This window comes from Actinomadura citrea (assembly GCF_013409045.1).
Classification (GTDB): Bacteria; Actinomycetota; Actinomycetes; order Streptosporangiales; family Streptosporangiaceae; genus Spirillospora; species Spirillospora citrea.
Genome location: NZ_JACCBT010000001.1, coordinates 7,970,738 through 8,028,408, shown reverse-complemented (window position 1 = coordinate 8,028,408; position 57,671 = coordinate 7,970,738). Strand labels below are relative to the sequence as shown.

The 57,671-nt window shown below is 73.3% G+C and carries 46 protein-coding genes (2 of these 46 running past the window's edge); 24 read left to right on the top strand and 22 right to left on the bottom strand.

Features of this window, described 5'->3' with window-relative positions; all coding sequences use genetic code 11:
- The 3 genes in view from BJ999_RS36690 to BJ999_RS36680 are tightly spaced (at most 60 nt apart) and all read right to left on the bottom strand, a layout consistent with a single transcriptional unit that may run on beyond the window.
- Positions 1 to 247: the 5' end (the start) of an acetoacetate decarboxylase family protein gene (locus BJ999_RS36690; RefSeq protein WP_229810007.1), read on the bottom strand. 491 nt of this gene lie to the left of the window's left edge; only the first 247 of its 738 coding nucleotides appear in the window; the start codon lies at positions 245 to 247; its stop codon lies off the left edge, out of view.
- Between the two features lie 60 nt (positions 248 to 307).
- Positions 308 to 805 carry an SRPBCC family protein gene (locus BJ999_RS36685; protein WP_179837500.1) on the bottom strand — a complete coding sequence of 166 codons (498 nt, stop codon included), beginning with the start codon at positions 803 to 805 and terminating at the stop codon, positions 308 to 310.
- Between the two features lie 33 nt (positions 806 to 838).
- Complete coding sequence (locus tag BJ999_RS36680; protein ID WP_179837499.1) at positions 839 to 1,435, bottom strand: HD domain-containing protein; 597 nt, start codon at positions 1,433 to 1,435, stop codon at positions 839 to 841.
- 161 nt (positions 1,436 to 1,596) lie between these two features.
- On the opposite strand from BJ999_RS36680, the gene BJ999_RS36675 reads away from it, so the two are divergent.
- On the top strand, positions 1,597 to 3,558 hold the full coding sequence (locus tag BJ999_RS36675) for an outer membrane protein assembly factor BamB family protein (RefSeq protein WP_179837498.1): 1,962 nt from the start codon (positions 1,597 to 1,599) through the stop codon (positions 3,556 to 3,558).
- Between the two features lie 42 nt (positions 3,559 to 3,600).
- Here BJ999_RS36675 and BJ999_RS36670 read toward each other — a convergent pair whose 3' ends face one another.
- From BJ999_RS36670 to BJ999_RS36660, 3 genes are all read right to left on the bottom strand, one after another.
- Positions 3,601 to 4,734 carry a glycosyltransferase family 4 protein gene (locus BJ999_RS36670; protein WP_179837497.1) on the bottom strand — a complete coding sequence of 378 codons (1,134 nt, stop codon included), beginning with the start codon at positions 4,732 to 4,734 and terminating at the stop codon, positions 3,601 to 3,603.
- A gap of 204 nt (positions 4,735 to 4,938) precedes the next feature.
- Complete coding sequence (locus BJ999_RS36665; protein WP_179837496.1) at positions 4,939 to 6,201, bottom strand: nucleotide sugar dehydrogenase; 1,263 nt, start codon at positions 6,199 to 6,201, stop codon at positions 4,939 to 4,941.
- Positions 6,202 to 6,220: 19 nt separating this feature from the next.
- A complete protein-coding gene (locus tag BJ999_RS36660; protein WP_229810006.1) occupies positions 6,221 to 7,675 on the bottom strand; it encodes a glycosyltransferase family 4 protein in 1,455 nt (484 codons plus the stop codon).
- Positions 7,676 to 7,698: 23 nt separating this feature from the next.
- Here BJ999_RS36660 and wecB point away from each other — a divergent pair, with 23 nt between their 5' ends.
- From wecB to BJ999_RS36645, 3 genes are all read left to right on the top strand, one after another.
- Positions 7,699 to 8,811 carry a non-hydrolyzing UDP-N-acetylglucosamine 2-epimerase gene (wecB, locus tag BJ999_RS36655; RefSeq protein WP_179837495.1) on the top strand — a complete coding sequence of 371 codons (1,113 nt, stop codon included), beginning with the start codon at positions 7,699 to 7,701 and terminating at the stop codon, positions 8,809 to 8,811.
- On the top strand, positions 8,804 to 9,532 hold the full coding sequence (locus BJ999_RS36650; protein ID WP_179837494.1) for a hypothetical protein: 729 nt from the start codon (positions 8,804 to 8,806) through the stop codon (positions 9,530 to 9,532). Before wecB ends, BJ999_RS36650 begins: the two co-directional genes overlap by 8 nt.
- Positions 9,533 to 9,618: 86 nt before the next feature.
- Positions 9,619 to 11,709, top strand: coding sequence for a glycosyltransferase family protein (locus BJ999_RS36645; protein ID WP_229810017.1), 2,091 nt, complete (start codon positions 9,619 to 9,621; stop codon positions 11,707 to 11,709).
- Positions 11,710 to 11,798: 89 nt separating this feature from the next.
- On the opposite strand, the gene BJ999_RS36640 is transcribed toward BJ999_RS36645, so the two are convergent.
- Positions 11,799 to 12,809, bottom strand: a complete 1,011-nt coding sequence (locus tag BJ999_RS36640) for a CDP-alcohol phosphatidyltransferase family protein (RefSeq protein WP_179837492.1) — start codon at positions 12,807 to 12,809, stop codon at positions 11,799 to 11,801.
- A 123-nt stretch (positions 12,810 to 12,932) separates the two neighbouring features.
- On the opposite strand from BJ999_RS36640, the gene BJ999_RS36635 reads away from it, so the two are divergent.
- Positions 12,933 to 14,423: a hypothetical protein gene (locus BJ999_RS36635; RefSeq protein ID WP_179837491.1), complete on the top strand. Its 1,491-nt coding sequence runs from the start codon at positions 12,933 to 12,935 to the stop codon at positions 14,421 to 14,423.
- Here the strand turns inward: BJ999_RS36635 and BJ999_RS36630 are convergent.
- From BJ999_RS36630 to BJ999_RS36595, 8 genes are all read right to left on the bottom strand, one after another.
- Entirely contained in the window at positions 14,420 to 15,601 is a 1,182-nt protein-coding gene (locus tag BJ999_RS36630; protein ID WP_179837490.1) for a glycosyltransferase family 4 protein, read from the bottom strand. The genes BJ999_RS36635 and BJ999_RS36630 overlap by 4 nt on opposite strands.
- Positions 15,598 to 16,356 carry a hypothetical protein gene (locus tag BJ999_RS36625; protein ID WP_179837489.1) on the bottom strand — a complete coding sequence of 253 codons (759 nt, stop codon included), beginning with the start codon at positions 16,354 to 16,356 and terminating at the stop codon, positions 15,598 to 15,600. Before BJ999_RS36625 ends, BJ999_RS36630 begins: the two co-directional genes overlap by 4 nt.
- Before the next feature lie 71 nt (positions 16,357 to 16,427).
- Positions 16,428 to 19,841: a bifunctional glycosyltransferase/CDP-glycerol:glycerophosphate glycerophosphotransferase gene (locus BJ999_RS36620; protein ID WP_179837488.1), complete on the bottom strand. Its 3,414-nt coding sequence runs from the start codon at positions 19,839 to 19,841 to the stop codon at positions 16,428 to 16,430.
- 68 nt (positions 19,842 to 19,909) lie between these two features.
- Entirely contained in the window at positions 19,910 to 22,087 is a 2,178-nt protein-coding gene (locus tag BJ999_RS36615; protein WP_268247756.1) for a bifunctional glycosyltransferase/CDP-glycerol:glycerophosphate glycerophosphotransferase, read from the bottom strand.
- 95 nt (positions 22,088 to 22,182) lie between these two features.
- Entirely contained in the window at positions 22,183 to 23,340 is a 1,158-nt protein-coding gene (locus BJ999_RS36610) for an acyltransferase family protein (protein ID WP_179837487.1), read from the bottom strand.
- A 54-nt stretch (positions 23,341 to 23,394) separates the two neighbouring features.
- Positions 23,395 to 24,414 (bottom strand): acyltransferase family protein, encoded by a 1,020-nt coding sequence (locus BJ999_RS36605; protein WP_229810005.1) that lies wholly within the window; start codon positions 24,412 to 24,414, stop codon positions 23,395 to 23,397.
- Positions 24,415 to 24,567: 153 nt separating this feature from the next.
- On the bottom strand, positions 24,568 to 25,989 hold the full coding sequence (locus BJ999_RS36600; RefSeq protein WP_179837485.1) for an LCP family protein: 1,422 nt from the start codon (positions 25,987 to 25,989) through the stop codon (positions 24,568 to 24,570).
- A gap of 116 nt (positions 25,990 to 26,105) precedes the next feature.
- Positions 26,106 to 26,957, bottom strand: coding sequence for a TIGR03089 family protein (locus tag BJ999_RS36595; RefSeq protein WP_179837484.1), 852 nt, complete (start codon positions 26,955 to 26,957; stop codon positions 26,106 to 26,108).
- 125 nt (positions 26,958 to 27,082) lie between these two features.
- Between BJ999_RS36595 and BJ999_RS36590 the strand changes: the two genes are divergently transcribed.
- The 3 genes from BJ999_RS36590 to BJ999_RS36580 are packed head-to-tail and all read left to right on the top strand — an operon-like array spanning position 27,083 to position 31,281.
- Entirely contained in the window at positions 27,083 to 29,149 is a 2,067-nt protein-coding gene (locus tag BJ999_RS36590; RefSeq protein ID WP_179837483.1) for a hypothetical protein, read from the top strand.
- 40 nt (positions 29,150 to 29,189) lie between these two features.
- Complete coding sequence (locus BJ999_RS36585) at positions 29,190 to 30,194, top strand: glycosyltransferase family 2 protein (protein ID WP_373292662.1); 1,005 nt, start codon at positions 29,190 to 29,192, stop codon at positions 30,192 to 30,194.
- Between the two features lie 4 nt (positions 30,195 to 30,198).
- Positions 30,199 to 31,281, top strand: a complete 1,083-nt coding sequence (locus tag BJ999_RS36580) for a glycosyltransferase family 4 protein (RefSeq protein ID WP_179837482.1) — start codon at positions 30,199 to 30,201, stop codon at positions 31,279 to 31,281.
- On the opposite strand, the gene trxA is transcribed toward BJ999_RS36580, so the two are convergent.
- Positions 31,262 to 31,585 (bottom strand): thioredoxin, encoded by a 324-nt coding sequence (trxA, locus tag BJ999_RS36575; RefSeq protein ID WP_179837481.1) that lies wholly within the window; start codon positions 31,583 to 31,585, stop codon positions 31,262 to 31,264. The two genes, BJ999_RS36580 and trxA, sit on opposite strands and share 20 nt — an antisense overlap.
- Complete coding sequence (locus BJ999_RS36570; RefSeq protein WP_179839055.1) at positions 31,582 to 32,586, bottom strand: lysylphosphatidylglycerol synthase transmembrane domain-containing protein; 1,005 nt, start codon at positions 32,584 to 32,586, stop codon at positions 31,582 to 31,584. The genes trxA and BJ999_RS36570 overlap by 4 nt, the downstream gene beginning before the upstream one ends.
- A gap of 66 nt (positions 32,587 to 32,652) precedes the next feature.
- Between BJ999_RS36570 and BJ999_RS36565 the strand changes: the two genes are divergently transcribed.
- The 5 genes from BJ999_RS36565 to BJ999_RS36545 all read left to right on the top strand — a co-directional run bounded on the left by BJ999_RS36565 (position 32,653) and on the right by BJ999_RS36545 (position 38,148).
- Positions 32,653 to 33,381, top strand: a complete 729-nt coding sequence (locus BJ999_RS36565) for a class I SAM-dependent methyltransferase (RefSeq protein ID WP_179837480.1) — start codon at positions 32,653 to 32,655, stop codon at positions 33,379 to 33,381.
- Positions 33,382 to 33,513: 132 nt separating this feature from the next.
- Entirely contained in the window at positions 33,514 to 34,662 is a 1,149-nt protein-coding gene (locus BJ999_RS36560) for a glycosyltransferase family 4 protein (protein ID WP_179837479.1), read from the top strand.
- A gap of 34 nt (positions 34,663 to 34,696) precedes the next feature.
- On the top strand, positions 34,697 to 35,764 hold the full coding sequence (gene manB, locus BJ999_RS36555; RefSeq protein WP_179837478.1) for a mannose-1-phosphate guanylyltransferase: 1,068 nt from the start codon (positions 34,697 to 34,699) through the stop codon (positions 35,762 to 35,764).
- 216 nt (positions 35,765 to 35,980) lie between these two features.
- On the top strand, positions 35,981 to 36,916 hold the full coding sequence (locus BJ999_RS36550; protein ID WP_229810004.1) for a DNA-3-methyladenine glycosylase family protein: 936 nt from the start codon (positions 35,981 to 35,983) through the stop codon (positions 36,914 to 36,916).
- 287 nt (positions 36,917 to 37,203) lie between these two features.
- Positions 37,204 to 38,148, top strand: a complete 945-nt coding sequence (locus BJ999_RS36545; protein WP_179837477.1) for a LysR family transcriptional regulator — start codon at positions 37,204 to 37,206, stop codon at positions 38,146 to 38,148.
- Between the two features lie 27 nt (positions 38,149 to 38,175).
- On the opposite strand, the gene BJ999_RS36540 is transcribed toward BJ999_RS36545, so the two are convergent.
- The 3 genes from BJ999_RS36540 to cofD form a co-directional block, all read right to left on the bottom strand.
- Complete coding sequence (locus tag BJ999_RS36540) at positions 38,176 to 40,740, bottom strand: bifunctional FO biosynthesis protein CofGH (protein WP_179837476.1); 2,565 nt, start codon at positions 40,738 to 40,740, stop codon at positions 38,176 to 38,178.
- A 128-nt stretch (positions 40,741 to 40,868) separates the two neighbouring features.
- A complete protein-coding gene (locus BJ999_RS36535) occupies positions 40,869 to 42,209 on the bottom strand; it encodes a coenzyme F420-0:L-glutamate ligase (RefSeq protein WP_179837475.1) in 1,341 nt (446 codons plus the stop codon).
- Positions 42,206 to 43,159: a 2-phospho-L-lactate transferase gene (gene cofD, locus BJ999_RS36530; protein ID WP_179837474.1), complete on the bottom strand. Its 954-nt coding sequence runs from the start codon at positions 43,157 to 43,159 to the stop codon at positions 42,206 to 42,208. The genes BJ999_RS36535 and cofD overlap by 4 nt, the downstream gene beginning before the upstream one ends.
- A gap of 117 nt (positions 43,160 to 43,276) precedes the next feature.
- Between cofD and BJ999_RS36525 the strand changes: the two genes are divergently transcribed.
- The 4 genes from BJ999_RS36525 (at position 43,277) to BJ999_RS36510 (ending at position 49,618) form a co-directional block, all read left to right on the top strand.
- A complete protein-coding gene (locus BJ999_RS36525) occupies positions 43,277 to 44,215 on the top strand; it encodes a hypothetical protein (RefSeq protein WP_179837473.1) in 939 nt (312 codons plus the stop codon).
- A 237-nt stretch (positions 44,216 to 44,452) separates the two neighbouring features.
- A complete protein-coding gene (locus BJ999_RS36520) occupies positions 44,453 to 44,716 on the top strand; it encodes a WhiB family transcriptional regulator (protein ID WP_021594342.1) in 264 nt (87 codons plus the stop codon).
- A gap of 181 nt (positions 44,717 to 44,897) precedes the next feature.
- The gene (locus tag BJ999_RS36515; protein WP_179837472.1) at positions 44,898 to 48,176 is read left to right on the top strand and encodes a glycosyltransferase family 2 protein; all 3,279 of its coding nucleotides are present in this window, start codon (positions 44,898 to 44,900) and stop codon (positions 48,174 to 48,176) included.
- Positions 48,176 to 49,618, top strand: a complete 1,443-nt coding sequence (locus BJ999_RS36510; RefSeq protein WP_179837471.1) for a DUF5719 family protein — start codon at positions 48,176 to 48,178, stop codon at positions 49,616 to 49,618. Before BJ999_RS36515 ends, BJ999_RS36510 begins: the two co-directional genes overlap by 1 nt.
- Positions 49,619 to 49,820: 202 nt before the next feature.
- Here BJ999_RS36510 and BJ999_RS36505 read toward each other — a convergent pair whose 3' ends face one another.
- Positions 49,821 to 50,249, bottom strand: a complete 429-nt coding sequence (locus tag BJ999_RS36505) for a metallopeptidase family protein (protein WP_229810003.1) — start codon at positions 50,247 to 50,249, stop codon at positions 49,821 to 49,823.
- Between the two features lie 173 nt (positions 50,250 to 50,422).
- Here BJ999_RS36505 and BJ999_RS36500 point away from each other — a divergent pair, with 173 nt between their 5' ends.
- From BJ999_RS36500 to BJ999_RS36470, 7 genes are all read left to right on the top strand, one after another.
- Positions 50,423 to 50,803: a DUF3499 domain-containing protein gene (locus tag BJ999_RS36500; RefSeq protein WP_138644054.1), complete on the top strand. Its 381-nt coding sequence runs from the start codon at positions 50,423 to 50,425 to the stop codon at positions 50,801 to 50,803.
- Positions 50,804 to 50,924: 121 nt separating this feature from the next.
- Positions 50,925 to 52,280, top strand: coding sequence for a phosphomannomutase/phosphoglucomutase (locus tag BJ999_RS36495; protein ID WP_179837469.1), 1,356 nt, complete (start codon positions 50,925 to 50,927; stop codon positions 52,278 to 52,280).
- A 61-nt stretch (positions 52,281 to 52,341) separates the two neighbouring features.
- Positions 52,342 to 52,524 (top strand): Trm112 family protein, encoded by a 183-nt coding sequence (locus BJ999_RS36490; RefSeq protein WP_089315918.1) that lies wholly within the window; start codon positions 52,342 to 52,344, stop codon positions 52,522 to 52,524.
- Positions 52,521 to 53,660 (top strand): SIS domain-containing protein, encoded by a 1,140-nt coding sequence (locus BJ999_RS36485; protein ID WP_179837468.1) that lies wholly within the window; start codon positions 52,521 to 52,523, stop codon positions 53,658 to 53,660. Before BJ999_RS36490 ends, BJ999_RS36485 begins: the two co-directional genes overlap by 4 nt.
- The gene (locus BJ999_RS36480; RefSeq protein WP_179837467.1) at positions 53,661 to 54,623 is read left to right on the top strand and encodes a cation diffusion facilitator family transporter; all 963 of its coding nucleotides are present in this window, start codon (positions 53,661 to 53,663) and stop codon (positions 54,621 to 54,623) included. It begins immediately after the preceding gene.
- A gap of 397 nt (positions 54,624 to 55,020) precedes the next feature.
- Positions 55,021 to 56,571: a sensor histidine kinase gene (locus tag BJ999_RS43850; protein ID WP_179837466.1), complete on the top strand. Its 1,551-nt coding sequence runs from the start codon at positions 55,021 to 55,023 to the stop codon at positions 56,569 to 56,571.
- Between the two features lie 33 nt (positions 56,572 to 56,604).
- Positions 56,605 to 57,276: a response regulator gene (locus BJ999_RS36470; protein ID WP_179837465.1), complete on the top strand. Its 672-nt coding sequence runs from the start codon at positions 56,605 to 56,607 to the stop codon at positions 57,274 to 57,276.
- Between the two features lie 203 nt (positions 57,277 to 57,479).
- Here BJ999_RS36470 and BJ999_RS36465 read toward each other — a convergent pair whose 3' ends face one another.
- On the bottom strand, positions 57,480 to 57,671 hold the 3' portion of the coding sequence (locus BJ999_RS36465) for a MerR family transcriptional regulator (protein ID WP_179837464.1). The gene runs 162 nt beyond the window's last position; the window shows 192 of its 354 coding nt (coding positions 163–354); the start codon falls outside the window, past its right edge; it ends in the stop codon at positions 57,480 to 57,482.

Sequence of the window (57,671 nt, the reverse complement as noted above, 5' to 3'; positions counted from 1 at the left end):
CCAGGAACGCGACGGCGAACTCGTGGTACGGGCCGAGGTCGCCCTCGGCGTACCGGACGAACGCCAGCGAGCAGACGGCCCTGCCGGGCAGCGGTTCCGCCACGGCGAGCCCGGAGTAGGCGATGACGTCCTGGGCGGCGCCGGCGGGGACGGCGAACATCGCCGAGCCGACGGCGGCGTCACGGATCCTTACCGGGAGGGTGATCCGCTCCCCCTGGATCGCGTGCGTCTGCGCGGTCGTTGTCACACCGCTAAGTAGAACAGGTTCTTGTTTTGCTGCCAAGCGCCGGAACCGGGGAAGGGGCGGTCACCCCTTCTCGACGGCCGTCCGGATCCGGTCGAGCGTGGCGCGCATCCCCTTGCGGTTCACCTCGGCGCGCCCTTCGGCGGCGACGCCGGTGAAGACCTTGCCGAGCAGCGACACGAAACCGGCGCCCCGGTGGTCGCGGCGCAGGTCCTCCCAGTACTCGGTGAGCCGGGTGCGGGGCGCGGACGAGTCCTGCGCGACGTCCTCGAACCGGTATCCCCACAGCGCGACGGGCACCCCGAAGCTCGACACCCGGAAGGCGAACACCTCACCGGGCACCGCCGCGCTCACCTGGCACGTGGTGAACCACACGCGCCAGCCGATGCGGTTGAAGCCGACGAACCTCATCCCCGGCCTGACGGCACGCCCGCGCACCCACGTCGCGAACACCTCGGGGCTCCACTCGCCCATCCGCCGCAGATTCGCGACGGCCGCGTAGACGTCCCGCGCCGGCGCGGCGACGACCACGCTCTCCTCGACGACCCACTCGCGCTCCATGGCTCCGCATTCTCCCACTTCATGACCGGCGGGTCACTGGAGGTGGGCGAAATGCCGCCGCCAGTCCGCGTACCAGGCCCTGAACCACGGCTCGGACTCGGCCAGCGGGGCGATGTAGGTGAGGGTCTCGGCGTAGTAGCGGCGCTGGAAGTCCGGCGCCATCCGGTCGAGGGTCTGCACGTTGCTGGCGCGGTCGGCGAGCTTGACCAGGATCGCCTCGTGCGGGGCCTCGCCCAGACGCCGCAGGTAGGCGGCCCTGGCGGCGCGCTTGGCCTGGCGCCCGGCGCCGGCGGCGGGCGGCTTGGTGACCCAGTCGACCAGCTCGGTGACCTCGGGGCCGAACTCGGCCTCCACGTCGGCGAGGGAGGCGGGCGTGTCCTCGACGACGTCGTGCAGGACCGCGGCGGACAGGACGGCGGGCGCCGTCACCCCCGCCCCGCGCACCAGCACTTCGAGGGCCTCCAGCAGGTGCTCGACGTAGGGGGCGCCGGTCGGTCGCCGCTGGTCGCCGTGCCAGCGCAGGGCGGCGGCGACGGCCCGCTCCAGGCCGTCCAGGTCGACGGGCGCGCCGGACGCGGTGATGTCCGCGCGGGCCGTCTCCCAGGCGTGCCAGCGGGTGAAGACCTCCACGGGTTCGCTCCGTTCTTCCCGGCCGTGTCGCGCGGGAGCCCCGCACAGGGCATGGTGGGTGTCGTCCTAATGAGCACAGTCCTCGGTGATTACCGTAGTTGGAGGGAGGCGGCGCGGTCGTGGTCGGGAGCCGGCAGCGGGCTGACGGCCGACCGGAGTCCGTGGGCAGGGTCCGTGTCGCGCTCGGTCTGCTGTCCGGGACCGTCGCCCTCGCGCTCTGCGTCGTCCTCGTCGACACCTACGTGCTGCGCGCCGAGTGGTGGCAGGTGCGCCACACCGTGACCGGGGAACCCGTGGCGCCGCAGAGCGAGGTGGGCCCGCCGCCGGGCCCGCTCGCGGTGAGCTGGGAGCACGCGACGCGGACGCACCGCGGTTCGGTCGCCGGCTACGACGGCGTCGCCCACCAGGTCGCGCAGGGGCAGGTCGTGACGGCGTCCGGGCACGGGATCGAGGCGCGGGACGCGCGCACCGGGCAGGCCCGCTGGAGCTACCGCCGCGCCGGGTGGTCCCTGCTCGGCTGGACGACCACGGGGTCGCGCGTCGTCGCCTACTTCGAGCGGGACGGCGACCGCGGCGACCGGATGCTCGTCGCGTTCGACGCGCTGTCGGGCGGGCTGCTGTGGCGGCGCGAGGACGAGCGCCCCGCCGCCGTCTCCCGGACGACGCTGCGCTGGCCCGCCGGGTCCGACGTGCTGCTCACCGCCGACGAGGGGCGCCGGACGCTGTTCGGGGTGTCGGCGGTGACGGGGAACCGGGTGTGGCGGCTGGCGCTGCCGCGCGGCTGCCGCCTGTTCGAGGGCGGGGCGCACCCGTCCGACGGCCGGGAGGACCTCGCCGCGCTGGGCCTGCGCTGCGCGGGCCCCGGCGGCGACAAGGGGCACCGAAGCCGGCTGCTGGCGGTCGACCCGACGAAGGGCATCGTGCGCTGGGAGCGGCGGCTCGGCTCCCGGGAGTCGCCCGAGGTGTCGATGCTGGACGGGGTGACGCTCGTCTCGGACGGGACGGCCCTGCGCGCGTTCGACGACGGCGGCCGCCAGTTCGGCGTCTGGAAGGGCGACGGGGTCTGCGGCGACCTGATGTGCCCGGGTGTGCTGGCGCCGGGCCGGCTCGTGGTCGTCTACCACCCGGACGGGACCGGCACCGACGGGGCGGGAGCCGAGGGGGCGGGCACCGACGGGACGGGCGCGGACGTGGCCCGCATGGAGGCGGTGGACGTGCCGTCCGGGCGGGTCGGGTGGAGTCGCGACGTGCCGGCCTACACCGCGCTCGCGCAGGCCGGCGGGCAGGTGTTCGCGCTGCGCCCCCGGCTGTCGGAGGGGCTGCTGCCCGCGGGCGTCGACATCGTCGAGCCCGGCGACGGCAGCGTCACGACCGCGCCCGCGCCGTTCTCGATGGACCCGGACCTGCCGGGCGTCCGGCCCTGGCTGGCGGCCGCCGGAGGGCTGCTGTACGCGGCGCTCCCGCAGGCGGCGCCGCGCCCGGACGGCGCGGCGCGGCTGGTCGCCCTGCGCGGCGGGCTCGCCGGCGCCGGGCCGCCGGAGCTCGGCGGCGTCCCGGAGAAGGACTGGCCGGACGCGTGCTCCCTGCTCAGGAAGGCCGATCTGGCCGCGGCGCGCATGACCGGCTACGTCACCGAGCCGCGCCGCGCGTCCGCCGGGACGGTGCGCCTTCCGCGGCCGGTGTCCTGCACGTACATGCCGCGCGGCGGCAGGCGCGATCCCGCCGGGTCCGGTGCCCGGAGATCGCCCTCGCCCGAGCCGAGCGGTACGGGTTCGGCCACGCCCGACCCCTCCGCCGGGCCGCGGGTGGGCGGCCCGGAGCGGGACGACGGCCCCGAGGCCGCCGTCACCGGCCTCACGGTGAGCGTCCGCTGGGTGGCCGACACCGACGCGGCGGCGTCGCGGATGCTGGAGACGCTGCAGGCGACGCAGGCGCAGGCCCGGCGGCGGCGCGACATCGGGGGCGACGAGGCCTATGAGATCGGCCCGACCGCCGGGATGATCGCGCTGCGGGTCGGGCGGTGCGTGGTGATGGTCGAGGCGAACCGCCCGCCGGGGGCCGCCGCCCGCCTCGCCCGTTCCGTCGCCTACCGCCTGCGCCACCTGTCCCAGTCCCGTTCCTGACCCGGCCCGTCCTGACCCGGCCTGCCGCCGACCCCGGGCGGTTCAGTGCTCGGGGACGGGTTCGGCCTCCGGTTCCGGGACGGCCGAGGGGGAGCGGCCCGCCCACGCCTCCAGTTGGGCGACGAAGCGTTCGGCGTGGACGGGCCAGTGGAAACGCTCTCGGGCGGCCTCGTGGCCGCGCTTGCCGAACCCGGTGCGCAGGACGGGGTCGTCCCGCAGCCGCAGGACCGCCTTGGCCGCGGCCTCCGGGGCGCCGAACGGGACGATCAGCCCGCACTCGGCGGGCTCCACGATGTCCACGGCCGGCGGGTTCGGCGTGCTGATCACCGGGATGCCGCGGGCCATGTACTCGACGATCTTCGTCGGCATCGAGTGCCGGTAGTTCGGCTCGTCGTGCAGCAGCGCGAGCCCGGCCATCGCGCCCTCGGCGATGCGCAGCGCCCGGTCGTTCGGGACGAACCCGTACCAGCGCACGATCCCCTCGCGCTGCGCCGTGCGCAGGGCGTCCCGGACGTCGGGGTCGGCCGCGCCGATCAGCTCCACCAGCACGTCCTCGGCGGCGAGGGTCCGGGCCATCTCGATCATGTCGAGGGCGCCGCGGGCCCGCGAGAGCTGCCCGACGTAGACGGCGCGGCGGCCGTCCGGCGGTCCGGGCGGCAGGTCGGACACGTAGGTGGTGTTGGGCACGACCGGGTGGTCCTCGCGGAACCGGGACCGGTAGCCCTCCTCGGCGAGCAGCAGCCGGTGCCGCCGCTCGCTGCGGCGCTCCAGGCGGCGCACGGCCGGGCGCAGGAGGGGGCGGGCCGGTCCGGGCACCCAGCCCTTGGCGGAGAGGGCGGCGGCGGTGTCCTCGTGGACGTCCCAGACCACCGTCCGCCCCAGCAGTTCGCGCGGGAGCGACACGAGCAGTTCAGGATCGTGCAGGAGGACCACGTCGGCGTACGCGGCGTGCTCGGCGAGCGCGCGGTGGGCGGCGCGCAGGGCCCGGACCCGGTGCCGTCCCGTGGCCCGCGGGATGTCCACCGGGCTGATCTGGCGCCACGGGGTCGCGTTGCACGCCCGGAAAGGGGCGATGTAGGTGACCTCGTGGCCGGCCTCGAGCAGGGCGCGTATCTGCCGGTGCAGAATGCGCGCGTCTTCGGGGTGGTGCACCACCGTGCAAACGCAGACCCGCATCACACTCACTCCGCAACGTCCGATTCGTCCATCACCGGCGAGTCTCGGGTGCCGATGCAAATTGCCGATGAATTCCCGTTGTCCGGAGGGTGGACGCTGCCGGGCGACTTTTCCCTGACTGAAAGGGAAGGCCGTCGGTCAGGCAAGTCCCGCCGGATGGAAAAGCCCTGTCAAAGAAGTCCGCCACGGAAAGGAGCCCGCCTGTCAGAGAAGCTCGACGGTGTCCTGCTGGACGTTGCGCGTCCGGCCGCGGGTGTCGAACAGCAGCCGGGCGTGCCGCGCCAGCGTCGCCGCCTCGTAGGCGGCGTGGTCGGCCAGCACGATCGCCAGGTCGGACGCCTCCAGGGCGGCGGTCAGGTCCCTCCCGGCGGAGGCCACCGGTTCGCCGTCCACCTCCCAGGAGGCGACGAACGGGTCGTGGAACGACAGGTCGGCGCCGAGGCGGGCCAGCCGCCGCGCCACCGGGCGGGCCGGCGACTCGCGCTGGTCGGCGATGTCGGCCTTGTAGGTGACGCCGAGCAGCAGGACCCTGGCGCCCTTGAGAGCGCGGCCCTCCCGGTTGAGCAGCTGCTGGGCGCGTTCCGCCACATACCTGGGCATCCGGTCGTTGATCTCCTGGGCCAGCTCCACGAACCGGAACGGGTAGCCCAGCGAACGGACCTTGTAGGACAGGTAGTTCGGGTCGATCGGGATGCAGTGCCCGCCGACGCCCGGCCCCGGCCGGAACGCCTGGAACCCGAACGGCTTGGTGGCCGCGCAGTCGATGGCGTCCCACAGGTCGATGCCGAGCTCGTTGCAGAACACCGCCATCTCGTTGACCAGCGCGATGTTGACGTGCCGGTAGGTGTTCTCCAGCAGCTTGGCCATCTCGGCCTCGCGCGTCCCCTTGGCCTCCACGACCTGGTCGACGAACTTGCCGTAGAAGGCCGACGCAGCCGACGCGCAGGCCGGGGTCAGCCCACCGACGATCTTCGGGGTGTTGCGGACGCCGTAGACCGGGTTGCCCGGGTCGATCCGCTCCGGCGAGAACGCCAGGTGGAACTCCTCCCCGGCGACCAGGCCGGACGTCTCCAGGATCGGCCGCACGACCTCCTCGGTCGTGCCCGGGTAGGTGGTGGACTCCAGCACCACCAGCGTCCCGGGCTCCAGGTGGCGTGCGACGGTCTCGGCCGCGCCGCGCACCGCGGTCAGGTCCGGTCCGCCCTCCGGCGAGAGCGGCGTCGGGACGCAGATGACCACGGTGCGGGCGCCGTCCAGGACGTCCTCGTGCAGGCTCGGGGCGAAGCCCGCCTGCAGCATCCGCTCGACCTCCTCCGGCGACACGTCGTCGACGTGCGACATCCCGGCCTTGAGGCCGGCGGCCACGCGCGCGTCCCGGTCGAGCCCGCCGACCCGCAGGCCGGCCCGGCAGGCCTCCCGCGCGAGCGGCAGCCCCACGTAGCCGAGTCCGATGACCACGAGATCCACGCGACAGGCCCCCTTCGATCTATGTGCTCCGGCGTGTCGGGAAGCGGTAGGCGGCCCGGTATCCGGCCGTCACGGCGCGCCAGGTGCGTTCCGCCGCGACCCATTCACGGGCCGACCGCCCGATTTTCTGTCTCCTTTCGGGACTGTAAGCCAGATCTTCCAGACAATTCGCCCAGGCTTCCGGGTCTTCCGGAACTGTTAACGCCCCCGTCACGCCCGGTTCCACGATTTCGCGAAGAGCCTTGACATCACTGGCTATAACGGGGATTCCCCCCGCCATGGCCTCGATCGGTTTCAGAGGCGTCACCAACTGGCACACCCGGTCCGCCCGGCGCGGAACCGCGAAGACATCGAGGACGGCGTGGTATCGGCGAACGGACTCCATCGGCACCCGGCCGGTGAACACGGCGTGGACGCCGCGTGCGGCCGCGCGCCGTTCGAGCGCGCCGCGCTCGGGGCCGTCCCCCACCAGCAGCAGGGTGACCGGCGCACCGCGGTCGCGCAGCAGGGCGGCCGCGTCGATGAGCGTGTCGATGCCCTCGTAGCCGTAGAACGAGGACGTCAGGCCGGCGACGGTGGCGCCCCGGTCGATGCCGAGCCGCTCGCGCAGGCCGGAGCCGTCCGGGAGCGGCGCGAGGAACGCCTCGTCCACCCCGTTCGGCACCGTGAAGATCTTCTCCTCGGGGACGCCGCGAGAGGCGATCTCCGCGCGCATCGCCTCGCCGAGCGTGACGACCGCGTCCGCCTCGGCCATCCGGCGGGTCTCCAGCTCGCGGGTCAGCCGGTAGAACTCGTCGTCCTCGCCGTGCGCGGGATCGCGGGAGAGCCAGGAGTCCTCCAGGAAGCCGCGCACCTCGTAGACGACCGGGACCCCGTGGCGGCGCCCGAGCTCCAGGGCGACGGCCGCGTTCAGGTGGTTGCTGACCGCGTGCAGGACGGACGGCCGCAGCTCCTCGACCAGCCGTCCGGCGAGGTCGGCGCTCTTCGCCACGGTGTCGCGCGGGTCCGTCTGCGGGAACCAGGGCAGCAGGCGATGGTAGGGGACGCCGTCCACCTCGACGCGCGCCCGCGCGTCGCCGATGCCCTGGCTGAGCGGATATCCCAGCCGGGTCACGATGTGGGGGTCCCACCCCATCTCGCGCTGGGCGAGGGCGATCCGGTGCGTCCGGACGGTGTAACCCGCGTTCGTGCGCGGCAGGGCGTTGGTCACGAACTGCAGGACGGTCGTGCCCTGCACGGCCCGGCGCTCGCGCGGCGGCGCGGACTCCGCGAGCAGGAGCCGGAGGTCCCGCGTCTCGCGGCCCAGGTTCCGGGGTCTCGGGACGACGAGGCGCGAGCTCCGCAGCCGGGCGCCGAGCGGGGTCCGGGCGGCCAGCCGCACGGCGAGCCGCGACGCCCGTCCGGGGTCGTCGCGGAGCTGGCGCCAGGCGAGTCCGGCCAGGTAGACGGTTTTCTTCACGGGTTCGTCGGCCACAGGCCGGACCGTAGGCAACCCCGATGAACAGAAGGGAAATTGTGTTGGCACCCATCGTGCACGTCCTCGGGGCGCGGCCCAACTTCGTCAAGGCGGCGCCGGTGATATCGGCGCTCGCCGCGGCGGGCGCCGAGCAGGCGGTGATCCACACCGGCCAGCACTACGACGCGCGGATGTCGGAGATCTTCTTCGACCAGCTCGGGCTTCCCGAGCCCGACGTCAACCTCGGCGTCGGGTCGGGCGGACACGCCGAGCAGACCGCCGCGCTCATGATCGGGCTGGAGAAGGAGTTCACGGGGCGTTCACCCGCGCTCGTCATCGTGTACGGCGACGTGAACTCGACGATCGCCGCCGCCCTCGTCGCGGCCAAGCTGCACATCCCGGTCGCCCATGTGGAGGCCGGGCTGCGCAGCTTCGACATGACGATGCCGGAGGAGGTCAACCGCAGGATCACCGACCAGCTCTCCGCGCTGTGCCTGGTCACGAGCCCGGAGGGGATCGGCCACCTGGCGGCGGAGGGCGTCGCGGTGGAGCGGGCGCACCTGGTCGGCAACCCGATGATCGACACGCTGCTGGCCAACCTGGACCAGTTCGACACGGCCGCGGTGCGGGAGGCGCACGGGCTGCCGGAGCGCTACGTCCTGGCGACCATGCACCGGCCCGCGAACGTCGACGCGCCGGAGACAGCCGCGGCCCTCGTCCGGCGCCTGCACGGCGTCGCCGACCTCGCCGACCTCGTCATCCCCGTCCACCCGCGCGGGCGGGCGAACCTGCTGGCCGCCGGGCTGGACGGGCACGACCGCGTGCACATTCTGGAGCCGCTCGGGTACATCGACTTCATCGCGGCCGTGCGGGGGGCGGCGGCGGTCGTCACGGACTCGGGGGGCCTGCAGGAGGAGACGACGATCCTCGGGGTGCCGTGCCTGACCGTCCGCCCCAACACCGAACGGCCGATCACGATCACCCACGGCACGAACCGGCTCGTCACGTTCGAGGAGCTGGTGCCGGGGGTCCGCAAATGCCTGGAAGGGGGATCGGCGCCCGGGGGCGGGACGGGCGGGCGCACGCCGCCGCTGTGGGACGGCCACGCCGGCCCCCGCATCGCCGAAGTGATCATGGAGTTCCTGGGTGAGTGACGAGGAGAAGAACGCCAAGGCCTACCAGCAGCTCGGGCGGCTGAAGTCCACGCTGCGCGAGCGCGAGGCGCGCCTCGACGAGATGGAGAGGCGGCTCGCGGCCCTGGAGGCCTCGACGGCCGTGCAGTTCGGGCGGCTGGTCGCCGGCGCGGCGCGCAACCCCAAGCGCGGCAAGCGGCTGCCGAAGGAGCTGTACCGGCTCTGGCGCAAGCGCAGCGCCCCGGTCTCGGCGGCGGCGCGCGCCGCCGCCGGCGGCGTCCAGCCGGACCGCGTGGACCGGCCGGAGGACCGCCTGCTCGTCGCGGGCCCGTCCGACGTCCCGATCATCGCGGGCGTGCTCGCGCCCGGCACGGCCGCCGTCCTCGCCGAGCACGCCAAGGTCGTCGCCCTCTACCCGCACGACGCCGCGATCGCCCTCGAAGCCGCCGACGTGGACGCGCTCGTGGTGGACGCGGCGGCCGGCGAGCCCGGCGGGCCGTGGGCCTACCTGGGCGTCCCCGGCATGTACGACCGCGATCTGGCCCTGCACGAGATCCGCCGGATCGCCGCGGCCCGCTCGCTCCCGCTCGTCCTGTGGGGCGAGGCGCCGCCGGCCACCCTGGCGTCCCTGCACTGGGACGCGACCGCCACCGCGCCCGCCGGGCTCGCCCGGCTCCTCGACCCGGCGCCGCCGCCGGACGGCGCGGGAGACCGCGCCTCCACGAGCGGTCCGGCCCGTTGAAAGGAACCACCGTGCGACCACGTGCCCTCGTCTACGGCGACGTCGACCTCAACATCATCGACGGGTCGGCCATCTGGGCCCAGGGCATGGTGCAGGCCCTGGTACGCGCCGGCTGCGAGGTGACGCTGGTCCTCAAGGCCCCCGTCCGGACCGGCCGGCTCGTCGACCCGCTGCGCGCCCTGCCCGGCGTCACCGTCCGCAGCCCGCACGCCGAGGGCCTGTTCGAGGGCTCCGCCGGCATGGTCGCGCGGCAGGCCGCGGCCGTGCTCGCCCGCGTCGACGAGGAGGACCCGTACGACCTCGTCGTCGTGCGCGGCCGCATCCTCGCGGGCAAGCTCGCCGCGGGCCCGATGGCCGGGCGGCTGTGGACGTACCTCACCGACGTCCCGCAGTCGGCCGCGGAGTTCACCGCCTCGGCCAAGGCCGACCTGCGCCGGATCGCGGACGCCTCCCGCGTGCTGCTCTGCCAGACCGAGGAGCTGCGCGGGTTCCTGGAGGGCGCCGTCCCGGCGACCGCCGGCAAGAGCGTGCTGTTCCCGCCGGTGGTCGTGCTCCCGGACGGCCTGGAGACGCGCCGCCCCGGCCCCTCCGACGGCCCGCTCCGCCTCGTCTACACCGGCAAGTTCGCGCCGCGCTGGAACACCTACGAGATGACGTCCCTTCCGCGCCTGCTGGCCATGCGCGGCGTGGACGCCGAGCTGCACATGGTCGGCGACAAGATCCACGACGACCCGTCCGATCCCGGCTTCGCGGCCCGGATGAGGACCGCGCTGGAGACGGGCGAGGGAGTCGTCTGGCACGGCGGCCACCCGCGGGCCGAGGCGATGCGCCTGACCGCCGCCGGCGACGTGGGCCTGTCCTGGCGCGACGCCTCCCTGGACGCCAGCCTCGAACTGTCCACGAAGGTGCTGGAGTGCGGGACGCTCGGCGTCCCGGTCGTCCTCAACCGCACCCCGATGCACGAACGGCTCCTCGGGACCGACTACCCGCTGTTCGCCGCCACCGAGGACGACGTGCTCGACGCACTGACGCTCATCGGCAAGAACCCGGAGGTCTTCACGCTCGCCGCGGACCGCTGCCGCGCGGCCGCCGCCGGATTCACCCTCGACGCGGCCGCCGCCCGCCTCCGCGAGCATCTGGCGCAGGCGTTCCCGGAACCGTCCGAGAAGGTCCTCGCCGTGAAGGGGCGGCGGCTGCGCGTGGGCGTGGCGGGCCACGACCTGAAGTTCTTCTCCCGCCTGCTGGACTACCTGCGCTCCCGTCCCGACCTGGAGGTCCGGGTCGACCACTGGGCCGCGCTGAAGGCCCACGACGAGGAGCGCAGCCAGGCCCTGGTCGACTGGGCTGACGTCATCGTCTGCGAGTGGTGCGGACCGAACGCCCTCTGGTACGCCCAGCGCAAGCGCCCGGACCAGCGCCTCGTCGTGCGCCTGCACCGCTTCGAGCTGTACGCGGCCTGGCCGAGGCAGCTCGACATCGGCGCCGTCGACCAGGTCATCTGCGTCAGCCCCCACTACAACGCGCTGACCCGCGAGATCACCGGCTGGCCCGCCGAGAAGGTCGTCACGGTCCCGAACTGGGTGGACGACGCGCAGCTCGACCGCGCCAAGCTCCCCGGCGCCGAGCACCACCTCGGGATGATCGGCATCGCCCCGTCCCGCAAGCGCCTGGACCTGGCCCTGGACGTGGTCGAGGAGCTCCGCCGCGACGACCCCCGCTTCACCCTCTTCGTCAAGTCCAAGCTCCCCTGGGAGTACTGGTGGATCTGGCAGAAGGACGAGGAGCGGGCCCACTACGAGGAGGTCTTCCGCCGCATCCGGCGCTCCCGCGTTCTCTCCGGCGGCGTCGTGTTCGACTCCTACGGCCGCGACGTGTCCTCCTGGCTGCGCCGCATCGGCTGGGTCCTGTCCACCAGCGACGACGAGAGCTTCCACCTCGCCCCCGCCGAGGGCATGGCCTCGGGCGCCGTCCCGGCCCTGCTGCCCTGGCCCGGCGCCGACACCATCTACGAGCGCCGCTGGATCCACGACGACACCTCGGCCATGGCCGCGTCGATCGCCACCACGGTCTCCCTGAACCGCTGGCAGGACGACGCCGAGCAGGCCCGCGCCCAGGTGAGGGCCGCCTACGGCCTGGACGAGGTCTGCCGCCAGTGGACGGACGTCCTCACCGGCTAGGTCTAAAACTGCCGGAGGAGGGCCCGGGAAAGGTCCTTCCAGCAGAAGGTCCCCGCGGCGGCGCCGCGGGGACCCTGATGCGGTACGGGTCAGCCGGAGCTGCCGACGACGGCGCCGGCCTGGACGGGCTCGGCGGGAAGCTCGGCGCGGTGGGTCTCGATCTTGGCGTTGAGCTTGGTGAGGCTGCGGCTGTAGTCGCGGCTGGAGAGCCAGAACTTGTAGATGATGATCAGCTCGAAGGCCAGCAGGCCGATGCCGCTGAGGATCACGACGGGGATGATGGCGCCCGGCACGATCGCTGCGGCGATCGGGGCGACGATGAAGACGCCCATCTGGAACTCGATGCCGCTGATCAGGTGGGGGCGGATACGGCCCGCCATGAGGACGTTGCGGATGCGGGCGTACCAGGGGAAGCGCTGGTTGAAGCCCGCCTGCAGGGCCGCCGCGTTGGGGTCGTCGCCGACGACCCGGTTCTCCGCGTCGGCCTCGGGGTCCTCGGTGAGCGCCTCGGCGGAGCGCAGGTCCTCGTCGGCGTCCCCCAGATCGCCGTTGGCGCGGCGGGCCGCGAGTTCCAGCGTCCGGGCCTCCTCGCGGGCCGCGTTGAGGGTCGTCCGCATCTGCGAGCGGACCTTGTAGATCTCCAGCGCGTCCATGTAGCGCAGCATGTCGAGGAAGACGACGCCGAGCGCCGTCCAGACGTAGGCGACGTTGCCGGTGGCGGCGTACTGTCCGGCCATCAGGGCGATCGCGCAGGCCAGGACGCGGACGCGGTCGAAGATGTAGTCGAGCCAGGCGCCGAACACCGAGCCGGTGCCCTTCAACCGGGCGATCTTGCCGTCCATGCAGTCGAGCGTGAACGACAGGTGGTACAGCAGCGCGCCGGCGAGCAGCCACGGCCAGGACGCGACGGCGAAGCAGGCGCCGGCGGCGAGGCCGAGGACGAGCGCGCCGACGGTGAGCTGGTTCGGCGTCACGCGCGTCCGGTTGGCCGTGAACTTGACCAGCCTTGCGGCGAGCGGGTCGACCAGGAGCACGGTCCACCAGGCGTCACGCGCCTTGTACGTCCGTTGCCGAACGTCATCGAGCGTGAAGTTCGCCATGGGGTTCCTTTCGTTCGCGGAGCGGTCTGATCGTATCGGCTGTCCGGTTCCGGTCACCGGGGATCTCCCGGATCGTGATCGTCCGGTCACATGACGATCACCGCCGTGGGTACACGAGGCGGGGTGCGTGTGCGTTCCGTCCTTCCCCACCTGCCGTTCCTCGGAGTGCTCGCGGTCGCGGTCTGGATCCGGGCCGTCGCCGTCCTCGCCTATCCGGCGCCGCTGTGGTTCGGCGATTCGCCCGGGTACCTGGAGGCCGCGATCCGGTTCCGGCCGGACGAGACGCGCCCCAGTGGATATCCGATCTTGCTGTGGCTGCTCAAGCCGTTCCACAGTTTCGGCCTGATGGTGTCCGTCCAGCACGCCGTCGGGGTATTGACCGGTGTCCTGGTGTACGTCCTGGTCTGGCGTGCGGGACGGGCGGCCTGGCCCGTCACGGACGACAGGAGACGGCGCGTGTGGCTGCCCGGCACGGCGGCGGCGCTGCTGACCGTCCCGGTGCTGATCCCCGTGCACCAGATCGCCCTTGAGCACATGCTCATGTCGGACTCGCTGTTCGCGTTCCTGCTGCTCGCGGCGGTGACGGCCGTGCTGTGGCGGCGCCGGCCGACATGGTGGCTCGGCGCCCTGGCCGGGGTGCTCACGGCGTGCGCGTCGCTCACCCGGACGGCGGGCCTGCCGCTGGTCGCCCTGATCCTGGCCGCGATGCTGATCAGGAGGGCGGGCTGGAGGGCCTGCGCGGCGGCGGCGGTCGCGTTCGTCCTGCCCGTCGCCGGCTACCTGGTCTGGTTCCACGCGGAGTACGGCCAGTACAAGCTCGCCAAGGCCGACCAGGTGTTCCTGTACGGGCGCACCGCCGCGTTCGCGGACTGCCGGGTGATCAGGCCCCGGCCCGAGCTGGCGATCATGTGCCCGGAGCGGAGCGATCCCCGGATCTCCAGGTCGTTCTCGGTGATGTGGACGCCCGACTCCCCGTTCCGCCGCATCCCGGGCTGGGTCTACGGCGAGGACGGCAACCGGCTCGCAGGCGAGTTCGCCTGGGCCGCGATCAAGGCGCAGCCCGTCGACTACGCGGAGGTCGTCGTCCGCGACACGCTGAGGGCGTTCACCTGGCACCGGCAGCCGTACCCCACGCCGTGGACGTGGCTCCAGTACGAGTTCCCCGAGGGCGAGGCCTGGAGCGACAGGCAGGCGCGCCTCGCCGGGCGGTACGGCGGGGACGGCGAGACCCGGGTCGTCCGGCCGTGGGCGGGGCAGGTCCTCGCCTACCAGGACCACGTGGTCATGCCCGGCACGATCCTCGGCGTCCTGCTGCTCGCCGGGCTCGCCGGGGCGGTGCCGCACGCGCGGTCGAACGGGCGGTGGCGCCTTGCCCGGCCCGTCCGGCACTGGGCGGCGGGCGCGCTGCTCCCGTGGGGGACGAGCCTGGCGCTGCTGGTGATCCCCGCCGCGACCGCCGACTTCGACTACCGCTACGTCATGCCCGCCGTCCCGTTCGCGTGCGTCGCGCTCGGCCTGGCGCTGTTCCCGTCGCTCCGCCCGCAGCCCGTGCCCCCGCCGCGGGAGGAGCAGCGGCCGGCGTCCCGGGCGAAGATCGACGCCGAGTCCGGCTAGCTCCGGCCGGTGCCGCGGCGGGGCGCGGCGACCAGCCCGCCGAGCAGCCGCTCCCACCGCGCGGCGACCGCCGGCACGGCGAACCGCTCGGCCGAGTCGAGGGCGTTCGCCGACATCGCGCGCCTCAGCTCCACGTCGTCGATCAGCCGGATCAGCGTCTCGGCGAGCGCGCCGGAGTCCTCGGGCGGGACGAGCAGCCCGTCCGCCCCGTCGGTGATGATCTCGCGGGGCCCGTGCGGGCAGTCGAAGGCGACCACCGGCAGCCCGCACGCGAACGCCTCGATGATCGTCATGCCGAACGGCTCGGCGCGCGAGGGCAGGGCGAGGACGGACGCCTTGGCCAGCTCGCCCTCCATGTCGTGGGCCGGCTCCAGCATCCGGACGTGGTTGTAGAGGCCGAGGCGGGTGGCCCGGCGGCGCGTCTCCTCGCGGCGCGGCCCCGCGCCGTAGATCCGCAGCCGCCACTGCGGATGCTTCTCCACGACCTTCGCGAACGCGTCGACGAGCAGGTCGAACCCCTTGATCCAGACGATCCGGCCCGCCGCCACGACGACCCTGTTCTCCTGCCGCGACCGCGGACGCACCCCGGGGGGCAGCCCGTTGCCGATCGTGTGGACGGGACACGAGCCGGCGGGCAGCAGGCGCTCGTAGTCCGCGGTGTCGGCGGCCGTCAGGCAGGTGAGGGCGTCCAGCCGCGGGTACAGCTCCTCGATCTCGGCGAGGATCCCGGCGTCGTTGATGCCGAGCTGGAGGTGCTCCTGCCCGACCACGACGACCTTGGCCGGCGCGAGCCGCGCCGCCATCAGGTTGAGCCCGGCTCGGGTGGTGACCAGCACGTCCGTGCGCGGCCTGCCGAGGAAGCGGGTGAGCCTCTCGTCCGTCCAGGCGGAGTACTTGGAGAAGCTGCGCTCCTCGGGATGGACGATCCGCGTCGGCTCGCCCATGAGCCGGGCGGCGCGCTCGGTGTTCGGCCACGAGACCTTCGCGCCCGGCCGGACGTCGACCAGGAAGCGCAGCCGGACGCGGTCCGTGAGCGGGAACACCGGCCGGTCGGCCGTGCGCCGCACGCTGACGATCTCGACGTCGTGGCGGCGGGACAGCTCGTCCGCGAGCGTGAAGGTGCTGCGCACGGTGCCGTCGATTGCGCAGGCCTCCAGCAGCAGGAACGTGATCTTCATGGGGCGTCGTCCTCGGGGAGGAGGTGGCAGGCGACCGCCAGCCCGTCCTTCAGCGTGTAGTACGGCCGCACGCTCATCCGACGCCCGCCGGACGCGACGACCTGCCGGGGATAGGAGAGCGTGCCGCGCTTGCCCGGCGCGTCGTCGAGGAACGTGGCGAGGCGGGCGCGGACGTCGCCCGCGTCCAGCCAGAGGTCCCACAGGGAGGGCTCCCACCGGGTGAGCGCGTGGACGTCCAGGCACGCGTCGAAGCCGGTCCCGTCGAGGCGGGCGCCCCCTCTCTCCTCGCCGCCGCCCTCGCGGGCGACCGCCACCAGCAGGGCGGCCCCGCCCGGCCGCGGCCCGGCGTAGGCGAGCCGGCCGGTGATCCTGATCTCGCCGTCGAGCGGATGCACCTCCTCGACCTCCGCGTGCGGGGAGACCTCGCGGACGTCGAGCGTGGCCCGCCCGTCCGGCAGCCGCACGACGCGGACGGCCCGATCCCGCGCCCGCCCGGCGTACTCGCGCAGCCCGTCGAAGGAGAACCCGGGGTCGTCGGTCAGCAGTGGGCGGTCCGCGCCGAGGAGCACCTCCCACGCGCCCGGCGCGAGCCCGGCGACCGGAAGCGCGGCGGAGCGCCGGTCGGCCGAGAGCGGCCCCGTACGGACCTCCCCGGACGGCCCGTGGCGCAGGACGATCCGCTCGCCCTCCGCCACAGGGCGCGGCCAGCGGATCTGCAGGGTGTCGTCCGCGCCGACCCTGCAATGGTCGGCCACCCCGCACCGGTCTAACTCCTTGCAACGGTCGGGAACCGTGTTCACGGACCAGTCGCCTTCCCCGATGACGCTTACCGGCCTCCGCCGTCCGAGCCGAAGACCCGGTCGACGGCACGGGAGGCGGCATGCCCGTCGTCGAGAGGGCAGAAACGTGCCACGAAGTCCTTGTAGCGGTCGCGGTAGCCGTCCATGGCGGACTCCGCGTCGCGGACCGCCTCGATGAGGTCGTCGGAGGTCTCCACGAGCGGCCCCGGGGCCTCGGCCTCGAAGTCGAAGTAGAAGCCGCGCAGCCTGTCCCGGTAGTCGGCCAGGTCGTAGGTGAAGAACAGCATGGGCCGGCCGGTGTTGGCGTAGTCGAACATCACCGACGAGTAGTCGCTGATCAGCACGTCGGAGATCAGGTACAGCTCGGTGATGTCGGGATAGGCCGACACGTCGCGGACGAAGCCGTGCCCGTCCTCGCGGACGCCGTCCACGACGTTGGTGTGCAGCCGGACCAGCAGGACGTGGTCGTCGCCGAGCGCCGCGCGGGCCCGCTCCAGGTCGATCCGCATGTCGAACTTGTAGCGGCCCCGGCTGTAGTACTGGTCGTCGCGCCACGTCGGCGCGTACAGCACGACCCGCTTGCCCTCGGGGATGCCGAGCCGGGCCCGCACCCGCGCGGCGACCGTGCCGGCCTCCGGGCTGTACAGCAGGTCGTTGCGGGGGTAGCCGACCTCCAGCATGTCGCCCTTGAACGCGAACGCGCGGCGGAAGATCTCCGTGCTGAACGGGTTGGGGGACAGCAGGTGGCTCCACTCGGGCAGGGCGGGCCCGGCGTCCTTCGAGCGCGACTGGAGCGCCTTCTTCATACCGGGCGCGTACGCGAAGTGCACCTCCCTGATGTCACCGCCGATCTTCTTCAGCGGCGTGCCGTGCCAGGTCTGCAGGACGATCTGGTCCGGGTGCCGCCGGAACGCGTCGCCCAGCCGGTGGTTCGTCACGATGTAGCGGGACGTGGCGAGCGCCTCGTGCCACTCCCTGCCGTGCAGCCGGACGGGCCGCAGCGTGCCCGGCAGTTCCACCTGCGCGTCGTTGACGACCCAGAGCTGATCGAGGTCCGAACCGCGGCGCACCAGCTCCTCGTGGACGGCCTTCGGGCTGTCGGAGTACTGCCGTCCGCTGAAGCAGGAGAACAGGACCGCGTCGCGCAGCCCGTCGCGGTCGACGCGGCGGCGCGCCTCCTCCCGGTACCTGGTGCCGGCGCTCTTCTCCTCCGGCGGCACGTCGCCCGTCACCGCCACGGCGAGCCGCCCGTCGCGCGCCTCCAGGGCGTAGCCGCGCCGCGCCACCTCCAGCGGTCCGGGCAGGTCGCGCTGCGCCTCCGGCGACAGCCGGACGGTCAGCGCCCGCTCGCCCGGGGGCCGGAACAGCACGTCCCAGCGGCCGGGACGCAGCGGCAGGACGCCCGCGACGCCCGGCACGGCCGCGACCGGGACCCGCCCGTGCAGGACGCCCGACGCCGGGTCGGCGACGAGGTCGAACGCGTACTCCTTGCGGTGCCATCGGCCGCGCAGGACGATCTGGCCTCCGCCGTGCGCGGGGTGCGCCGCGGTCAGGACGAGGGTCCCGTCCGGCTCCCAGGCGCAGCCGTCGACGGAGAGCCGCGCCGTGGTGCGCCGGACGCGCAGGTAGCCGCCGGGCCCGCGGCCCGCGGCGACCTCCAGCGGGCCGAACGCCCGCCGGACGTCCTCGACCTCCTCGGCGAGCACCAGGGGGCGGCCCGCGACGCGGACCGTCCAGTCGCGGGTGTCGTCGATCTCCTCCGGCGGCAGCGGGGACCCTTCGAGGGCCTCCGGGGCGACGCGGGCGACGTACCGGTCGCCGGACGCCGTGACCGGTACGTCGACGCGGTCGTCGCCGAGCGTCAGCGACAGCCCGTCCGGCGCCTCGTCCGCCTTCACCTCGACGACCAGCGTGTCGCCGTCCCAGGACAGCGCGACGGCCGCCGCCGCGACCCGCTCGACCTCGATGACGAGGCGGCCGTCGTCGATGCGCGGGACGACGCGCACGCCGTCGGCGACGTAGCGGTACGGCGGGTGGGCGCCGCTGCCGGAGCTGCCGCCCCGCAGCGGCCCCCGCCGGAACACGCCCGCGTTCAGCACCGACGCCTCGACCGTCCAGACGCCTTCGACCCATCTTCCGTGGTCACGAAGGCGGCTCACGTCGAAGGCGAACTCGAAGCCGGACCAGCCCGACCGCTTGCCCGGCGCCGGCACCTGCCGCGCCCGCGCGATGATCTTCCGTCCGGCGGACCGCAGCGTCATCGCCTTCACCGACGTCCAGCGGCGCCGCATGCTGACGGAGTTGATGTAGGCCTCGCCGGTGACGGTGAGCCGGTCGCCGTCCCAGCCGACCGCGTGGACCCGGCCCCGCATCCGCAGCTCGCCGCGGGCCCGGTAGACCTCGCGCGGAACGCCGACCTTGGCGTCCTTCCAGTACGGGTAGACGACGTACCGGCGCAGCGGGTCGCGGACGATCGACGGCGAGGCCTTCCCCCGCTCGTACCGGACGACCTTCACCAGCTCCGTCGTGTGCCCGGCGGACGCGAGATGCCACTTCAGCCGGGTCAGCGCCGGGACGTCGGCCAGGAGTCTCGCGGGCAGCCCGGACGCGTACCCGGCGGCCTGCGCGACGACCTGCTCGCGCTCGTCGGCGGGCAGGTCCGGCAGCGCGTCCAGGAACACCCGCAGTTCCTCGGCGGCCGCGAGTGCCTGGAGCCGGCGCCGGGACCGGGCGTGGCCGTGCTCGCCGAGCCACGTGACGGCGAGGGCGACGGCGCCGAACCCGTCCGCGATCTCCTGTGCCTCCGTCGTGGCCGGGAACCGCTCGCCCCGCCGGTGCAGGACGACGCCGGGCAGCACGTCGACGCCCTCCGCGAGGTGCAGCGCCCGCACCGCCGGCAGCAGCTCGTCATAGCGGCCGAGATCGGGGAACGCCAGCTCGTGCGACGTCCAGAACGACCGCCGGAACAGCTTCCCGCGGACCCCGCGCTCGCGGACGAGATCGGGGGTGCGGTGCACGTCCGTGCCGGTGGCCGGGGCGAGGGACGGCTCGACGGGCCGCCACGCGGGCGCCCGGTCCGGCCCGCGGCGGACGGCCTCGCGGCCGAGCGCGATGTCGGACCCGGAGGACTCCAGCGCCGCGACCAGCACCGCGGCGGCCTCCGCCGGCAGTTCGTCGCCGCCGTCCACGAACAGCAGGAAGTCGCCGTCGCTCTCGGCGGCGCCGAGGTCGCGCGCCGCGCCCCGGCTGGGCGCGCCCCGCCGCACGACGCGGAACCGCTCGTCGGGCATGACGGCCCCGGCGGCGGCGCCCGCGCCGTCGTCCATCACCAGGACCTCCAGGTCCGCGTGCGACTGGCCCGCGATCGACGCGAGCGTGCCGCCGAGGGACTCTCCGGCTCCGTGCGCGAGCACGACGACGCTGATCCTGCTGGAGGGCAAGCGACCCACTCCTTCGGGCGTGACGGGGTGTGCGCCGGACGGCGCGGGGGCGGCTCCGGCGCCGGGGCCTACTGCGGCGGGTTCGGGATCTTCTCTCCGAGGAACATGCGGCGCACGGCGCGCTCGGCCGCGTGCCCGTCGTCCCACGGACAGAACCGCGCCCTGAAGTTCGCGAGGTTCTTCGCGGCGGCGTCGCCCCACGCGGCCCGGGACGTGAACGCCTCGACCAGCTCGGCCTCGGTCGCGGCGACGACGCCGGGGGGCGTCGCCGTCAGGTCGAAGTTGACCCCGCGGGTGAGCCGGTAGGTCTCCCAGTCGTTGGCGTAGATCACGATCGGCCGGTCGAGGTTGGCGTAGTCGAACATCACCGAGGAGTAGTCCGTGAGCAGCGCGTCCGAGGCGATCATGAGGTCCTCGACGGACGGGTGCTTGGAGACGTCGATGACCCGGCCCTCCGGCCAGCCCAGGTCCGCCGCCATGTTCTTGATCTTGTAGTAGTAGTGCGCCCGCAGCAGCAGCACGTGCCCCTCGCCGAGCGCGTCCACGACCCGCCCGATGTCGAACATGGGGGTGTAGCGGCGCTGGTAGTCGCGGTGCGTCGGCGCGTACAGGATCGCGGTCGCGTCGTCCGGGACGCCGAGCTCGGCGCGCAGCCGGGTGCGCTCGTCCCCTTCCGCCGAGACGAGCCGGTCGTTGCGCGGGTAGCCGATCTCCAGCATCTCGTAGTCGCAGGGGAACCCGCGCTCCCACGCCTCCGTCGACAGCGGGTTGGACGAGACGAGGTAGTCCCAGCGGTCCGACCGGGCGATGAGGGCCTTGAAGTCCATGTCGTTGGCGCCGACCGGGTACTCCATCTGGTCGAGGCCCATCTTCTTCAGCGGCGTCCCGTGCTGCGTCATCATGTGCACCTGCCCCGGCCGCTTCACGTAGTTGTCGGGGAAGTTGACGTTGTTGACGAAGTACTTCGCGCGGGCCAGCGTCCGGTAGTAGTCGGCGGAGCCGGCGACGACGTAGTCGACGCCCTCCGGCATCGTCTTGCGCGCTCCGGGCTTGACGATCCACACCGGGCGGACGTCCGGGGCCAGCTCCCGGACCTTCTCGTAGATCGCCGCCGGGTTGCAGGCGTACCCGCGGTACCAGTACGCGCCGAAGACGGCGAGGTCCTCCTCGATCGGGAGGCGCCGCTGCATCTGGTAGTAGCGCTCCTTGGCGAGCTCCTTGCCCAGCAGCACACCGCGCCTGCGGATCTTGGCGGCCTTTCCGCCCCGGTTCCGCGCCTTGTCCTTGGCCTCGGCGGCGCGGACCCGCTCGAAGCCCCGGTGGTCGTCCGCCTTGATCATCCGGTGCTTGTCGGCGAGGAACGGCTTGTCGTCGGGCGGGACGTGCCCAGCCGGCTCGTACCTGTTGTACGTCTTCGCCATCTCCGCGAAGAACCGCGCCTTCTCCGACTCGTGGACGCGATCGGGCCGCTCGATGATGACGAGCAGGTGCCAGATCGTCCGGTCGAACATCAGCGGGCGGAACGGGTCGGCCTTCGCCCCCATCCCGTCCATGAACGTGAAGATGCGGTCGTACTGCGCGAACGCGTCGAAATGCTTGGCGCTCGCGGTCTTGGTGATCGCTCCGCGGCGGCGCTGCCGGTAGATGTAGCAGACCCGGTCCAGCAGGCTCAGGCGCTCGGCGGCCATCAGGATCGGGTAGGTGACGTTGACGTCCTCGTAGTAGCCGCCGCTGAAGCGCAGCCCGAGGTCGAGCAGGAACTCGCGGCGGATCGCCTTGTTCCACGCCGTCATCATCATCTCGAGGACGCTCGGCCGCTCGGCGAGGGTGAACACCTCCGGCGCGGGCGGCTCGCGGAAAAGGTGGTTGATGATGCTGCGCTTGACCTTGCCGTTCCAGTAGGACCGGGCGTAGTCGAAGACCAGCACGTCGGGCCGCGTCTCGGCGAGCCGGTCGCAGATCGCGCGGACGGCGCCCTCGGTCGCGTGGTCGTCGCTGTCGAAGAACCAGACGTAGTCGCCGGTCGCCATGTCGAGCCCGATGTTGCGCGCGTGGCCGAGGCCGACGTTCTCGTCGAGGTGCCGGACCTTGACGCGCGAGTCGCGCTCGGCGAACTCGTCGAGGATCTCGCCGCAGCCGTCCGGCGAGTGGTCGTCGACGGCGATGACCTCAAGATTGGGAAGATCCGGATCGAGGATGGAATCAAGGCATTGCCGGATGTACCCCTGCACTTTGTGCACGGGCACGATGATGCTCAAAGAGATATCGTGATCAGAGCTCACGCGAAGGCCAATCAACTACTCGGTGATTCTGGACTATACCCACAGGTCGGGCTTGAACCTCAGGTCCGGCCGGGCGCGGATCGAAGGAGCCACCGCGCGTCGGGCTCGACCGCCCACCGGGTGAGCCGCCGCACGGGTGCGGTGGCGAGGACGACGCCGAGCGCGGCGGCGGCCACGGTGACCGAGACGATGCCGAACGGGTTGTGCAGGACTGGCTTGTCCAGCACGCCGGTGTAATCGAACGTCTTCATGACGAGCCCGTGCAGCAGGTACACGTACATCGTCCGCGTCCCCATCTCGGTGTACCAGGACCGTCCGCGCGGGATGCACGCGAGGAAGGCGGCGCCGAGGAGAACGGCGAAGGCGAGGGCCACGAGCCGCCACATCATGCCTTCGGCGGTGTCGAAGCCCATGGCATCGTAACCCTGGTTCCAGTAGAGGAGCCCGCTGTCGATCTTCGGGACGACCGTGCCGAGCTCCCAGACGTAGGCGACGGGCAGGGCGGCGGCCAGCACGGCGAGCCCCGCCCACCGCGCCCCGGGGGCGCGCAGCCGCCGTACGTGCTCCGGGTCGACGGTCAGTCCGAGGACGAAGAGCGGCAGCAGCCCGGCGGTCCGGCTGAGCGTGGAGTCGGCGGTGAACGCCCAGCTCCCGCCGACGAGGCAGAACGCCACCGAGACGGCCACCGGATGGCGCAGGTGCCCCCACAGCGGCGCGCTCAGCCGCCAGAACACGAGCGCCACCAGGAACCACATCAGGAAATGCGGCCGGAAGAGTTCGCTCAGCCGGAACTGCACCCCGTTGATGAGGACCAATTGCGCCCGATAGAGCAGAATGAAGATCACATAGGGGACGACGAGCGTGGGGAGAACGCTGCGGAACTTGTCCGTCGAGCGCATGAATCCGCGCGAGAAATAGCCGGTGATGAAAACGAAGACCGGCATGTGGAAGGCGTAGAGGACGACGTACGCGGCGTGTGCCGCGCGACTGTCCCCGAACTGGGACCAGAAGTGCCCGACCACGACCAGCACGGCCGTGAAGAACTTGGCGTTGTCGAAGAACGCGTCCCGGGGGCGGGCGGGCTTCGGCGGCGCCGCCGGGCCCGGTACGGGACGCGGAGCGGGGATGGACGGGGCCTCGGGCAAGGCGATCGCACTGCCCGTGGCGGAAGGCGCACTGCCCGTGGCGGGTGGCGGGGTGGGGAGGACGTCGGTCATATCTCCGGGGGGTCGGGTCTCAGCGGGAGCGCGAGCGAGGGCGGGAACGGGGCGTCAGCGGGAGCGGGCGGGTCTTCTCAGCGGGGTGAAGACCCGCGTCATCTTCGGCTCCAGTGCCCAGCTCATCGTCCGGACGACGGGCTTGGAGCACAGGAACGTTCCGACCACCAGGGCGCCGGCGACCACGATGGCCACCCCGGCCGGGGTGTGCATCCAGTCGGCGCCCCACCAGCCGGTGAAGTTGAGCAGCCGGGTCACGAACCCGTGCAGCAGGTAGGCGTACAGCGTGTAGGAGCCGAGAGCGGTGAACCAGTACCGCCCGCGCGGGATGAGGCTGAGGAACGCGGCGACGAGGACGACCGCCGCGGCGAACATCGCGATCCGCACCACGGTGCCGGTGAGGTTGCCGACGCCGAGTTCGAAGTTCGCGTGCTTCCAGTAGATCCAGCTCCGCGACATGTGGTTCATGACGAGATAGGAGCCGGCGAGGCCGGCGGCGAGCACCACGGCGCCGATCGGCCGCGCGATCGGCTTCTTCAGCAGCTCGAAGTGCACCGGCTTCAGGGTGAGGCCGAGGACGTAGAAGGGCAGCAGCCCGATCACCCGGTGGATGTCGAACGTCCCGCCGAGGTCGCTCATGTACGACAGGAGCGCGAACACCGTCGCCACGGCGAGCGGCCAGCGGATCTGCTGCCAGACCGGGGTGGACAGCCGCCACATGAACAGCGCGCACAGGAACCACGTCAGGTAGTACGGGTTCAGCAGGCTGATCTCAAGGTGGTTGCGGCCCGCGAGCCAGTCGTAGAGGGAGTAGGCGAACTCGAACACCACGTACGGCACCCCGACGTTGGTGATCAGTTTGCGGGCCTTGCCGCCGGAGAACGTCCAGTTCCGGGAGAAATAGCCGGTGATCACGATGAACAGCGGCATATGGAACATGTAGATGAACAGGTAGAGACCCTTGGCCAGCGGAACGTTCAGCAGGTTGGCCAGAGAGTGTCCCGCCACCACCAGCAGGATCGCGAAGTACTTGGCATTGTCGAAGAAGGGGTCGCGCACCTTGCGGGCGGCCACCTGCGGGGCCGGGCTCCCAGAGGCTACGGTGCCCGCGACGCCCGGCGCCCCCGCCTCGGGGGGCGCCGCCGGGTCCGTGGACGACGGCCGTTCGGTTCGCTGTGCCGCGTCGGCCTCTGAGGGCCTGGTGGTGTAGGTCATACGGCCGCCCGGTCAGCTCTCCTTGCAGATGTCGTCGCTGGCGCGGATCTCACCCTGCTGCTTCGGGATGCCGCCGCCGGCGCTCTTGAGGTTCGTCCAGTTCTGGCCGACGATCAGGTCGACGACGCCCGGCGTGCCACCCGTGGTGCGCGCCGCGGCCTGCGGCTTGCTCGGGATCATCGAGGTCAGGGTCTGCGCCTGCTGGTCGGCACCGGCACCGTACAGCACCTTCGTGGCGGTGGTGGGCGCGGGGGCGTTCCCGCCGACGGTGACCTGGAAGCCCTGCGACTCCAGGTCGTCGGCGACGCGACCGGCCTGGCCGTCGATGCCGCTGCCGTTGTAGACCCGCACGCGCACCTGGCTCGGCGGGATCTTCGTGGCGCCCGGCGCGGGCTCCTTCGGCACGGTCTTGTCGTTGCGGACGGCGGAGAAGAACGGCTGGGCGCCGGTAGTGAGCGCCACCCGGTTCGGGTCCAGGGGGTCGGGCCCGGACGGGACGGTCACGAACCGCAGCTTGCCGGTGGTCATGCCCTGCATCTCCTTGCCGATGTCCATCATGACCTGCGGCGTCAGCTCCTTGTCGGTGGTGAGCGACTTGGTCACGGCGTTCATCAGCTGGAGCATGCGCCTGGGGTTGCTGAGCACACCGGCGCTCATCGCCTGGCCGGCGAGGGAGCCCATGAACTTCTGCTGGCGCTTGATGCGGTCGGTGTCGGAGCCGTCGCCGAGGCCGTGCCGCACGCGCACGTACGCCAGCGCCGTCTCGCCCTTGATCTTGTGCTTGCCCCGGCTCAGCTTGAGCTTGGACTTGGGGTCGTCGACGTCCTTGGGAAGGCACACCGGGACGCCGCCGACGGCACTGGTGATGGACTTGAACCCGTTGAAGTCGACCTGCATGAAGTGGTCGATCCGGATGTTGGAGATGCTCTCGATCGTCTTGATGACGCAGGCCGCGCCGCCGTTGGTGAACGCCGAGTTGATCTGCGCGCGGGTCTGCGCCGGGATCGTCCCGCCCTTGCGGCTCTTGCAGGACGGCATCCGGACCATCAGGTCGCGGGGGAAGCTGATGCCCATCGCCTGGCCGCCGCCGGGGGACAGGTGCAGCAGGATCATCGTGTCCGAGCGGGGCGGCTCGTTCTTCATCGAGCGGCCGTACTTGGCGTTCGAGCCCTCACGGGTGTCGGACCCGAGCATCAGGATGTTCATCGCGCTGTTCAGCTTCTTCGGCCGGTTGGGGCCGAGCTGGGCGTTGACATCCTCGTGCGAGATGTTCCCGAACGCCCGGCGGTACAGGCCGTAGGCGGTGAGAGAGCCGACCACCATGACCGCCGAGAGTCCGATGCAGACCCAGCCGAGGATGCGCCAGCCACGTCGCGGCGCCGGCTGCGGGTCGGCGTCGTCGACGTACTCCATGTACATCGGGTTGCTGTTCATCGGCTCCGAGGTCCGGGGGTATGGGCGGTTCCGGGGGTCCGGGGGGCGTCCCCGCGAAAGGAACGGCCCGTGGCTCATGGTTCGAACGGACGGGACGAGGGCAAGGGAAGCGTAGGTCAGGGGAGGCGGTACACGGAGCCGGATTCGTCATTCGGTCCGGGCGTACCGGCCACCACCGTCACATGCTCCAGGGTCAGGCGACGATCTAGGGCGGCTTTGTCAAAGTTTCGTTGGATTATGACGGAAGCACCCGAGGCTAGTGGTGCCAGTAGGCAGGTCAGTACCCCGTCGAGTGTGGCGAAGGACATGTCAACCAGGAGCCGGTCGCGTGCGTCCAGCTCCCATTTCTCAACGGCCCCGCGCGCGGCGCCCACCAGCTCCGCCGCGCTGAATGTGGTCTTTGTCACACTCAGTGCGGGGGCCTCCGGCACCACCCCGGGGCCGGGGACGAATCGGTCTCCGTACGCGCGCACCTCCGCCGCGTAGTCGGTCACGCCGGGCGGGCAGTCGGCGAGCGGGCCGCCGAGCGCGTGCAGCGACAGGCCGACGATCTCCTCGGCCCCTCCTGCGAGCACGTCGTCCGCGAGCACGTCGTCCAGCACCTCCTGCGCCGCCGCCAGGATGTACGGATCGGACGCCCCGGCCGGTTCGGCTCCGCCGCGCCGGAAATCCTCCGGGTCGACCGGCTCGGCGACGAGACCCGCCGACCAGCAGGCCATCAGCCACACCGCGGTCTGCCAGTGCGGCGGCAGGACCAGGACGACGCGGGTCCCCGGCTCGGCGGCGAGGCCGTCCACCAGGAAGTTCGCCGTCTTGGCCACCCAGTTCCCGAACGTCCGCGCGGACAGCTCGACGCGTTCGCCGCTCGCGTCGTCGTAGAAGGTGACCAGCGGGCGGGACGGGTCGTCCGCGACCCGCCGCCGCAGCAGCTCGGCGGGCGTGCCCGCGGCCCCGGCATGTGCGCTCATGGTCCGAGCGTATGCCCGCATGATCGTCCTGGCACCGCCATCGCGCCGATGCCGCTACGCTCCGCACGGGTGAAGCACGGAACAGTGGCGGGCGAGCGCCCCGACGGCGGGCACGGGGCGGAATCATGAACGCTGGGCGGCTGCTCGTCCGGGCCACCGCCGCCCCGGCGCTGGTCCTCGTCGCATGGCTGGCGGTGTCGCTGCCGCTGCTGATGGCGGGCGTGTTCCGCCCGGCCCCGGCGGTCGCGCTGTTCGTGCCGGTCGCCGCCCTGGTGCTGTGGCTCGGCCTGCGGACCCGGCCGGGGGACGCCCCCGGCGGGCGTCCGGGGACCCTGAACGCCCCGGGCGGCCTCGACGCGGTGCAGCGCTGGCCGGTGTGGTCGGTGTTCGCCGTCACGGCCGCGTTCCTGGTGCTCCAGGTCGTCATGTGCGCCGAGCAGATCGTCGTCCGCCGGGACCCCGCGTCCTACGTCCAGTTCGCGACGTGGCTGGCCGAGCACGGATCGCTGCCGATCCCGCTGGACGAGGGGGCGTTCGGCGGCCCGGACGCGGCCCTGAACTTCGCGAGCCCCGCCTTCTACCAGGACGGCGGCGCCGTCGTCCCGCAGTTCATGGCGGGATGGCCGCTGGTGCTGGCGCCGGCCGGATGGGTCGGCGGCGCCCACGGGATGGTGCTGATGGCGCCGGTGCTCGGCGCCTGCTGCGTGCTGTCGTTCGCCGGGCTCGTCGCGCGCCTCGTCGGCCCCCGCTGGGCGCCCGCCGGGGCGCTGCTGCTCGCGCTGACGCTGCCGATGCTCTACGTCTCCCGCAACACCTTCAGCGAGCTGCCCGCCATCGTCCTGCTGCTGGGCGGCCTGTCGCTGATGTACGACGTCCGCCGGGAGCCCCGTGACGGGCGGGTCGCCGGCGCCAAGGCGCTCCTGGCCGGGGCCGCGCTCGGGCTGATCGTGCTCGTCCGCATCGACGGGCTGCGGGACGTCCTGCCGGTGGTGGCGTTCGCGGGCCTGCTCATCGCGCGCAGGCGGGCGGCCGGCTACTGGACGGCCGGCGGTCTGCTGCTCGGCGTGGGAGCCGGCGTGGTCGAGGGCTTCACCATGTCCCGGCCCTACCTCTCCTACCTCCGGGCGTCGCTGGTGCCGCTGCTGGCCATCTCCGCGGCCGTCCTCGTCGCGACGGTCCTGCTGGTCGCGGCGCTGCGCCGGGACCCGGTGGCGGCCCGGCTGCGCCGCGCCGGCGCGGCGGTCGCGCGCGGCCGCCTGCCGGGCGCCGCCGCGGTCCTCACCGTGCTGGTGATGGCGGGCTTCGCGCTGCGGCCGCTGGTCCAGACCGTCCGCCGCCCGCCCGCGACCGGCGACGACGCGATGAACGTCCGGTTCATCGAGATGATCCAGAAGATCCAGGACCTCCCGGTCGACGGCACCCGGCAGTACTCCGAGCTGTCGCTGTACTGGGTCGTCTGGTACGTCGGCGTCCCCGCGCTGCTGTTCGCCACGTTCGGCGCGGCGCTGCTGGTGCGCCGGCTGCTGCGCGGGCAGTCCCCGGAATGGCTGCTGCCCTACGCGATGGTCGTCTGGACGACGGCGCAGGTGCTGGTCCGCCCCGGGATCACGCCCGACCACCCGTGGGCCTCCCGGCGGCTGATCGGCCTCGCCATCCCCGGCCTGCTGCTGTTCACGGTCTTCGCGTCGGCCTGGACCGTCACGCGCGTCCGGCGGCTCGGGTACGGGCCGAAGGTGGTGCGGAGGGGCGCGGTCGCCGGCGTCGCTCTGATGCTGGTGCCGATCGTGCTGACGTCCGGCGGCTACCTGGTGACCCGCACGGAGCAGGGCGAGGTCGCCGCCGTGGACGGGATGTGCCGCGCGCTGCGCCCGCGCGCCTCGGTCGTGATGGTCGAGCAGGCCACCGCCGACCGGTTCCTCCAGGTCGTCCGCGGTGAGTGCGGGCTGCCCGCCGCGCGCACGACCGGCGCCGCGTCGCCCGAGGACGTGCGCCGCGTCGTCGCCGGGGTGCACCGGGCCGGGCGGCGTCCGGTGATCATGGCGGCGAAGCCCGAGCAGGTCGCCCCCTACGGGACGCCGCGGCAGGTGCTGCACCTGGTGACGCGGCAGGACGGGCGCACGCTCACCGGGCCGCCCGGCGGCACCTGGGGGCTGACGATGGACGTGTGGACGGCCGAGCCCGCGCGGCCGTAGTGGCCGCCGATGTGCGCGGGGGCGAGTATCCTCGCGCTGCGTGAGCACCCAGTCTGTCGAGCCGAAGTCCCAGCCGCCCGCCGATGTGGAGCCCGCGTCCGACCCCGCGCCCGTGCCCGATCCGGTGCCCGCGCCCGGTCCGCCGGCCGCGTCCGACACCGTCCACGTCACGATCGTCCTGCCCTGCTACAACGAGCAGGACCACGTGATCGACGAGGTCGAGCGCATCTGCGAGGCGATGGACGGCAGCGGAAAGACCTACGAGCTGCTGGCCGTCGACGACTGCTCGACGGACGCGACGCTCGCCCGGCTGGAGGAGGCGGCGCCCCGCTTCCCGCACATGCGCATCATGGCGTTCCAGCACAACAGCGGGTCGGGCACCGTCCGGCGCATCGGCTCCCAGCAGGCCCGCGGCGACATCGTCGTGTGGACGGACGCCGACATGTCCTACCCGAACGAGCGGATCCCCGAGCTGATCGAGGTCCTGGACTCCGACCCGGCGGTCGACCAGGTCGTCGGGGCGCGCACCACCGAGGAGGGCACGCACAAGGCGCTCCGGGTGCCCGCCAAGTGGTTCATCCGGAAAGTCGCCGAGCGGCTCACCAACACCAGGATCCCCGACCTGAACTCGGGGCTGCGCGCGTTCCGCCGCGAGGTGTCGCTGCCGTACCTGCGGCTGCTGCCGCCCGGGTTCTCCTGCGTCACGACGATCACCATCGCGTTCCTGTCGAACCAGCACCCGGTCCGGTACGTGCCGATCGACTACGCCAAGCGGGCCGGCAAGTCGAAGTTCCACTTCACCAAGGACGCCTACCGCTACATCCTGCAGGTGCTGCGGATGGTGATGTACTTCAACCCGCTCAAGGTGCTGATGCCGCCCGCGCTGTGGCTGATCGTGATCGGGCTGCTCAAGGGCGTGTTCGACATGGTGGTGCACTTCGGCTACTTCGCCAACAACACCATCATGATCTTCGTGACGGGGTTGATCATCGCGTCGCTGGCGCTGCTGGCCGACCTGATCGTCCGTTCGCGCGGCGACGTCTAGCGGCATGCGCGTCGCGATCGTCGGGCCCGCGTTCCCCTACAAGGGCGGCGGCGCCCGGCACACCACCGAGCTGGCGCACCGGCTGGCGGCGGCCGGCCACGACGTCGTCATCGAGTCCTGGCGGGCCCAGTACCCCTCGTTCCTGTACCCCGGCCAGCAGACGATCTCCGAGCCGGAGGGGGAGCCGTTCCCCGGCACCCGGCGCCGGCTCGACTGGCGCCGCCCGGACGGGTGGTGGCGCACCGGCCGCGCGCTGCGGTCGTGCGACCTGGTCGTCCTCGTGGTGCTCAGCACCGTCCAAGTGCCGGCCTACCTGGGGATCCTCGCCGGGCTCCGGGGCCGGGCCCCGGTGGTGGCGCTGTGCCACAACGTGCTGCCGCACGAGCGCAAGCCGTACGACGAGCCGCTGATGAGGCGCCTGCTGCGCAAGGCGGACGGCGTCCTCGTCCACACCGAGGCGCAGGCCGACCTGGCGCGGGGGCTCACCCGGCGGCCCGTGCGGGTCGCGGAGATGGCCGCGCACCTGCCCGCGGCCGGCGCCGCCGCGCCCGGCGACGGGAAGGTGCGCCGGCGGCTGCTGTTCTTCGGGATCGTCCGCCCGTACAAGGGGCTGGACGTCCTGCTGCGCGCCCTCGCCGAGGGCCCGGACGACGTGGCGCTCACCGTCGCGGGCGAGTTCTGGGGCGGCCTGGACGAGACCCGCGAGCTGGTCGGCTCGCTGGACCTGACGTCCAGGGTGGAGCTGCGGCCCGGGTACGTCCCGGCCGCCGACCTCCCGGGGCTGTTCGCCGCGGCCGACGCGCTCGTCATGCCCTACCGGTCGGCGACGTCGTCGCAGAACGTGTGGATGGCCTACGAGCACGGCCTCCCGGTGATCGCCACCGATGTGGGCGGGTTCGCCGCGCAGATCCGCGACGGCGTGGACGGGCTGGTCTGCGCGCCGGACGACGTGCCCTCGCTCGCCGGCGCCCTCCGCCGCTTCTACACGCCGGGGGAGCCGGAGCGCCTGCGCTCCGGCGTCCGCCCGGTCGACCACGGCCCGGTGTGGGCCGCCTACCTCGACGCGCTCACAGGTGCGGTTCGATGACCTTCATCAGGGCGCGCTTCGGCTTGGCGCCGACGATCTGCTCCACGACCTCGCCGTTCTTGAGGAGCAGCAGCGTGGGCAGCCCCATCACGCCGTACTTGCCCGGCGTCTGCGGGTTCGCGTCGTAGTCCATCTTCGCGATCTTGATCTTGCCGTCCTGCTCGGCGGCGATCTGCTCCAGCACGGGAGCGATCATGCGGCACGGCCCGCACCAGTCGGCCCAGAAGTCGACCAGAACGGGGGTGTCACTGCTCAGGACCTCGTCCGCGAACGTCGCGTCGGTCACGGTGATCGGGGCCGTCACGGTCCCTCCTTCGTAGGCTGCGTGCCCGTCGTGGGCGGCGTACCCGTCGTGGGCGGCGTACCCGTCACAAGCTCCTTGGACCGCGGTTCATTCCCGGTGCCCGGGGCCGTCCTGCCCAGCAGGAACGCCACGCCCGCGATCAGCAGGTCGGCGGCGGTCAGCAGCACCCGGGACGCGATCGCGACCACGACCGGCGCGCCCGCCGGGAGCACCGGCGTCAGCACGACCGTCAGCGCCGCCTCCCGGGCCCCGATGCCGCCCGGCGCGATGAAGACGAGGAAGCCGGCGACGAATGCCAGCGCGTACGCCCCGGTCGCCAGGAACGGCAGCCCCCTGCCGTCGCCGCCCACGGCCGCGCACAGCAGCCAGGTGTGCACGCCGAACAGGGCCCAGCCGAGGACCGTCCACCCGACGGCCCTGAGCGTCGCGCCCAGGCCGACCGGGTGCTCCAGCGGCGGCCGGCGCACGAGCCTGAGCATCACGCCGAGCGCCCAGCTCACGATTCTCGGGTGCAGCATGGCCAGCAGGACGGGCGCCAGCAGGAACAGCCACCAGTACTCCCGGCGCGCCGCCGCGGACGTCAGCGGCAGCGTCACCGCCGCGACCGCGAGCCCGCACGAGGTGGACGTCGCGACCGCCAGCATCGTCGAGCCGAAGCTGCGCTCGGGCGGCACCTTGTGCTCGCGCGTCATCTCGATCTGCGTGACCAGCGCCCACACCTTGCCCGGGACGTACTTGCCGAGCTGGCTGATCCCCGAGATCCGGAAGACGGCCCGCACCGGCAGCGGCGACCCGAGCCCGGCGAGGAACTCCCGCCAGCCGAGCATCCAGACGAAGAGCCCCGCCAGGCCGGCGGCGAGCGCCCCGGCGAGCGCCGCCCACGACATCTGCCGGAACGCGTCCACCGCGGCGTCCCACTGGGACGCCACGCTGTAGCCGCAGAACGCGAGCGCGAGCAGGACCAGGAGCACGCGCAGGCTCCGGACGGCGACGACCTTCATCTTCACGCGCCCAGCGTAGGCGAACGTGACCTTACGGCCGCCCGCTCCGCCTAGAGTTGGGGGGCGATGAAGATTTCCGATGTGGTCGCCTTCATGGGGCACCAGGTGCACGTATGCCGGTACCGCGAGGCGGGGACGCTGCTCGACTGGATGGGGCGCGACCTGCGCGGCAAGCGGGTCCTCGACGTCGCGGGCGGTGACGGCTACTGGGCCGGCCGCGCGCGCCGGCGCGGCGCCGACGCCGTCTCGATCGACCTGGCCCGCGGCAAGATGGTCTACGGGCGGACGCTCGCGCACGCCCCCGCGCTGGTCGAGTGCGACGCGCTGCGGCTGCCGTTCGCCGACGGCTCGTTCGACGCGGTCCTGTCGGTCTGCGCGATCGAGCACTTCGACGACGGGGGCAGGTCCCTGGACGAGATGGCGCGGGTCCTCAAGCCCGGCGGTGAGATCTTCATGTCCGCCGACGTGCTGAGCCGTGCCGACGCCTGGCCGAAACTGCGCGACGCGCACAAGGCCAAGTACCACGTCCAGCACACCTACACCCACGACAGCCTGGGCAAGCTGATGGACGAGCGCGGCCTGGACCTCGTCGGGCACAGCTACCAGTTCCGCACCGCCGCCACCGAGCGCCTCTACCTGTCCCTGTCCACCTACGGCGGCAAGGTCGGCTTCAACGCCGCCGCGCCGCTCACGCCGCTCGTCGCGCTCGCCGACCGCGCCGCACCGAACGAGCGCGGCAGCATCGTTCTGGTCCGGGCCCGGAAAAGACAGGGCGTGCGGGGGCGGAGCGCGTAAGAGGTGGCCCTGCGGGGAGGGGCCCTCACGATGAATCGCGTGGGACGAGATCCGGCGAGCGGGCGCCTTCCGGGCGTACGCTCGAAGAGTAAAGAGTGATCTACGCCACCGCGCTGGATGGGGGAGTGGACCGTGGGGCCTCGGATTCTGCTCGACGCCACCGCCGTGCCTGCCGATCGCGGCGGGCTCGGCCGGTACGTGGACGGGCTGCTGTGCGCCCTGCACCGGCAGGGCGCCGACCTCGCGGTCGCCTGCCAGCGTGCGGACGCCGAACGCTATGAGGGCCTCGTGCCCGGCGCGCGGGTCGTCGCCGGCCCCGCGACGCTCTCGCACCGCGCCACCCGCCTGGCCTGGGAGCAGTCGGGCCTGCCGCACGTGGCCCTGCGCGTCGGCGCCGAGGTCATCCACCTGCCCACCTACACGATGCCGGTGAGCGCGGGCCTGCCGACCGTGGTGACGATCCACGACGTCACCCTGTTCGCCGAGCCGGAGCTGCACGACCCGGTGCGCACCTCCTACATCAAGTCGGCGACGCGCACCGCCGCCCGCCGCGCGACCCGGCTGATCGCCCCGTCCCGCGCGACGCGCGACGAGCTGGTCCGCATCCTCGGCGCCGACCCGTCCCACATCGACGTCGCCTACCACGGCGTCGACCACGAGGTCTTCCACCGCCCGTCCGAGCCGGAGGTCAAGCACGTCTCCGACCGCCTCGGCCTGCACGGCCGCCCGTACATCGCCTACCTGGGCGCGCTGGAGCCGCGCAAGAACGTCCCCAACCTGATCCGCGGCTGGGTGCGGGCCTGCGCCGGCCGCGAGGACGCCCCGGCGCTCGTCCTGGCGGGCAGCGGCGGCTGGGACGACGAGGTCGACGCGGCCCTCGCCACCGTCCCGCTGGAACTGCGCGTCCTGCGTCCCGGCTACCTGTCCTGGTCGGACCTGCCCGGCTTCTTCGGCGGTGCCCTGGTCGTCGCGCTCCCGAGCCGCGGCGAGGGCTTCGGGCTGCCCGTCCTGGAGGCCATGTCCTGCGGCGCGCCCGTCCTGACCACCCACCGCGGGCCCCTCCCCGAGGTCGGCGGCGACGCGGTCGCCTACACCGAACTCGACCCGGACGGCATCGGCGCCGCCCTCGCCTCCCTGATCGACGATCCGTCCCGCCGCGCCGAGCTCGCCGAGGCCGCGCACACCCGCTCCGAGAGGTTCTCCTGGTCGGCGTCCGCGGAGGCCCACATGGCCTCCTACCAGCGTGCCGTGGACCAGTACGCTTCCGCACGCACCCACTAGGCTCTCTCCGACCGCGCGTGGAGAAAGGAACCGAGTGGAAGCGATCCTCCTGGTGGGAGGTCAAGGCACCCGCCTGCGCCCCTTGACGATCTCCACCCCGAAACCCCTGCTCCCCACCGCCGGGGTCGCGTTCCTCGCGCACCAGCTGGCCCGCGCGCACGCCTCGGGCGTCGAGCGCATCGTGTTCGCCACGTCCTACCGCGCCGAGATGTTCGAGGCCGCCTTCGGCGACCGCGCCTACGGCGTCGACCTCGCCTACGTCAGCGAGGACGAGCCGCTCGGCACCGGCGGCGCCATCCGCAACGCCGCGCGCGCCCTCTCCTGCGGCCCGGACGACCCGGTCCTGATCCTGAACGGCGACATCCTGTCGGGCCACGACGTCCGTGCCCAGGTGAAGCTGCACGAGGCGGCCGCGGCCGAGGTGACGCTGCATCTCACCGAGGTCGACGACCCGTCCCGCTTCGGATGCGTCCCCACGGCCGACGACGGCCGTGTCACGGCGTTCCTGGAGAAGACGCCCCATCCGGTGACGAACCAGATCAACGCGGGCTGCTACGTCTTCCGCCGCTCGGCCATCGACGCGATCCCCGAGCACGAGGTGGTCTCCGTCGAGCGCGAGACGTTCCCCTCGCTCATCTCCTCCGGTGCGGTGGTCATGGGCTACGTCGAGTCGGGCTACTGGCTGGACGTCGGCACCCCCGAGGCCTTCGTCCGGGGGTCGCGCGACCTCGTCCTCGGCGCCCTGGCCTCGCCCGCCATGCCCGGCGAGCCGGGCGAGCGCCTCGCCCTCGCGGGCGCGCGGGTCGCGCCGGGGGCGGTCGTGCGCGGCGGCACCACCGTCGGCCGCGGCGCCGTGGTCGAGGCGGGCGCCACCGTGATCGGCAGCGTCCTGCTGGAGGACTCGTTCGTCGCCGAGGGCGCCACCGTCCGCGACTCGGTCCTCAGCCGGGGCGCCCGGGTCGGTCCCGGCGCGGTCCTCGACGGCGTCGTCCTGGGCGACGGCGCGGTGGTGGGTCCCGGCAACGAGCTGCGCTGCGGCGTCCGTGTCTGGCCCGGAATCAAACTGCCGCCGACCGCCGTCCGCTTCTCCGCCGACGACTGAGGCGCGACAGCGGAAGACCGCCTCGCGCGGGCAGGCGCATGGTGGTCGCCCGGGTGCTGAGACCAGCGGATTTATGGCGACATTTATGCTTTGCCCCCGGACGGGGAGCCGACTGCGGGGCGGTGGCAGACTGGTGGCCGAGGCCGCCGGGGCGCCGGCGTACGGGGAGACCTCGGCGGGTCCGGCGGTGCATGTCAAGCAGGGAGAGTCGGCTCGTTGAGCGTTGCTGAACCGCCCGGGGTGGCCGGGGAGGCGACCGCTGGGCGCCTCCCCGGCCGGGTCCGGGAGTGGCGGCCGCCGTGGGCGCTGGATCTGCGCGACGCGCTATCGCCGCACCGGCGCGGGTCGCGCGATCCGGCGTGCCGGTTCGAGCGGGACGGGTCCGTCTGGCGGACGTCCCACACCCCTGACGGGCCCGGCACGCTGCGGGTCGGGTGGACCGGGGACGCCGTCGAGGCCACGGCCTGGGGGCCCGGCGCCGAATGGCTGCTGGAGGGGGTGCCCGAACTACTGGGGGCGGCCGACGAGCCGGACGGGTTCGTCGCGCGGCACGACGTGGTTCGCGATCAGGTGCTCAAGCGCCCGGGGCTGCGGATCGGACGGACGCGGCGGGTCTTCGAGGCGCTCGTGCCGGCGGTGATGGAGCAGAAGGTGCTGGGGCAGGAGGCGTGGCGCGCCTGGGCCTACCTGCTGCGCAGGTTCGGGCAGCCCGCGCCCGGCGCCCCGCACCTGCGGGTCCCGCCGCCGCCGGAGGTCTGGATCCGGATTCCCTCGTGGGAGTGGCACCGGTCCGGCCTGGAGGCCGTCCGGGCCCGGACGATCATCGGGGCGGCGCGGGTCGCGCGGCGGCTGGAGGAGGACCCGGCCGAGGCGCGGCTGCGTTCGCTGCCGGGCATCGGCGTGTGGACGGCCGCCGAGGTCAGGCAGCGCGCGGTGGGCGATCCCGACGCCGTCTCCGTCGGCGACTACCACCTGCCCGGCCTGGTCGGCTGGGCGCTGGCGGGCCGCAAGGTCGACGACGCCGGGATGCTGGAACTGCTGGAGCCCTACGCCGGTCATCGCTACCGGGTCACCCGGCTGCTGGAATCGTCCGGGATGCACCCGCCGAGGCGTGGCCCCCGCTTGCCGGTCCGGGACTACCGGTCCTTCTGACCGGGGCCTGCGCCCTGCGGCGGCGCAGCCAGAAGTTGTTCGGGGTCCGGTCGAGGCCGTCCCGGCTGTCGGCGCCGAAGAGGGGGCCGAGGACGGCGAGGGCGATGATGAGGCCGAGTACGTACAGCATGATCTTCTTCCTTGGGATCGCGGTGGCGGCGTTCCCGCGCGGGGCGATCGGAGGAGCCGGGGTCTCCGCCTCTTTCCGTCGCACTCACATTTTGACTCCGTCCAACGTTCAGGTCCAGCGAGGCTTTCTGTAGGGATTGTGTAAGAATCGCTTCACTATGTTGGATCTCGGACGTTTGCGGGTGCTGCGCGAGGCCAAGCTGCGCGGGACGCTCGGGGCGGTCGCCGACGCCCTCGGCTACACGCCGTCCGCGGTGTCGCAGCAGCTCGCGCAGCTGCAGCGGGACATCGGCGTGCCGGTGGTCGAGCGGGCCGGGCGGCGGCTGCGGCTGACCGAGGCGGGCGAGGTGCTCGTCGAGCACGCCGAGGCGCTGCTGGCGCGGGCGGAGCGGGCCGAGGAGGCGGCGCTCGCCGCCAGCGGGCGCGTCGCGGGCGCGGTGCGGCTCGTCGGCTTCCAGACGGCGCTGCTGCACGTCCTCGCGCCCGCGCTGCCGCGGCTGGCGGAGGCGTATCCCGACCTCGTCGTGGACGTGCTGGACGAGGAGTTCCACCGGGTGCTCCAGGCGCTGGTGCTCCAGGAGATCGACGTCGTGCTGACGGACGAGTACTCGCACCTGCCGCGGCCGCGCAGGCCCGAGCTGACCTCCGAGGTCCTCGTCACCGAGATCATGCGGGTCGGGATGCCGGAGGGCCACCCGCTCGCCGAACCGGGCGGCCCGATCCGGATGGCCGACCTCGCCGGGTGCCCCTGGGCCACCGGGCACGTCGGCACCAACCACGCCGACCTGCTCGAACGGACGTGCGTGGAGCTGGGCGGCTTCCGGCCCGACGTCCGCTTCAGGTCCAACGACCTGATGGTCATCTTCGCGATGGTCGCCCAGGGAGGCGCCGTGTGCCTGGTGCCCGACCTCGCGCTCGCCGAGCGGGAGGAGGGCATCGTCGTGCGGGACGTCGCGGACGCCCCCGTGGACCGCCGGATGGTCATGTGGACCCGCGTCGGCGCGGAGGTGCGGCCGTCGGTCGACGCCGTCCTGCGGGAGCTGCGCCGCTCGGCGGACCAGTTGGTCGAGCGCCGCCCGAGCTGCCGTCGCGGCGCGCCCTGACCCGGCCCTCCGCGACGGCGGCGCCGGTCACGCGGGAGGGGTCACCGGCGTCAGGGTGAGCGACTGCCGTCCGAAATGCCCGATGCCGTCGGTGCGGCGGGACGCCTCCAGGCGCTCGGCGGGAACGTCTCCGTAGAGGGTGGTGCGCTGCCTGGAGGGACGGCCCGCGCGCGCCGCGATCGCCTCCAGTTCGCTGATGGGCTTGAACGACCCGTTCTCCGAGCCGGCCATCCGGCTGATGGTCTCCTCCATGAGTGTCCCGCCGAGGTCGTTCACCCCTCCCTGCAGGACCCGCGTGCACAGTTCGTCCCCGAGCTTCACCCAGGAGGTCTGGATGTTGGGGATCGCGCCGTGCAGCAGGATGCGCGCCAGGGCGTGGACGGCGACGTTCTCCCGCGCGGTCGGCCCCGGACGCGCCAGCCCGGCGAGATAGATGGGCGAGTTGTGGTGGACGAAGGGCAGCAGCACGAACTCGCTGAACCCGCCCGTCCGCTCCTGGATGGACCGCAGCAGCTTGATGTGCGCGACCCAGTGCGCGGGGGTGTCCACGTGCCCGTACATCATCGTGGACGTCGTCGGGATCCCGATCTCGTGCGCGGTGGTGACGACCTCGACCCACTGGTCGGTGGGGAGCTTCCCCTTGGTCAGCACCCACCGCACGTCGTCGTCCAGGATCTCGGCGGCCGTCCCGGGCAGCGAGTCGACGCCCGCCTCCTTCGCCGCCTCCAGCCACTCCCGGATCGACAGGTCCGTCCGGGACGCGCCGTTCACGACCTCCATCGGGCTGTAGGAGTGCAGGTGGATGCCGGGCGCGCGGCGCTTCACCTCGCGGGCGAGGTCGAAGTACGCGGTGCCGGGAAGGTCCGGGTGGATGCCGCCCTGCATGCAGACCTCGGTCGCGCCCGCCTCCCAGGCCTCGTCCACGCGGTCGCCGACCTGCTCCAGCGACAGGGTGTAGGCGTCGGCGTCCGTGCGGCGCTGCGCGAACGCGCAGAACCGGCAGCCGGTGTAGCAGACGTTCGTGAAGTTGATGTTCCGGGTGACGACATAGGTGACGTCGTCGCCGACGGTGTCGCGGCGCAGGCCGTCCGCGAGTGCGGCGAGCGCGTCCAGTTCCGGGCCGTCGGCGTGCAGGAGGGCCAGCGCCTCGTCGTCGGACAGCCCCGCCGGGTCCTGTTCCGCGCGCGCAAGAGCGGCCTTGACGTCGGCGTCGAACCGCTGGGGCGCGGCCATGCGGTCGCGCAGCGCGTCCCAGTCGCCGTACACCTCGTCGAAGTCGTCGCGCCGGTCCGCCGTGCGGCCCGTCGTGTCGATCTCGGTGTGCAGGTCGGTCCGGCCGAACGCCTCGAACCCGCCGTCGGGCTCCTGCCAGGGACGTCCTTCGAGGACGGCGTCCTCCCGCGCCAGCCCCGTCGCGGGATCGGACAGGGCGGCGACGTGCGCGGTGAGGCGCGGGTCCAGCCACGGCTCGCCGCGCCGTACGTACTCGGGGTAGATCGTGAGCCGCTCGCGCAGTGCGAACCCGGCCCCGGCGGTCCTGGCGGCCAGCTCGTCGATCTGCGGCCACGGCCGCTCCGGGTTCACGTGGTCGGGCGTCAGCGGCGACACCCCGCCCCAGTCGTCGATCCCGGCGCGCAGCATCAGCGCGTACTGCTCGGCGACCAGGTTCGGCGGCGCCTGCACGCGCGCCTTCGGGCCGAGGACCAGCCGCGTCACCGCGATCGTCGCGGCCAGCTCCTCCAGTTCGGCGTCCGGGGTGTCGCGCATCCTGGTGTCGGGCTTGGCGCGGAAGTTCTGGACGATCACCTCCTGGATCGCCCCGTACTCGCGCATCGTCCGCCGGATCTCGAAGATCGCGTCCGCGCGCTCCTCGACCGTCTCGCCGATCCCGATGAGGATGCCGGTCGTGAACGGCACGTTCGTCCGGCCGGCGTCCTCCAGCACCCGCAGCCGTACGGCGGGGTCCTTGTCCGGCGACCCGAAGTGGGGGCCGCCGCGCTCGCTGAACAGCCGCGTCGCGGTCGTCTCCAGCATCATCCCCATGGACGGCGCGACCGGCTTGAGCCGCTGGAAGTCGCGCCAGGTCAGCACCCCGGGGTTCAGGTGCGGCAGCAGCCCGGTCTCCTCCAGGACCCGGATCGCCATCGCGCGCACATACGAGAGCGTGTCGTCGTAGCCGTGCGCGTCCAGCCACTCGCGGGCCGGGCGCCACCGGTCCTCGGGACGGTCCCCGAGCGTGAACAGCGCCTCCTTGCAGCCCATCGCGGCGCCGCGCCGCGCGATCTCCAGCACCTCGTCGGGGCTGAGATAGGGCGAGTCGAGCCGGTGCGGGACGGTCGCGAACGTGCAGTACCCGCAGCGGTCGCGGCACAGCCGGGTCAGCGGGATGAAGACCTTGCGGCTGTAGGTGATGACGCCGGGACGGCCCGCGGCCTCCAGACCGGCGTCCCGGGTGCGGGCCGCGTAGGCGAGCAGGTCGTCGAGCTGCGCCCCGCGGGCCCGCAGCAGTGTGGTGGCCTCGGATCGGTCCAGTGTCTTGCCGTCGCGCGCGCGGGCCAGGGCCCGGCGAAGAGCGGAGCTCGGGGCGTCCATGCGGGCACTCTATGCCAATCGTCATATTCCGTGCCGCGCCGGGGTGCGAAAGTCCGGGCAGAAGGAAAGGCCCCGGCCGTAGAAGCCGGGGCCTGCCCGCATCTATTCCCGCGCGGTCCCTGATCCGTTCATCTGACCTCGATGAAGGCGTCCGCCCCGCGCGGCGGGCGCTCGCGCGGGGGCGCGGCCGCGTGGCCCACCCCGACGGCCCCCATCGGGTCCCACGCGTCCGGCAGGTCGAGGACGTCGCGGACCACGTCCCGGCAGAACATCGTGCTCGACACCCAGCACGAGCCGAGCCCCTCCACGGCCAGCGCCACCAGCAGGTTCTCCACGCCCGCCCCGGCCGCCACCACGAACATCTCGCGCTCGGCGCGGGACCGCCGCTCGTCGGGATAGTCGTGCGATCCCTCCATGACCAGGCACGGCACGACGAGGTAGGGGGCCCGGCGCAGCACCTCGCCGCGCCGCAGCCGCTTGGCGATCGACTCCGCGGAGAAGCCGTCGCGGCGCAGGTCGGCCTCCCAGGCGTCGCGCATCGCGTCCAGCAGCCGCGTCCGCGACTCCGCCGACTCCAGCAGGACGAACCGCCACGGCGTGGTGTGGTGCGGCGCCGGCGCGGTGATCGCGGCGCCGACCGCCCGCCGCACCGCGGCCGGGTCCACCGGCTCGGCGGTGAACTCGCGGATCGTGCGCCGCGCGCCCAGCACGTCCGCCGACCCGAACCGGAACATGTCCTCCTCGGGCGGACGCACCAGCGCCCGCGCGCCGGGCCCGTCCTCCGGCGTGACCAGGCCGGACAGCCCGCGCACGATCGCGACCGGCACGCCCTCCAGCTTGCCCTTGACCAGTTCGCCTGCCGCCGCGATCTCGTCGGCGACCGCCGTGATCGTGGCGTCCAGGCGGTTGCCGTAGGCGTCGTCGCGCCCACGCAGGTCGCTGAGCGGGGCCAGCCCGGCGACGCCGATCGCGGCGTCCGTCAGCCCGTTGCGCCAGGGCCGCCCGAGCGTGTCCGACACGATCACGGCGACGTCCGCGCCGGTCCGCTCCCGCACCCCGGCGCGGATGCGCCGGGCCGAGGCGTCCGGGTCCTCCGGCAGCAGCAGCACCGTCCCGGGCCGGGTGTTGGACGCGTCCACGCCGGCGGCGGCCAGCACCAGCCCCTGCCGCGTCTCCACGATCCGGGTCTCGCCGCGCGCGTGCGCCCGCCGCGCCACCACCCGCACGGTCTCGGCGTCGATGGCCTTCTCCCGGTCGTCCGCGACCAGGACCCGCCCCTCCGCCTTGCTGACGATCTTGGAGGTGACGACGAGCACGTCGCCGTCCTCGACAGTCCCGTCCGGGATCAGCGCGGCGATGTCGGCGCCCTCGGCGACCTCCGGCATCCCCGGCACGCCGAAGACCTCGAACCTCTGCGGGGGGACGACCCCCGGCACCCCCCGGCCCGCTCCGCTCGACCCCGCGCTCATTCGGCGACCCCCGCCCGCTTCAGCTCCACCGCCAGGTCCAGGGCCGCGCGCGCGATCGCGGCGGTCGTCTCGGCGTCGCGCATCAGCAGCGGGCGCGAGCGCACGTCGATGCCCTCCACCCGCACGCCCGCGTCGGCCTCGTCGACGAGCCACCCGTCCAGCAGCCCGAGGCCGTAGTGCTCGGCGACCGCGCGCGCCGACGTCTCCACCCCGATCGCGGCCAGGCACGCGTCGGCCATCCCGCGCACGGGCGCCCCGCCGACGATGGGCGACACGCCCACCACGGTCTTGGTCGCGACCGCGTCCCGGATGCCGGGCACCGCCAGGATCGTCCCGATGCTCACCACCGGGTTGGACGGCGGGAACAGCACCACGTCGGCCGCCTCGATCGCCGCCAGCACGCCCGGCGCCGGCGTGGACTCCGCGGCGCCCACCGCCGCGATCGACAGCGCCGGGACCGAGGCGCGCATCCGCACCCACCACTCCTGGAAGTGGATCGCGCGCCGCCCCTGCTCGTCCTCGACCACCACGTGCGTCTCGACCTGGTCGTCGGTCATCGGCAGCAGCCGCACTCCCGGCTGCCACCGGTCGCACAGCGCCTCGGTCACCGCGGACAGCCGGTAGCCGGCCGCCAGCATCTGCGTCCGGACGATGTGCGTCGCGAAATCGCGGTCGCCGAGCCCGAACCAGTCCGGCCCCACCCCGTAGGCGGCCAGTTCCTCCTTGACGGTGAAGGTCTCCTCCGCCCGCCCCCAGCCCTGCTCCTCGTTGATGCCGCCGCCGAGCGTGTACATCACCGTGTCCAGGTCAGGGCAGACCCGCAGGCCGAACAGGGAGATGTCGTCCCCGGTGTTGCCGATGACGGTGATCTCCGCCTCCGGGGCGGCCGCCAGGAGCCCGCGCAGGAAACGGGCGCCGCCGATCCCGCCCGCCAACGCCACGATCTTCATGGCCTCAACCCTACGGTGATCCCCGAGGAGAGCAGAGGGGTCGCCGCTCCGGGCGACACTATGCAAAGCTTTGCCTGCTATCGGAGAACGCCCGGTCCCGAGTCTGGAGATGCCACCGTGAACAAGGAAGCCGTCCAGCGCCTGCGCGAACCGGCCGCCTGGGTTTTGCTCGCCGCGGCGGGCGTCCACCTTCTCGCGGGCATCATCTCGCTCCTCGGCGGCGGGGGCAGCTTCACGCTGCGCGCCCTCGGCCAGACCAACGACGGGACGTTCCTGCAGGTCGCGATGGTCGGCCTCGTCGTCCTGGCGATCCTGCTGACGACCTGGGGCGGCACCCCGACCCCGCAGGCGCGGACGATCACGATGGGGGCGCTCGGCGTCCTCGGCGGCATCGGGCTGTTCGGCGTGATCTCGTGGCTGAGCGGGATGCTCGCCAACTCCGACTACGCGGGCGCGGTGACCAAGCTCACGACCTTCCTGATCGGCGCCGGCGACCTGGCCGTGGTCGGCGTCGGCGGCTGGTTCGCCTTCACGGTCTTCAAGGGGATGCAGCCGCCCCGCCCGCAGCCGCAGATGCAGCAGCAGGGGGGCTACCCCGACTTCGGCTACCAGCAGGGCCAGCCGGGCCAGCAGCAGTACGGCCAGCAGCCTGCCCAGCAGGGTTACGACCAGCAGTACGGCCAGCAGCAGTACCAGCAGTACCAGCAGTACGGGCAGCAGGGCGGTGAAGGGCAGCAGCCCGCCCAGCCGGGGTACGAGCAGCAGCAGTACGGCCAGCAGCAGTACGGCCAGCCCGGCCAGCCTGGCTACGAGCAGCAGCAGTACGGCCAGCCGCAGGAGTACCAGCAGTACGGCGGCCAGGGCGGCTACCAGGCGGGCCCGCAGCAGGGGCAGCCGCCCGCCGAGCAGGAGGACATGGGCGAGTGGACCCGTGCCTACGGCGGCAGCGGCGGCTCCGGCCAGGACCCGCAGGGCACCCAGCCCGCCCCGCCGCAGGGCGGCGACCAGGAGGGCGGCGACTGGTACCGGGACAACCGGCCCCCGCCCCCGCAGTAAGAATCCCACGGCGAAGCCGCCGCTTCCGGTGGTGACCGCCCGATTAACTGATCTTCATCCAAAGGTCAGCATGCCCATCCCGGCAAAACCCGCTATGTCACCCGGGAATGCCTTCCGGCTTGACGGGGCGGCTACTACACGCGTGTAATTTCGTCGGTGTAGTTTCAATGCCGTCTCGGGGGAAGGAACTCGTGGGAGGGCATTGACCAGGGGGTTCCACGGGCAGGGAGGTGCGCTGTGAGCGAGGTGGTCATCCCGCTGGCGCACGGCACAGACGGCGAAGAGTTGGGCTGGCAGGAGCGCGCCCTGTGCGCGCAGACGGACCCGGAGGCGTTTTTTCCGGAGAAGGGCGGCTCCACTCGCGAGGCCAAGAAGGTGTGCCGGGCATGCGAGGTGCGTACGGAGTGCCTTGAGTACGCGCTGCAGCACGATGAGCGGTTCGGCATCTGGGGAGGGCTCTCCGAGCGGGAACGCCGGAAGCTGAAGCGGCAGGCCGTCTGACCCGCGGGCCGCGCCCCCGGATCGGTGGATCCGGAGCGTGCCCGGCGCGGCCACGCGTACAGTTATCAGCCGTGCCGGCCCCAGGGCCGGCACGGCTGCTGTCCGTCCGGCACCGCGTGCTCGTCGCGCACCGCCCGTCCGGCCGGCACCGACACCGTCCGTCCCACAGATCGAGCGACCCTTGGCCCCCACCCTCGATCGCCATGTCGTCACCGCCGTCCTCGTCGCGCACGACGGCGCGCGGTGGCTTCCGGAGGCGCTGAAGGCGCTGCTGACGCAGTCGCGCCCCGTGCAACGCCTCGTGACCGTCGACACCGGCAGCACCGACCGCGGCCCCGCCGTCCTCGCGGAGGTCGTCGGCGAGGACGAGGTCCTCACGCTGCCCCGCACCACCGGCTACGGCGAGGCCATCGCCGAGGCGCTGCGCCAGGACGCCGCGTCCGCGCCCGTCCCGGAGGACGAGTCCGCCGCCCACCACGCCGACGAGGCCCAGGGATCCCGCAAGCCCCGCACGGAGTGGATCTGGCTGCTGCACGACGACTGCGCGCCCGACCGCGACGCGCTCGACCGGCTGCTGCGGACGGCCGCCGCCGACCCCAACGTGGCGGTGCTCGGCCCCAAGGTCCGCGACTGGGACGACCGCCGCGTCCTGCGCGAGCTCGGCGTCACCGTCGACTCCGCCGGGCGCCGCCACACCGGCCTGGACCGGCGCGAGTTCGACCAGGGCCAGCACGACGGCGTCCGGGACGTCCTGTCGGTCGGCAGCGCGGGCATGCTGGTCCGCCGCGACGTGTGGGACCGCCTCGGCGGCTTCGACGTCGAGTACGGCCTCTTCCGCGACGACCTGGACTTCTGCTGGCGCGTCCACGCCGCCGGCCACCGGGTCGTCACCGCGAGCGACGCCGTCGTCTACCACGCGGAGGCGTCCCGGCGCGGGCTCCGCGAGATCGGCATGACCGCCGAGCACCCCGCCCGCCGCGATCGTCGCAACGCACTGCTCACCCTGCTCGCCAACCAGCCGCTCGGAGCGATGCTGCGGGCCCTCGTCCGCAACGTGTGGGCGTCGCTCGCGCACGCCCTCGTCCTGGTGGCGACCAAGCGGCCGGGCATGGCCCGCGAGGAGCTGCGCGCGCTCGGCGACGTGCTGCGCTCGCCCGGCCGGCTCCGGCGGGCGCGGGCCGCCCGCGCCGAGGGCCGCACGCGCGTGCGGCGCAGCGTCCGGCGGTTCCAGACGCGCTGGGTCGTGCTGCGCCGGGCCGGCGAGGCGGTCTCGGAGTACTTCGCCGCCCACGAGCGCGACCGCGAGGACAGGGACGACGACCTCACGGCCGACGAGCCCGGCCCGATCCGCCGGTTCCTCGCCCGTCCCGGCGTGATGGTCGTGCTCGGGCTCGCCGCCGTGACGGTCGCCGCCGAACGCTCCCTGGCGACGGCCGCCGGGCGGCTCGGCGGCGGCGCGCTCGTCCCCGCGTGGGGCGGCGCGGGCGACCTGTGGGCGCAGTACCTGTCCGGCTGGCACCCGGTGGGGCTCGGCACCGACGCCGGCAGCCCCCCGCACGTCGGGGTCCTCGCGGTGCTGTCCAGCGCGGCGTTCGGCAAGCCGTGGCTGGCGGTGGCGGTCCTGCTGCTCGGCAGCGTCCCGCTGGCCGGGCTCACCGCCTACCGCGCCTCGCGGCTGCTGGTGGTGGAGGCGCCGCGGACGGGACGGCGCGCCCGCGCGTCCGGCCGCCGCGTCCCGGTCTCGGCCGTCCGCGCCTGGTTCGCCGCCGTGTACGCGCTGCTTCCCGCCGCGACCGGCGCCGTCGCGGGCGGGCGGATCGGGACCTGCCTCGTCCTCGTCCTGCTGCCGCTGATCGCCGTGCACGCCGCCCGCCTCTACGGCCTCCCCCGGTCGGAGGCCGCCGGGCTGGACGCCCGGACGCGCCGCAAGCGCGCGGGACGGGCCGCCTGGACGGTCGCGCTGCTGCTCGCCGTCACGATGTCCTTCGTCCCGCTGATCTGGCCGATCGCCCTGCTGGCCGCCGGGATGGTGCGGGCGCTGCTGGACCGGCCGGGGCGGCAGGGCCTGCGCGGCCTGGCCATCGCGCTCGGCGTCCCGCCGCTGCTGACGCTCCCGTGGACCGCCGGCCTGCTGTTCCACCCGTCCCGCTTCCTGACCGAGGCGGGCCTGCACCGGCGGTTCGCCCCCGCCGCCCCGGCCGACCTGCTGGCGCTCGACCCGGGAGGGCCGGGCACGCCCGCGCGGTGGGCGCTCGCGGGGCTGCTCGCGGTCGCCGTCTGCGCGCTGCCGCTCCGCAGCCGCCGGGGCCATGTGCTCGCCGGCTGGCTGCTGGCGGTCTTCGGGCTGCTCGTCGCGGTGCTGACCAGCGCCGCCACCGTCACCAAGGGGGCCGACGAGGCGCCGGTGTGGCCCGGTGTGGCGCTGCTGTTCGCCGGCGCCGGCGTCCTGCTCGCCGCCACCGCCGCCGTCCAGCGCGCCACCGAGGCCCTGGCGGGCCAGCACCTGATCTACAAGGCGGGCGGTGCGGTCGTGCTCGCCGCCGCGCTCACGGCCCCCGTCCTCGCGGCCGCGCTCTGGGTGGCCGGCGGCGCGGGCGGCCCGCTCGGCAGGCTCGACCCCGACACGGTTCCCCAGTTCGTCCAGGGGACCGGCGGAGTCAGGACGCTCGTCCTGCACCGGGAGCCGACCGGCCGGGTCTCCTACACGGTCCTCAGGGGCGCACGGCCCCACCTGGGGGAGTCGGAGGTCGCCGTCAAGGGCCGGGCCCACGACCGGATGGACGACCTCGTCGCCGGCCTGTCCGCCGGCCGGGAGGGCGACGACGGGCCCGCGCTGACGCGGATGGGCGTCCAGTACCTGCTGGTGCCGCACCCCGCGGACGACCCGCTCACCAAGGTCCTGGACGCCTCGCCCGAACTGACGCGCCTCAGCCGCACGGGCACGTTCGCCGTGTGGCGGCTCCAGGCGACGTCCGCCCGGATGATGCTTCTGCAAGGTTCAACGGTCACGCCTCTGTCCACCGGGCGCGTCAACGCCCGCGTGCAGATCCCGCCGGGCACAGGCCGACGCACGCTTCTCCTGGCAGAACCGGCCGACGGTGGCTGGCGGGCCACGCTGAACGGCGACGACGTCAAGGCACGGACCGTGGACGGCTGGGCGCAGGGATACGACATCCCCACCGCCGGAGGAGAGTTCGAACTGACCCGGTCGATGACGATGCGGCACATTTGGGTCGTCGTCCAGGGGATCGCCGTCCTGGTGGTGGCCGTCCTGGCGCTGCCGGGCGCGCAGACCGACACCCTCATGCTCGCCAGAGAGCGGGAACGCCGCCGCGGACGGCGAGGACGGCGCCGCGCGCCCCGTGCCCGCGTCCAGCGCGCGCTGCCGCCCGCCGCGCCCGCAGAGCCGTCGGAGCCACCGGAACCCGCGGAGGAGCCCAGCACGGAGGAGGTGTCCTGATGGACAAGGTCCTGCGCCTCCTCGGCATGCGCTACGCCACCGCCGCCCTCATGCTCGTCGCCGTCGCCGCCCTGTACGGCGCCGCGACGTTCTCCCGTCCGGGCGAGGCGTCCGAAAGGGGCCGCGAGGCGCCGGTCACGCACGCCGTCACGGTCTGCCCGGGACACGAGGGAGGCCGCCTCGCCGTCCAGACCCTCGGCCGCAAGAAGGGCGGCGGGCGCGTCGACATGGCGCCGACGAAGGGCGGATCGCCGCTGGGGTCCATGACGTCGCCCGGCCAGGGCTGGGGCAAGGACACCAAGTCCGGCGAGGACTCCTACACCCTGCGCGCCACCGGTCCCATCGCCGGCGGGCTGGAGGCGGAGCAGACGACCCACGAGAACGGCGGCGACGACCGCGGCCTCGCCGGCGTCCGCTGCGCAGCTCCCGGCACCGACCTGTGGTTCCTTGGCCCCGGGCCGGTCGCCGCCGACGAACTCGACCTCTACCTGACCAACGTCGACGCGCAGCCCGCGTCCGTCGACGTCTCCGCCCTGTCCGGCGAGGGCCCCCTCGACACCACCGAGGGGCGCGGCACGCCCGTCGAGCCCTACACCACCCGCGTCGTGAAGATCGGCGGGTCGCCCGAAGGGCTCGGCGACATCGTCAAAACCGCCGCCGACCTCGCCCTGCGCGTGCGCACCACCAGCGGCCGCGTCGCCGCGTCCCTGCGGGTCCGGATCGGCGAGAAGAAGGGCATCGAGTGGCTGCCGCAGTCGGCCGCGCCCGCGGCCTCCGCCCTCGTCCCCGGCGTGCCGGGCGGTTCCGGCGGGCGCCGCCTGCTGGTCGCGGTCCCCGGCGAGGCCGACGCCCGGATCAGGGTCCAGGTGATCGCCGCTGACGGCGCCTTCGCCCCGCAGGGCCAGGACGTCCTGGACGCCCCCGGCAAGACCGTGACCTCCGTGCCCCTCGACGGCGCCCTGTCCGGCAGGGCCGCCGCCGTCCGGCTCGTCGCCGACCGGCCCATCCTGGCGGGCTTCGCCGCCGACCGGGGCGCCGACGTCGCCTACGGGGCCGCCACGCCGCCCCTCGGCGCGTCCGGCCCCGGCGTCGTCGCCGACAACCGGTTCGACTCGTCCCTCTCCCTGACCGCCCCGTCCGGGGCGGCGAGCGTCCAGGTCACCACCATGAACGCGCAGGGCGCCGGTGCCCCCCGGCAGGTCGAGATCCCCGCCGGACGGACCGTCGAGACCGAACTCGCCGCGCCCGGCACCGGTGCGGACGCCTCCTTCGGCGCGGTGATCATGCCGAAACCCGGCTCGGCGCCCGTCTACGCGTCCCGCCTCCTCGCCACCGGCAAGGGCGGCGGCTACCTGTTCACCGTGCTGCCGATCGTCCCGGCCCCCACGACCCTGCGCCTCCCGGCCACCGCCGACTCCCAGACGGCCCTGACCCCGAACTGATCCGGAAGCCCGGGACGGCCGGGTGGCCAGGGCCTGTCTCGAAGTGGCCTCGGGCACGCGCGCGAACGCGTGACCTGCCCGGTGCAGCGAAGCCGGAGGCGAGCGAAACCGGGCTGATCGCGAAGCGATGCCGCGTTCGCCCAGGTCCGGTCACGTAGCGAGCCGCCAGGCGAGCGAAGTGGGCCGGGACTTTGAAACGCAGTCAGTCGTCGGGAGTGTCGTAGCTGGGGTCGACGGACTCGGGGGAGAGGCCGAGCAGGTCGGCGACCTCTTCGACGAGCAGGTCGCGGATCATCTGGGAGAGTTCGGCCTCGCCGGCGGCGCGGGCCTCGACGGGGCGGCGGTAGACGACGATGCGCACCGGCCGGCCTCCGTCGCCGGGGAGGGTCTGGCCGAGCGGGACGGGCCCGTCGAACAGCGGCTCGACTCCCGGCACCTCCTCGACCGCGAACTCCACGCGGGCCAGTTCGCGGCTCCAGCGCGTACCGAGCCGCCGGACCTCGTCCTCGACGAGGTCGGCGAACCGTTCCGCGCGGGTACGTGAGACCGGCGCCTGCGGGGGCGTCAGAGGACCACGGAGGCCACGACCGTGCCGGTCGCGGCGCCGTACGCCTGCCACACGGGATCGCACGCCACAAGAGTACCTCCGCTCGCACGGCGGCCCCCACACAAGGCACCGCCCGGAACGGTCCGTGCACAAGGTCATTACGGAATGTAGTTGTTACCAAGGAAATCGCCCGGTAACGGCGACACGTGCGCCGGGGTGGTGGCGGAGCCGGGTGGGGGGAGGTACGGTCAGCCATCGTGAGCCCCGTCCGCACTTGCTCCCGCACCGCCTGCAAGGCGCCCGCAGTGTTCACGCTCACGTACGTCTACCGCGACTCCACCGCGGTCCTGGGGCCGCTCGCAACGTACGCCGAGCCGCACTGCTACGACCTGTGCGCCGAGCATTCCGAACGGCTCACCGCCCCCATGGGGTGGGAGCTGGTGCGGCTCCCCGTCGAGGAGGAGTCCGAGCCCAGCGCCGACGACCTGGAGGCCCTCGCCGACGCGGTCCGCGAGGCCGCCAGGCCCGCCCCCGGAACCGGCCACGAGCCGGTCGGCCAGGGCACCGAGGTCGGCCGCCGGGGGCACCTGCGCGTGCTCCGCTCCGAGCCCGCCGGAACGCAGCCCGGCCAGGAGTGAACGCGGGGCCCCGCCCCGTCCCGATCCCCGGTCCGACGTCGCGGCGGGTCGCGCCCGCCCTTCCCGGTAGGCTCGTGAGCCTGCCGTTTTCCGCGCACGGTTCTTCGGACAGGGAGCAGGAGTGGGCGACCTCGCCAAGATCTTCAAGGCGTACGACATCCGCGGCGTGGTGCCGGACGAGCTCGACCCCGCGACCGCCGAGGCGACCGGCGCGGCGTTCGTCCGCGTCACCGGGGCGAGCGCGGTCGTCACCGCCCACGACATGCGGGAGTCGTCGGTCCCGCTGGCCGAGGCGTTCGCGCGCGGCGCCACGTCCCAGGGCGCGGACGTCATCGAGGCCGGGCTCGGCTCCACGGACATGCTCTACTACGCCAGCGGCAGCCTCGACCTGCCCGGCGCCATGTTCACCGCCAGCCACAACCCGGCCCGGTACAACGGGCTGAAGCTGTGCCGCGCCGGCGCCCGGCCGGTCGGCCGCGACACCGGCCTCGGCGAGATCCGCGAGATGATCGAGAACGGCGTCCCCGCCTACGACGGCGAGCCCGGCACGGTGACGCGGCGCGACATCCTGAAGGGCTACGCCGACCACCTCAAGACGCTGGTCGACCTGTCGTCCATCCGCCCGCTCAAGGTCGTCGTGGACGCGGGCAACGGCATGGGCGGCCACACCGTCCCCCCGGTGTTCGAGGGCCTTCCGATCGACCTGGTCCCGCTGTACTTCGAGCTGGACGGCACCTTCCCCAACCACGAGGCCAACCCGATCGAGCCGGAGAACCTGCGCGACCTGCAGGCCAAGGTCCGCGAGACCGGCGCCGACATCGGCCTCGCCTTCGACGGCGACGCCGACCGCTGCTTCGTGGTGGACGAGCGCGGCGAGATCGTCTCCCCGTCCGCGATCACGGCGCTGGTGGCGACCCGGGAACTGGCCAAGCACCCGGGCTCCTCGATCGTGCACAACCTGATCACCTCGAAGGCCGTCCCGGAGATCATCTCCGAGCACGGCGGGACGCCCGTCCGCACGCGGGTCGGGCACTCCTTCATCAAGCAGACGATGGCCGAGACCGGCGCGGTGTTCGGCGGCGAGCACTCGGCGCACTTCTACTTCCGCGACTTCTGGTTCGCCGACTCCGGCATGCTGGCGGCGATGCACGTCCTCGCCGCCCTCGGTCAGCAGGACGGGCCGCTGTCGGAGCTGCTCGGCGAGTACACCCGCTACGTCGCGTCCGGTGAGATCAACAGCGAGGTCGACGACCAGGCCGCGGCCGCCGCGAAGGTCGAGGACGCCTTCGCCGGCCGGCCCGGCGTCGAGGTCGACGAGCTGGACGGGCTGACCGTGCGCGACGACGCCGCGGGATGGTGGTTCAACCTGCGGCCGTCCAACACCGAACCGCTGCTGCGCCTGAACGCCGAGGCCGGCGACGAGGACACCATGGCGGCGATCCGCGACGAGGTCCTGGCCCTGGTCAGGGAGAAGTGACCGCGTCAGGGAGAAGTGACCGGGTCCGGGAAAGTGACTGCAAGGGAGATGTGACGCTGCCATGACGATGAAGCTGGACTCCTGGCTGCTGGAGATCCTGGCCTGCCCCAACTGCGGCGGCGACCTGCGCGCCGACGAGGAGGCCGACGAGCTCGTGTGCACCGGCTCCTGCGGCTACGCCTACCCGGTGCGCGACGACATCCCCGTCCTCCTCGTGGACGAGGCCAGGACCCCCGCCCCGTGAGCGTGTCCCTCGACCCCTCGCGGCTGGAGAGCGCGGAGGCGGCCGAGGCGGCGGATCCCGGCGGGATGCTCCGGCAGGTCGCCTCGTCGGCCGCCCAGGTGCGGGAGGCGCGGCGCGCCGCTGCGGAGGCCGGCGTCTCCGGGCTGGCCGGGGACGGCCGCCCCCGTGCGGTCGTGGTCGCCGGCACCGGCTCCTGCGCCGTCCCGGGCGACGTGCTCGCGGCGGTGTGCGGCACGGGCTGCGCCGTCCCGATCTCGACGGTGCGCGGCCACCGGCTGCCCGGCTGGGTGGGCGCGGCCGACCTGGTCATCGCGGTCTCGTCCTCGGGAGCCGCCGAGCAGACGCTGGAGGTCGCCGCCGAGGCCGCCCGGCGCGGCTGCCACCTGCTGGCCGTCGGCGGGGAGGACTCGCCGCTGGCGGACCTGGCCGGCAGGAGCCGCGGCGTCTTCGTGCCCGTCCGGTCCGCCGGGCGGCCGCGCTCCACCCTGTGGGGCCTGACGGTCCCCCTGCTCCTGGCCGCGCGGGCGCTGCGGCTGGCGGACGTCCCCGACGCCGTGCTGGAGTCCACCGCGGTGCTGCTGGAGGACGTCGCGCACCGGTGCCGTCCGTCCAGCGAGCCGTTCGTCAACCCGGCCAAGCGCATCGCGCTCGACCTGGCGGGCGACGTGCCGCTGGTGTGGGGCACCTCCGACGTCTCCGTCGCGGCGGCGTACCGGATGTGCTGCCAGCTCAACGAGAACGCCAAGTACCCGGCGGTCTTCGGGGAGCTCCCGGAGGCCGGCCAGAACCAGGTCGCGGTGTTCGACGGCTTCTTCGCGCGGGCCGGCGCCCCTGCCGACCCGGACGACTTCTTCCGCGACCGGTCGGACGAACCGGAGCACGGCCTGCACCTGGTCACCCTGCGGGACGCGGTGGAGGATCCGCAGGCGCGCACATGGGCCGAGGCGTCCGCCGCGCTGGCCCGCGCCCGGGGCGTGGCGCTCACCGAGATGCGGGCGGAGGGCGACCATCCGCTGGAGAGAATCGCGTCGCTGATCGCGTTGGTCGACTATGTCACGGTTTACTTGGCTATCGCGCTCGGCGTGGATCCTGCGTCCGAGCCTGCCGTCAAAGAGTTCAGAGCGAGGATTGCGTAGATGAGTGCTGAGGGTGGAACGAAGGCCATCGTCGCCGCGTTGGCCGCCAACCTCGGGATCGCGGCGTCGAAGGCCGTCGCGTTCGCGTTCACCGGTTCGTCGTCGATGCTGGCCGAGTCCATCCACTCGGTGGCCGACTCCGGGAACCAGGGGCTGCTGCTGCTCGGCCGCAAGCGGTCCGAACGCGACCGGACGCCCCAGCACCCCTTCGGGTACGGGCGCGAACGCTACTTCTACGCGTTCGTCGTCGCGGTCGTCCTGTTCACCGTCGGCGCGGCGTTCTCCCTCTACGAGGGCTACCACAAGATCTCCCACCCGGAGGAGGTCAAGTCCCCGGTCTGGGCGTTCGCGGTGCTGATCATCGCGATCGGCCTGGAGACGTTCTCCTTCCGCACGGCGATCAAGGAGTCGAACGAGGTCCGCGGCGAGCAGTCGTGGTGGGCGTTCATCCGCCGCGCGAAGGCCCCCGAACTTCCGGTGGTCCTGCTGGAGGACCTCGCCGCCCTCGTCGGCCTGTTCCTCGCCCTGTTCGGCGTCTCCATGGCGGTGGTCACCGGCGACGGCATCTGGGACGGCGTCGGCACCGTGGCGATCGGGCTGCTGCTCGGCGCGGTCGCGACGATCCTGGCGATCGAGACCAAGAGCCTGCTGATCGGCGAGGGCGTCGACCCGCAGACCGAGCGGCGGATCATCGAGGCGCTGGAGTCGGTGGACGAGGTCGACCACCTCATCCACATCAGGACCGAGTACATGGGCCCGGACGAGCTGCTCATCGCCGCGAAGATCGCTGTCAACCACGACGACACGGCCGCCGACGTGGCGCGCGGGATCGACGCGGCGGAGGCGAGGGTCCGGGCGCAGATCCCGGAGGCGAAGCTCATCTACCTGGAGCCGGCGCTGTCCGAGGCGTCCCGCACGCACGCCGTGGACGCGCAGCGGCCGGAGACCCCCACGTCGTCCTGACCGGGACATTCCGCGCGGCCCGTCCCACGGGCCGCGCCGGGACATGGGACCCCTCGCCGGGCGGCCGCCGCAGGCGCCGACCGAACCCCAGCCCAGGCGAGACCGGCGAGTGCCTCCGAAGAGGCGAGCCGCGGCCGTCCGGCGAGGTGCTTTCCCATGCCTCCCCGCCCGGACCCCTGAAACCGGGCGGTTCTGGTGTGACCGCGGCGGCCCCCGCCGAACCCCCTACGTCGGCGATGGCCACCGTCGCGGTCACGGTTAAGACACTACGTTCGCGGCTCTCGTCCGCACGTCCCCCTCAAGGAGGGAACGCGGGTGGTACTCCAGGCGGACCCCGGCGATCTGCATACACCCGCGCGGTGAGGCCGTCGCCCGCCTCAGCGGTCAGTATGGAGGGGTGACCACCGATGACAAGGCTCGGACCGGACCCGACCCCGCGGGGTTCGGCCCAGCCGTCGCGCACCACGCGTGGCGGCTGTCCGGCCGGATCGTGGCGGGGGTCGGGCAACTGCTGCTGTGGATCCTCACCGGCATCGGGACGCTCCTGCGCCCGCTCGCGGTCAGGCTCGGCGCGCGGCTGAACGGCGGAGCGGGACGCGGCCCCGGGGTCCCGCCAGGGCAGACGGCGCCGCTGCCCCGCTGGCTCAACACGTGGCGGGAGGTCGTCGGCGCCTGGTACTTCGCGCCGCTGACCGGGTTCGCCCTGACGATCGCGGCGCTGGCGGAGCTGGCGCCGCGCGTCGACTCCCCGATCAGCCTGGCGGGCGGGTTCGCGGTCGCGGCGACGCTCCCGCTCGTGTGGCGCCGGGAGAATCTGCGCGCCGTCGCGGCGGTCGTGCTCAGCGCGGTCGCGGCGAGCCTCCTCACCGGGCAGCTGCTCCTGGTCACGACCAGCTTCGCGGCCCTCTACACGCTGTACGCGCTGGGACGGAGGCTGCCCCGCCAGTCCACCGGGGTGCTCGCGGTCGGCAGCGTGGCCGCCCTCGGGGTCGTCTACCTCGCGACCGGCACGCTCGACGACATCCCCTGGCCCGCGCCGATCGTCGCCGTCCTCGCCGCCATCGGGCTCGGGGACGCGCGGCGCGTCGTGGAGTCCGCCGGCCGGACGGAGGCCGAGGCCGCCGAGCGCACCAACGAGACCCTCACCCGGCTCACCGCCGTCCAGCGGGAGCAGGCCGTCATGCGGGAGCGCGCCCGCATCGCGCGGGAGCTGCACGACGTCGTCGCGCACTCCGTCTCCATGATCGCCGTGCAGGCGGAGACGGCCCCGTACACGATGGAGAACCTCTCGCCCGAGGCCCGCGCCGGCTACACCGAGATCGCCAAGACGGCCCGGGACGCGCTGGTGGAGATGCGGCGGCTGCTCAGCGTGCTGCGCGCCGACGCCACACCCGAACCGGAGGCGGCGAACTCGCCGCAGCCCCGCCTGGACCGGCTGCCCGACCTGATCGAGCAGCACCGCGGCGCCGGAGGCCACGTCGACCTCGCCGTGCACGGCGACCCGCGCGCCCTGTCCACGACGGTGGAGCTGTCGGCGTACCGGATCGTCCAGGAGGCGCTGACCAACGCGCGGCGGCACGCGCCCGGGGCGGGCGTCCGCGTCGACCTGACGTTCCTGCCCGACCGGCTCGCGGTCCGCGTCCAGGACAACGGCGCCTCCGCGGCCACCCAGGTCCTGAACCCGCGGGATCCCGGTTCCCGTACAGGTGGACCGAACACCGCGGCCCCGGCCCCGGCCGACGCCGGGCGCACGCGGCTGGAGACGTCCGGCTCGGGTGGCGGGCACGGCCTCGTGGGGATGCGGGAACGTGCGACCATGCTGGGCGGGCGGTTCTCCGCCGGCCCGGCCACCCAGGGCGGGTTCCTGGTGGAGGCCGAGCTTCCGGTGACGAGTGAGGGGAATCCCATCCGTGGAAACGGTTCGCAGGCGCCGCCCGGCCGCCCCTGACCCCGCCGTCCCCCCGCCTCCCGGGCGGCCGCTGTGATCAACGTGCTGATCGTCGACGACCAGACGATCGTGCGGGCCGGGTTCGCCGCCCTGCTCGCCGCCCAGGACGACATCACCGTGATCGGCGAGGCCGGCGACGGCCGCGAGGCCGTCGCGCTCGCCGAGCACCGCCGTCCCGACGTGGTCGTGATGGACATCCGGATGCCCGGCATGGACGGCATCGAGGCCACCCGCCGCATCCTCGCGCTGCCCGGCTCGGAGAACGTCCGGGTGCTGGTCCTCACCACGTTCGACGTGGACGAGTACGTCTACGAGGCGCTCGCCGTCGGCGCCAGCGGCTTCCTGCTGAAGGACGCGACCGCGGACGAGCTGGTGTCGGCGGTCCGGGTGGTGGCGCGCGGCGACTCCCTGCTGGCCCCGCAGGTCACGGGACGGCTGATCCGCGAGTTCACCAAGCAGCGGCGCAACCGACCGCAGGCGCCGTCGGAGCTGTCGACGCTGACCGCCCGCGAGACCGAGGTGCTCGTCCTGATCGCGGGCGGGCTGTCCAACGGCGAGATCGCGCAGCGCCTCTTCGTCAGCGAGCACACGGTGAAGACGCACGTGGCACGCGTCTTCACCAAGCTAGGCCTCCGCGACCGCGCCCAAGCGGTCATGCTCGCCTACGAATCCGGCGTAGTGGTCCCGGGAGAGAGCGGAAGCTGACTCTCCACCCCCCAGCCTCAGCCGCCACAGCAACCCCGCAACGACCTCAAGGGTGGCGATCGCGTCCGAAGGCAGATTCGAGCGAAGCAAGAATCTGATCGCGCAGCGAGCCGCAAGGCGAGCCGGAGCGATGCCAGCGATCGCCGCGGTGCCCGACGATGGAGGGCCTTCCGGGCCCGAAGGAGGAGGGGCACTGCCATAGCTCAGCGGCGGCGCAGGAGGCGCATGGCCTTCTCCTTTTCGAAGTCCAGGGCTCGGGTGGGCGGGGCGGAGAGGCGGCCTATGCGCTCGCCCAGTTCGCGCACGTGGGCCTGGACCTGGGGTTCGGCAAGGACCCGCAGGCCGAAGGCCAGTTCGGCGGGGCCGATGTCGTAGCGCTTCTCCAGAGCCAGGGC

Excerpts from the sequence above, each read along its gene's own strand:
- BJ999_RS36510 (WP_179837471.1), top strand. The coding sequence starts at position 48,176 with ATGGACAAGGTCCTGCGCCTCCTCGGCATGCGCTACGCCACCGCCGCC.
- BJ999_RS36600 (WP_179837485.1), bottom strand. The coding sequence starts at position 25,989 with ATGAACAGCAACCCGATGTACATGGAGTACGTCGACGACGCCGACCCG.
- wecB (WP_179837495.1), top strand. The coding sequence starts at position 7,699 with ATGAACAGAAGGGAAATTGTGTTGGCACCCATCGTGCACGTCCTCGGG.
- BJ999_RS36630 (WP_179837490.1), bottom strand. The coding sequence starts at position 15,601 with ATGAAGATCACGTTCCTGCTGCTGGAGGCCTGCGCAATCGACGGCACC.
- BJ999_RS36535 (WP_179837475.1), bottom strand. The coding sequence starts at position 42,209 with ATGAGCGCGGGGTCGAGCGGAGCGGGCCGGGGGGTGCCGGGGGTCGTC.
- BJ999_RS36565 (WP_179837480.1), top strand. The coding sequence starts at position 32,653 with ATGAAGATTTCCGATGTGGTCGCCTTCATGGGGCACCAGGTGCACGTA.
- BJ999_RS36685 (WP_179837500.1), bottom strand. The coding sequence starts at position 805 with ATGGAGCGCGAGTGGGTCGTCGAGGAGAGCGTGGTCGTCGCCGCGCCG.
- BJ999_RS36490 (WP_089315918.1), top strand. The coding sequence starts at position 52,342 with ATGACGATGAAGCTGGACTCCTGGCTGCTGGAGATCCTGGCCTGCCCC.
- BJ999_RS36610 (WP_179837487.1), bottom strand. The coding sequence starts at position 23,340 with ATGACCGACGTCCTCCCCACCCCGCCACCCGCCACGGGCAGTGCGCCT.
- BJ999_RS36480 (WP_179837467.1), top strand. The coding sequence starts at position 53,661 with ATGAGTGCTGAGGGTGGAACGAAGGCCATCGTCGCCGCGTTGGCCGCC.
- BJ999_RS36595 (WP_179837484.1), bottom strand. The coding sequence starts at position 26,957 with ATGAGCGCACATGCCGGGGCCGCGGGCACGCCCGCCGAGCTGCTGCGG.
- BJ999_RS36590 (WP_179837483.1), top strand. The coding sequence starts at position 27,083 with ATGAACGCTGGGCGGCTGCTCGTCCGGGCCACCGCCGCCCCGGCGCTG.
- BJ999_RS36540 (WP_179837476.1), bottom strand. The coding sequence starts at position 40,740 with ATGGACGCCCCGAGCTCCGCTCTTCGCCGGGCCCTGGCCCGCGCGCGC.
- BJ999_RS36670 (WP_179837497.1), bottom strand. The coding sequence starts at position 4,734 with ATGCGGGTCTGCGTTTGCACGGTGGTGCACCACCCCGAAGACGCGCGC.
- BJ999_RS36570 (WP_179839055.1), bottom strand. The coding sequence starts at position 32,586 with ATGAAGGTCGTCGCCGTCCGGAGCCTGCGCGTGCTCCTGGTCCTGCTC.
- BJ999_RS36640 (WP_179837492.1), bottom strand. The coding sequence starts at position 12,809 with ATGGCGAACTTCACGCTCGATGACGTTCGGCAACGGACGTACAAGGCG.
- BJ999_RS36645 (WP_229810017.1), top strand. The coding sequence starts at position 9,619 with ATGGTGCAGGCCCTGGTACGCGCCGGCTGCGAGGTGACGCTGGTCCTC.
- cofD (WP_179837474.1), bottom strand. The coding sequence starts at position 43,159 with ATGAAGATCGTGGCGTTGGCGGGCGGGATCGGCGGCGCCCGTTTCCTG.
- BJ999_RS36545 (WP_179837477.1), top strand. The coding sequence starts at position 37,204 with ATGTTGGATCTCGGACGTTTGCGGGTGCTGCGCGAGGCCAAGCTGCGC.
- BJ999_RS36580 (WP_179837482.1), top strand. The coding sequence starts at position 30,199 with ATGCGCGTCGCGATCGTCGGGCCCGCGTTCCCCTACAAGGGCGGCGGC.